A 57,158-nucleotide genomic window follows, 5' to 3' on the forward strand; every position below is an offset into this window, starting at 1 on the left:
GCGAAGATCACCGCATTGGTATGCAGCGGCCGCAGCCGGCCAAACGACAGCCAGGGTGTGTTGAAGTTGAGTTCGGGCCAGATCAGCTGTGCTGCCAGCAGCACGCCGACGGCCATGCCGACGATCCCCCAGACTACCGTCATGACAGCGAACTGTCTTACGACGCCGTAATTGAAGGTGTCGACGCGTGAAGACGCGGCAGTGACATCCATTCAGACCCCCAAAGCTTAGAGAAGAGAAAAAACCTACTGACAGTGTGACTTTAGAAAAACCATGCTGCGTGTGCGTTGATCTTTATCAAGTCGCTCAGGGCATGCATGGAACCTGCGTGCGGGGCCCCGGTCGGAGGGCGCGTCGCCCGGCGGGTTCAGGGCTTGTCGTTGTCCAGCAGGATCGATTCGGCGGGCCGGTCCAGGTCGTCGTACTGCCCGGCATGTAGGGCCCACCACAGCGCGCCCGCGATGACCACGACAAGCACCAGGCTCATCGGCACCAGCAGGTAAAGCGTTTCCATCAGTCAGACTCCCTTGTGCCGCGGCTTGCCGGCGCTCAGCAGGCGCCAGGCATTGGCCACCACCAGCAACGACGACAACGACATGCCGATGCCGGCCATCCAGGCCGTGACCAGCCCCGTCGCTGCGAGCGGGATGGCCACCACGTTGTAGAAGAAGGCCCAGCCCAGGTTCTGGCGCACCACCCGGCGCGTCTGGCGCGACACCGCCAACGCGGTGGCAATCTCGGCCACGCCGCCGTGCGTCAGCACCGCGTCCGCGCCGGCCTGGGCCAGGGGCGCGCCGCTGCCGATGGCGATCGACACCTGGGCCTGCGCCAGCACCGGCGCATCGTTGATGCCATCGCCCACGGCCAGCACCACCGCCCCGCCCTGCTGCAGCCGCGCTACATAGTCGCGCTTGCCTTCCGGGGTGACCGCGCCGGCCACGCAAGCTATGCCGAAGTGCGATGCCCACCAGTGGACCGCATCGGCGTGATCGCCCGATACCAGGTGGCAGCGCACGCCCAGTTCGTGCAGCCGCGCGAGCAGCTGCGGCGTCTGCGCCCGCTCGACATCGGCCAGGACGAAGCGCGCCAGCGGGCCCGCTGGCGCGCCCAGCCACACCACGGTGGCGCCAGGATGATCTGCGTCGCTGCGCCCGGTGTCCGGCGCCTGGCCGCTGTCGGGCCCCAGCGCCGCGACAAAGTCGGCGCGGCCAAGCCGCAGGCGTCGGCCATCGACGATCGCCTCGAGGCCCTGGCCCGGGATGTTGCGCATGTCGGACACCTGGAGCGGCATGCCGGCGCTGCCCTGTGCCGCGGCCACCAGTGCGCGCGCGATCGGATGTTCACCACCGCGCTCCATCGCGGCGGCCAGTGCCAGGCATCGGACCCGGTCGGCGTCAGCCAGCGGCTCGACCGCGGCCACGGCAAAGCGGCCTTCGGTCAGCGTGCCGGTCTTGTCGAGTACCACGTCGGTGACACGCGCCAGCGTCTCCAGCGCGTGGCCGCGTGTCAGCAGCACGCCGCGGCGCGACAGCGCCGCACCGGCCGCGGCCAGTGCGGCCGGCGTGGCCAGCGACAAGGCGCACGGGCAACTGACCACCAACACTGCAATCGTCACCAGCAAGGCGCGCGACGGATCAATCCAGACGCCCCACACCAGCCCGGTCAGCGCCGCCAGCACCAGCAGCGTCGCCACGAACCAGCCTGCGACGCGGTCGGCCAGCGTGGCCAGGCGCGGCTTTTCAGCCAGCGCGCGGTCCAGCACGGCGACGATCTCGGCCAGGCGGGTGCCGGCGCCGACGCGCGTGATCCGCAGTTCGAGCGGGCTTGCCGTATTGAAGCTGCCGGCCAGCACGGTCTCGCCTGCGGCGCGGCGCACCGGGCGGCTCTCGCCGGTCAGCATGGATTCATCGAGTTCGCTCGCGCCCGCCTCCACCGCGCCATCGGCAGGAACGATCTCGCCGGCCTTGACGCGGATGAGATCGCCCGCGCGCAGGCGCGCGACCGGGACACGCTCGCCGGCGGCACCGGTGGCGGCCAGCCGCTCGCAGGTGGCCGGCAACTGGCGCGCCAGCATCTCGGCGCCGCTGCGCGAGGCCTGGCGCACGCGCAGTTCCAGGTAGCGGGCCAGCAGCAGGAAGGCGACGAACATCGTCACCGAATCGAAATACACCTCGCCCACGCCGCGCACCGTGGCCAGCGCGCTGGCGGCGAAGCCGGCGCCGATGCCAATCGCCACCGGCACGTCCATGCCCATATGGCGCTGGCGCAGGCTGCGCCAGGCACCGGCAAAGATCGGCGAGGCGGCATAGAGCACAACCGGCAGCGTCAGGGCGAAGCTGGCCCAGCGCATCAGTTGAAGCTGGCCAGGGTCGATGGTGGCCTCATGGGTGTAGATCGGCCACGCATACATCATGACCTGCATCATGCCCAGCATGGCCACGGCCATGCGCATCAGCAGCCCGCGGCGCGCGCGGCGGTCCTGCTGGTCGGTGCGCGAGACCTCAAACGGCCAGGCCATGTAGCCGATGCCGGCCAGCGCGGCCAGCAACCCCGCCACCGTCTGGGCGCCATCGCGCCAGCGCACTACCACGCGCCGCGTGGCGACATTGGCGACCGCGGACTCCACGCCCGGCTGGCGACTCAGGTGCTGTTCGATCAGCCACGCGCAGGCGGCGCAGCGGATGTTCTCGGGCGCCAGCGTGATCTCGGCGCGGCCGCCGTCAAGCGGGCGGACAAACTGGGAGCGCAGCTCAGGAGTGTCGTAGGCGGCCCAGATCGGCTCGGCCTCGCGCCGGGCGTCGTCGTCGATGGGGCGGGCGAAGCGGGCTTCATCCCCATACAGGTGGGCAAAGCCGGCCGCATGGAGGGTCTGCGCCAGTGCCTGGCAACCGCCGCAGCAGAACACCCGGCGGCTGCCGTCCAGCTCGGCGGCAAGCGGCTCGGTATCCGTGACAGGCAGGCCGCAATGGAAGCAGGCCAGCCGCGCACCGGCGCCGGACGCACCCGGGCCCGCGGCGTCACGGAGCGCGGCCGGCGGGTACGGTGCCAGCAAGCTGGCAGAAGGACTGGTGACTGGGGGCGACGACATGGGGACCTTTTTCTACCCAATGGAGGGTATATGCGGGTCCTCGAATCGACCTTGATATAGGTCAATGCGGCCCGGCTATTGTCGCGCCGGGCCGGAAAACAACGCTCAGGTGAGCGTGGTATCCATGGTGCGGCGCTCGGATTCCAGGTATTCGCGCGATTGCATCTCGATGATGCGCGATACGGTCCGATGGAACTCATTGGCCATCTGGCCTTCGGTGTAGAGTTCGTCCGCGGGCACTTCCGCCGACATCAGCAGCTTGACCTTGTGGTCGTAGAAGACATCGATCAGCCAGGTGAAGCGGCGTGCCTCGGACGACATGCGCGGCGTCATGCGCGGCACGTCGGACAGGATCACGGTATGGAACTGGGACGCCAGTTCCAGGTAGTCGTTCTGCGAGCGCGGGCCGCCGCACAGCGTGGCAAAGTCGAACCACACCACGCCGTTGGCCTTGCGCAGCGCACGCAGCTCGCGGTGCTCGATATGCAGCAGCGGCGACTCGTCGGCCACGCCAGCGATCGAGGTGAAGGCGTCGCGCAGCGCGGAACTCGCCTTGGCGCCGAGCGGCGTGTGGTACGCCTGCACCTGCTCCAGCGCGCGCTTGCGATAGTCGATGCCAGCGTCGACGTTGAGCACGTCGAGCTTCTGCTGCAGCAGCGCGATGGCCGGCAGCACGCGGTCTCGGTGCAGGCCATCCGGATACAGCAGGTCCGGGCGGTAGTTGGAAGTCATCACGAACTGCACGCCGTTCTCGAACATCTGCTGCAGCAGGCGATGCAGGATCATCGCGTCGGCGACGTCGCTGACGTGGAACTCATCGAAGCAGATCAGCCGGAAGCGGCGCGCGATGCGTTTGGCCAGCTCATCCAGCGGATCGGGACGGCCGCGCAGCTCTTCGAGCTGGCGATGAACCTCGCGCATGAACTCGTGGAAATGCAGCCGAGTCTTGCGCACCACCGGCACGCAGGTATAGAAGCTGTCCATCAGGAAGGACTTGCCGCGCCCCACCCCACCCCACAAGTAGACGCCCTTGGGCACGTCGGGACGGACCAGCAGCTTCTTCAGGGCATTGTTGCGGCGGCTCTTGTAGGCCACCCATTCGTCGTAGCACTGCTGCAGCCGGGCCACGGCGCGCAATTGCGCTTCGTCGGACTGGTAGCCGCGCTCCTTCAGTTCCTTCTCGTAGTACTCGGTGACGTTCATGCTGACGGGTTCCTGCGGCACGGGCCGCAAGTGAAAACGGCGCGCCGCGGATGCGGCGCGCCGGTACTCAGGCAATGCGAAGCATGCGCCTTACATATTAAGCTGACGCTTGTCGACGGCCAGCGCGGCTTCGCGCATGACTTCCGACATCGACGGGTGCGGATGGCAGACGCGGCCGATATCCTCGCTGGCGGCCTTGAACTCCATCGCCACCACGGCTTCGGCGATCAGGTCCGAGGCGTTGGCGGCGACGATGTGCACGCCCAGGATCTCATCGGTCTTGGCGTCGGCCAGCATCTTGACGAAGCCGTCGGCGTGGCCCATGCCCAGCGCACGGCCGTTGGCCATGAACGGGAACTGGCCGGCCTTGTACTCGCGGCCTTCGGCCTTGAGCTGGGCTTCGGTCTTGCCTACCCATGCGATTTCCGGGAAGGTGTAGATCACCCACGGAACGCAGTTGTAGTCGATGTGCGGCTTCTGGCCGGCGATGCGCTCGGCCACGGCCACGCCTTCGTCCTCGGCCTTGTGCGCCAGCATCGGGCCGCGCACCACGTCGCCGATGGCCCACAGGCCCGGCACCTTGGTGGCGCAGTGGTCGTCCACCTCGATGAAGCCGCGCTGGTCCGCGGCCAGGCGGACGGCGTCCAGGCCCAGGTTGTCGGTATTGGGCACGCGGCCGACCGACACGATCAGGCGATCGACTTCCAGGGTCTGGGCCTTGCCGTCTTTGTCGGTGTACTTGACGGTCACGCCGTTCTTGCTGGTCGTCACTTCGTTGACGTTCACGCCGAGGCTGAACTTCAGGCCCTGCTTGGTCAGCTGCTTCTGCGCCTCCTTGGCCACGCCTTCGTCGGCGGCGCCCAGGAATGCGGGCAGCGCTTCCAGCACGGTCACATCGGAACCCAGGCGGCGCCACACCGAGCCCAGCTCCAGGCCGATCACGCCGGCGCCGATCACGCCCAGCTTCTTCGGCACTGCGGGGAACTTGAGCGCGCCCTCGTTATCGCTGACCAGGTCGTTGTCGACCTTGATGCCCGGCAGGTGGCGAGCCTTCGAGCCAGTGGCGATGATGACCTGCTTGGCGGTCACGACTTCACCGGCAACGTCGACCTGGAAGCCTTCGGCGGTCTTGCCGACGAACTTGCCGTAGCCCTTGAGCAGCGTCACCTTGTTCTTGCGGAACAGGAACTCGATGCCCTTGGTCATCTTGCCGACGATGTCGTCCTTGCGCTTGAGCATCTTGGCCACGTCGACCTTGACGTCGCCCACGGTGATGCCGTGGTCGCCCAGGTGGTGCTGGACGTTCTCGAACTCTTCCGAGGAAGCCAGCAGCGCCTTGGAGGGGATGCAGCCCACGTTCAGGCAGGTGCCGCCCAGGCGGGCTTCGCCCTTGGGATCGTCATACGGATTGCCTTCGCAGCAGGCCACGTTCAGGCCCAGCTGGCCGGCACGGATGGCGGCAATGTAGCCGCCGGGGCCGGCGCCGATCACCAGCACGTCGAATTGTTTGCTCATGGGAATTCCTTTGTGGGCGCCGGCGACAGCTTGTGCCGGCGCGCCTTCATCACGGGGGAAGCGCGCCCCGCGCACGGCAGACGTGCGCGGGGGGACCGTTTTTTACAGGTCCAGCAGCAGGCGGGCCGGATCTTCCAGCGCGTCCTTCATGGCGACCAGGCCCAGGACAGCTTCACGGCCGTCGATGATGCGGTGGTCATACGACATCGCCAGGTAGTTCATCGGGCGGATCACGATCTGGCCGTCTTCCACCACCGGGCGGTCCTTGGTGGCGTGCACGCCCAGGATGGCCGATTGCGGCGGGTTGATGATCGGGGTCGACAGCATCGAGCCGAACACGCCGCCGTTGGAGATCGAGAACGTACCGCCGGTCAGTTCTTCCAGCGACAGCTTGCCGTCACGGGCCTTGACGCCGAACTCGGCAATCTTCTTCTCGATGTCGGCCAGGCTCATCTGGTCGGCATTGCGCAGGATGGGCACCACCAGGCCGCGCGGCGAGCCCACCGCGATGCCGATGTCGAAGTAGCCGTGGTAGACGATGTCGTTGCCGTCGATCGAAGCGTTGATCAGCGGGAACTTTTTCAGCGCGTGCACCGCGGCCTTGACGAAGAACGACATGAAGCCCAGCTTGACGCCGTGTTCCTTCTCGAAGCGGTCCTTGTACTTGTTGCGCAGGTCCATCACCGGCTTCATGTTCACTTCATTGAAGGTGGTGAGGATGGCGTTGGTCGATTGCGATTGCAGCAGGCGCTCGGCGATACGGGCGCGCAGGCGGCTCATCGGCACACGCTCTTCCGGGCGGTCGCCCAGCGCGGCGAAGTCAACCGGGGCCGAAACCTGCTGCAGCGCCGGCTTGGCGGCGGCCGGAGCCGGAGCAGCCTTGGCGGCCGGGGCGGCCGGAGCAGCAGCAGCGGCCAGCGCGTCACCCTTGGTGATGCGGCCGTCCTTGCCGGTGCCGGCAACCTGGCCAGCCGACAGGCCGGCTTCTGCCATCAGCTTGGCAGCCGACGGCATCGCCACACCACCTGCGGCTGCCGGAGCGGCGGCAGCAGCGGCCGGTGCCGGGGCAGCGGCGGCAGGTGCCGGAGCGGCAGCAGCCGGTGCGGCGGCGCCAGCGGTGGCTTCGGTGTCGATCTTCGCGATGATCTCATCGGCCACGACGGTGTCGCCGTCGTTCTTGACGATAATCGACAGGACGCCTGCCGACGGGGCCGGCACTTCCAGCACGACCTTGTCGGTTTCGATCTCGATCAGGATTTCGTCCTGTGCAACAGCCTCGCCCGGCTTCTTCTTCCAGTTGAGCATGGTCGCTTCGGCGACCGATTCGGAGAGCTGCGGAACCTTGACGTCAACGATAGCCATGGTTGTGAATTCCTCGTGTTATGCGTGTTGTCTTTATGCTGGCTATGCCACGGCGGCCGTCTGCGCGCGCCGCCGTGGCTGCCGCTTGATTACTTGGTCAGAACAAAGCCCTTGAGCTTGGCGAAGGCAGCATCCAGCAGCGCCTTCTGTTGCTCGTTGTGCTTTGCGTAGTAGCCCACTGCCGGCGAAGCCGAAGCGGGACGACCGGCATAACCGAGCTTCTGGCCATCCGTCATGTTTTCCATGATGTAGTGCTGCACGAAGAACCAGGCACCCTGGTTCTGCGGCTCGTCCTGGCACCACACGATTTCGGTGGCGTTCGGATACTTCTTGAGCTCTGCTGCCACGGCCTTGTGCGGGAACGGATACAGCTGTTCCAGGCGGATGACCGCCGTATCGTTGGCCTCGCGTTCCTTGCGCGTGTTGACCAGGTCGTAGTAGACCTTGCCCGAGCACATGATGACGCGCTTGACCTTGCTGGCGTTGAGCTCTTCGTGGTCAGGGATGACCGTCTCGAAGTGGCCCTTGGCCAGGTCCGACAGCGGCGACACGGCGTCCTTGTTACGCAGCAGCGACTTCGGCGTCATGATCACCAGCGGCTTGCGGAACAGACGGATCATCTGGCGGCGCAGCAGGTGGAAGATCTGGGCCGGCGTGGTCGGCTGGCAGACCTGCATGTTGTGGTCCGCGCAAAGCTGCAGGAAGCGCTCGATACGGGCCGAGCTGTGTTCCGGGCCCTGGCCTTCGTAGCCGTGCGGCAGCATCAGGGTCAGGCCCGAGGCACGGCCCCACTTCACTTCACCCGACGAGATGAACTGGTCGATCACCACCTGGGCGCCGTTGACGAAGTCGCCGAACTGGGCTTCCCAGATCACCAGCGCGTTCGGTTCGGCGGCCGAGTAGCCGTATTCGAAGCCGAGCACGGCTTCTTCGGACAGCACCGAGTCGATCACCGTGAACGGTGCCTGGTTTTCCGACACGTTCTGCAGCGGCACATAGCTGCCGGCATCCCAGCGCTCGCGGGCCTGGTCGTGCAGCACGGCGTGGCGGTGGGTGAAGGTGCCGCGGCCGGCGTCCTGACCGGTGATGCGCACGGGATAGCCCGACGACACCAGCGAGGCGAAGGCCAGGTGCTCACCCATGCCCCAGTCCAGCGGCTGGTCGCCGCGGCCCATGTTGGCGCGGTCCTTGACGACCTTTTCCACCAGCGGGTGCAGCTTCAGCGTCTCAGGCGTGGTGGTGATGCGTTCGGCCAGGCGCTTCAGTTCGGTCACCGGCACGGCAGTGTCGGCGGCGTCGGTCCACTTGCGGTTCAGGAACGGCATCCAGTCCACGGCGAACTTGTTCTTGAAGTTCGACAGGACAGGGTCGGCGGTGTGCTTGCCGGCGTCCATCGCGGCGCGGTATTCCTTGACCTTCTCGTCGCCGAACTCGGCCGGGACCAGGTTCTGCGCGGCCAGCTTGTCGGCGTACAGCCTGCGCGTGCCGGGGTGCTGGGCGATCTTCTTGTACATCAGCGGCTGCGTGACCGCCGGGGTGTCCTGCTCGTTGTGGCCCAGCTTGCGGAAGCAGATGATGTCGACCACGACATCCTTCTTGAACTCCATGCGGAAGTCCACGGCCAGCTGCATGGCGTACACCACGGCTTCGGGATCGTCGCCGTTCACGTGCAGCACCGGGGCCTCGATCATCTTGACCACGTCCGTGCAGTACAGCGTCGAACGCGCGTCGCGCGGGTCGGAGGTGGTGAAGCCGATCTGGTTGTTGATGACGATGTGCATCGAGCCGCCCGTGCCGTAGCCGCGGGTCTGCGCGAGGTTCAGCGTCTCCATCACCACGCCCTGGCCGGCAAAGGCCGCGTCGCCGTGCACCTGCACCGGCAGCACTTCCTTGTGGCCGACTTCGCCGCGGCGTTCCTGGCGGGCCTTGGCCGAGCCTTCGACCACCGGGTTGACGATTTCGAGGTGCGACGGGTTGAACGCCAGCGACAGGTGGACCGGGCCGCCTTCGGTCGAGACATCGCTCGAGAAGCCCTTGTGGTACTTGACGTCACCGGCCGGCAGGTCGTCGACGTGCTTGCCTTCGAATTCGGCGAACAGGTCGGCGGGCATCTTGCCCAGGGTGTTGACCAGCACGTTTAGGCGGCCGCGGTGGGCCATACCGATCACGATTTCCTGCACGCCCTTGCTGCCGGCGTGCTGGATCAGCTCGTCCATGGCGGCGATGAAGCTTTCGCCGCCTTCGAGCGAGAAGCGCTTCTGGCCGACGTACTTGGTGTGCAGGAAGCGCTCCAGGCCTTCAGCCGCGGTCAGGCGGTCCAGGATGTGCTTCTTCTTTTCCAGCGTGAACACCGGCTTGGAACGCGTGGTTTCCAGGCGCTCCTGCCACCAGCGCTTCTGCGCCTGGTCGCTCACGTACATGAATTCGAAACCGATGGTGCCGCAGTAGGTTTCGCGCAGGTTGTTGAGCAGCTCGCGCAGGCTCATCGACTCCTTGCCAAAGTAGGTGTTGCTGGCATTGAAGACGATGTCGAGGTCGGCTTCGGAGAAACCGTAGAACGCCGGGTCCAGATCCGGCAGGGGCGGACGCTCCTGGCGCTTGAGCGGATCCAGGTCGGCCCAGTGCGAACCGATGTTGCGGTAGGCGGCGATCAGCTGGGTGGCAGCGACGCGCTTGCGGCCCATGTCGGAATCGGCCGAGGCAACGATGGTCTTGATGGGGCCTTGCTTGGCGCGCTCGGCGAACGAGGCAACGATGGGGGCGTGGGGGATATCCCGGGCGCTAGTGCCGTCGACCGCAGGAACATTCTGCATGGCGTCGAAATACGCGCGCCAATTGTCGGGAACCGAGGCGGGGTTCTGGAGGTAGGCTTCGTACAGTTCTTCGACATACGGGGCGTTACCGCCGAAGAGGTACGAGTTGCTCTGGTACTGCTGCATCATGGGACGCTCACTATTCTCCGGGAATGCCGGAGTTCAGCGGGTTATTCAACCTTCCGCGACACGGCTTGACCGGTTAGCGGATCGCAAACAACTCTTGGGAGCCCAACTGAGGCGCCTACGCAAACGGCACCGCACGGGTGCCGCATGTGATGGCTTTCTCACAAGGCCCGAAAGGGCAAGTTGTGCGGGGAAGGACCTAAAGTCTTCACGGCGGTAAGAATAGCATGAATTGCCCTGGATCAATGTGGACTTTTCGCGATACGAAACAGCCACCCGCGACAATTCGATGCGCAATCAGCAAATTAACAACATCCGCACAACAATTTGCATCAAGGCGCGATCTGGTCGACGGCGTCGGTGATCAGCCCGTCCAGGCCCCAGGCCAGCAACTGCTCGGCACGCTCCGGGTCATTGACCGTGTAGCTGAGGACCTTGAAGCCGGCAGCATGCGCGTCGGCAATCACCTTGGCATTGAGCACACGGTGGTTGGCATCCAGCGCCACGCAATCGAGCTCGCGCAGCCGGTCCAGCCAGTCCACCGGCAGCTTGTCGAGCAGCAGCGCCCTCGGCAGGTCCGGCGCTACCCGGCGCGCCGCCGCCAGCGAGTCTTCGGAGAAGGACGACAGCAACGGGGGCACTGGCGCGCCGCGCCACAGGCTCTGTGCGTCCAGCGCCACGGCTGCGCCGGTCAACGTCTCCCGGCCCGGAACGGGCTTGATCTCGATATTGATGCAATACCCGTTGGCACAGGTGTAGCGTGCGATCGCCCTGAGTGTCGGCACGGGTTCGCCCGCAAAGGTGGCGCTGTGCCAGCTGCCGGCGTCCAGCTGCGCCACTTCGCCCAGGGTCAGGCTGTCCACCCGACCGCTGCCGGAGGTGGTGCGGTCCAGCGTGGCGTCATGCATCAGCACCGGCTTGCCGTCAGCCGTCAGCTTCACGTCGAATTCGAACATCCGGTAACCGAAGGACGCGCCGTGGCGAAAGGCCGCCAGCGTATTCTCCGGCGCCAGCTTGCCCGCGCCACGGTGCGCGATATGGCGCGGATACGGCCAGTTGTCGGTGGTCACCGCGCCTGGCCAGGTTGTCTGTTCGTCTGCCATGATCAGGCCTCGATGCGCTTGCCCGTGTCGGGCGCAAAGAAATGCAGGTGCTCTGCCGACGACGTCACCGGCAGGCGGTCGCCGGCGCGCACGTGCGCATGGCTGTCCAGCCGCACCACCACCGCCTGTCCGCCGAGCGAACCATAGGCGAAGGAATCCGCGCCGAGCGCCTCGACCACGCGCACATCGACTTCGGCGATGGCCTCATGCGCGGCGCACGGCTCGATATGCTCCGGGCGCAGTCCCAGCAGTGCCTGCTCCGGCAGGTGCAGCCCCATCGGCAGGTGCCCCAGCGTGGCCTTGGCGGCCTCGCCCTCCTTCGCCACCACGCGCATCTGCGCGCTGGTGTCGCCGCCGGCGTTGCGCGCCACCGGGATCAGGTTCATCGGCGGCGAGCCGATAAAGCCCGCCACGAAGGTGCTGGCCGGACGCGAATAGACGTCCAGCGGCGTGCCGATCTGCTCGACGCGTCCGGCGTTGAGCACCATCATGCGGTCGGCCAGCGTCATCGCCTCGACCTGGTCGTGCGTGACGTACAGGCTGGTGGTGCCCAGGCGCCGGTGCAGCTCCTTCAGTTCCAGCCGCATCTGCACGCGCAGCTTGGCGTCCAGGTTGGACAACGGCTCATCGAACAGGAACACCGCCGGCTCGCGCACGATGGCGCGGCCCATGGCCACGCGCTGGCGCTGCCCGCCCGACAGCTGGCGCGGTTTGCGGTCCAGCAGCGGCGCCAGCTCCAGGATGCCGGCGGCATGGTTCACCCGCTGCGCGATCTCGGCCTTGGCCATGCCGCGGATCTTCAGGCCGTAGGCCATGTTGTCGTACACGCTCATATGCGGATAGAGCGCGTAGTTCTGGAACACCATGGCGATGTCCCGCTCGGCCGGCTCCAGACTATTGACGACCTTGTCGCCGATATGGATCTCGCCGCCGGTGATGGTTTCCAGCCCCGCCACCATGCGCAGCAGCGTGGACTTGCCGCAGCCCGAGGGGCCGACGATAACGATGAACTCGCCGTCGGCGATCTCCATGTCGATGCCGTGCACCACCTTGACGTTGCCGGCGTAGGTTTTCTGTACGTTGCGTAGCGACAGTTTTGCCATTGCTGTTGTCCTGCGTGCGCGCGTGGCGCGCCACGCCTTATTTTTCCGTTTCGACCAGGCCCTTGACGAACCACTTCTGCATCAGCACCACCACCACTGCGGGCGGGATCATCGCCAGCATCACCGTGGCCATCACCAGGTTCCAGTCAGTGGCGGCATCGCCCGAGCGCGAGATCATCTGCGTCACGCCCACCACCACCGGCGTCATCGACTTCTGCGTGGTGATCAGCAGCGGCCACAGGTACTGGTTCCAGCCGTAGATGAACTGGATCACGAAGAGCGCGGCGATGCTGGTGCGCGACAGCGGCAGCACCACGTCCCAGAAGAAGCGCAGTGGCCCGGCGCCGTCGATGCGCGCGGCCTCGGCCAGTTCGTCCGGAATGGTCAGGAAGAACTGGCGGAACAGGAAGGTGGCGGTGGCCGACGCGATGATCGGGATGGTCAGGCCGAAGTAGCTGTCGAGCATGCCGAGGTCCGACACCACCTTGTAGGTCGGCAGGATCCGCACCTCCACCGGCAGCATCAGCGTGATGAAGATCAGCCAGAAGAAGGTCTTGCGCAGCGGGAACTTGAAATAGACGATGGCAAAGGCCGAGATGATCGAGATGGCGATCTTCCCGAGCGCAATGCCCAGCGCCATGATCAGGCTGTTCTTCATCATGGTCGAGACCGGCGATGCGGCCTCGCCCACGCCCTGGAACAGCACGGTGCGATAGTTCTCGATCAGGTGGCTGCCGGGGATCAGCGTCATCGGTGCGTCCAGCACCTCTTCCGCGGTCAGCGTGGACGCGACGAAGGTCAGGTACACCGGGAACACCACGATCACGATGCCCAGGATCAGCACGGCGTGGCTCAGGAAATCAAGGAAGGGGCGACGTTCTACCATGTGCTGTCTCCGTCAGTACTGGACCTTGCGTTCCACGTAGCGGAACTGCACCACGGTCAGCGCAATCACGATCACCATCAGCACCACCGACTGCGCGGCCGAGCCCCCGATGTCCATGCCGCGGAAGCCGTCATGGAAGACCTTGTAGACCAGCGTGTTGGTCGAATTGAACGGGCCGCCGTGGGTGACCGCGTCGATGATCGCGAAGGTATCGAAGAACGCGTAGACCACGTTGATCACCATCAGGAAGAAGGTGGTCGGCGACAGCAGCGGGAACACGATCGACCAGAATCGGCGCCACGGGCCGGCGCCGTCGATGGCGGCGGCCTCGATCAGCGAGCGCGGGATGCTCTGCAGCCCGGCCAGGAAGAACAGGAAGTTGTAGCTGATCTGCTTCCAGGCGGCGGCCAGCACCACCAGCAGCAATGCCTGGTCGCCGTTGAGCAGGAAGTTCCATTCCACGCCGAGCTTGCGCAGCGCAAAGGAGACCACGCCCAGCGTCGGGTTGAACATGAACATCCACAACACGCCGGCCACGGCCGGCGCCACCGCATACGGCCAGATCAGCAGCGTCTTGTAGCCGACGGCGCCGCGGATGATGCGGTCGGCAAAATAGGCCAGCAGGAGCGCGGTAGTCAGGCCCACCACGGTCACGCCCACGGCAAAGATGGCGGTGGTCTGGAACGACTCCACGTACAGCGGGTCGTTCCACAGCATGCGGAAGTTGTCCAGGCCGACGAACTCCAGGTTGATGCCGAAGGCATCCTGCTGCAGCATCGACTGGTACAACGCCTGCCCGGCGGGCAGGAAGAAGAAGATCAGCGTGATTGCGATCTGCGGCAAGACCAGCAGATATGGCAGCCACGGCGAACGGAAAACGACGCGTTTTTCCATAAACGGATTCCGGCGAATGCTGCGGGTCGCGGCATCGGACTAGGTACGGAGTTGCGGGCGGTCCCGATCGGTGCGACGGGGCCGTCCACAATGCAAGCGGGCGGAGGTTTCGCCACCGCCCGCTTGTCACATCAGCTTGCTGGCAATACCGGCTTACTCGCGGGCTGTCTTCTGGAAGCGCTCCAGCAGATCATTGCCGCGGGCCACGGCCGAGTCCAGCGCCGCCTTGGGCTCCTTCTTGCCGGCCCAGACGGCTTCCAGCTCTTCGTCCACCACGGTGCGGATCTGCACCATATTGCCCAGGCGCACGCCGCGCGACTTGTCTGTGGTCTTGACCACCATCTGCTGCACCGACACATCGGCACCCGGGTTCTTGTCGTAGTAGCCCGACTTCTTCGTCATCTCGTAGGCGGCCATCGTCACCGGCAGGTAGCCGGTGGCCTGGTGCCAGTCAGACTGGATCTCGGGGCGCGACAGGAAATTGAAGAACTTGGCCACGCCCTTGTACTCGTCGGGCTTCTTGCCGCCCATCACCCACAGCGAAGCGCCGCCGATGATGGTGTTCTGCGGGGCACCCTGCACCTCCGGGTAATACGGCAGTTGCGCCACCGCGAACGCGAACTTGGCGTTCTTGCGGATATTGGCCAGCGATGCCGACGAGCCGGTGAACATCGCGCACTCGCCGTTGTAGAACTTGGCCTGCGACTCGGCCTTGCGCCCGCCGTAGCTGAAGTAGCCCTTCTTCACCATGTCCTGCAGGTTGGTGATGTGCTTGACGTGCAGCGGGCTGTTGAAGAGCAGGCGCGTATCGGTGCCGCCGAAGCCGTTGTTCTTGGTCGCGTACAGGGTGTTGTGCCAGGCCGAGAAGCTCTCCAGGTGGACCCAGCCCTGCCAGTCGGTGGTATAGGCGCAGTTGCTGCCCGAGGCCTTGAGCTTGGCCGAGTACTGCATCACCTCGGGCCAGGTCTTGGGCGGCTTTTCCGGATCCAGGCCGGCCTTCTTGAAGGCGTCCTTGTTGTAGTAGAACACCGTGGTCGAGCTGTTGAACGGGAACGACAGCATCTCGCCCTTGGACGAGGTGTAGTAGCCCGCCACCGCCGGGATATAGGCCTTCTGGTCGAACTTCTCGCCGGCGTCCTTCATCACCGCCGAGACCGGCTTGATCGCACCCTTCGCGCTCATCATGGTAGCGGTGCCGACCTCGAACACTTGCAGGATCGCCGGCGCGCCACCGGCGCGGAACGCGGCGATGCCCGCGGCCATGGTCTCGTCGTAGTTGCCCTTGTTGACCGGCACGATCTTGTAGTCGGACTGGCTGGCGTTGAACTTGTTGGCGATCTCGTTCACCTTGTCGTTCAGCGCGCCCTGCATGGCGTGCCACCACTGGATTTCTACGGCGGCGTGGGCGCTGCCGGCCCCGGTCAGGGCTGCCAGCGCTGCGAGTTTGAGCACGGTACGGGAAAAGGACATCGGTGGCTCTCCTTTGGTCTGTCTGTTCCGGTCGGTCGAAAATCCGACAGCATGTGATTCTTTTATGACAGCGGCATGTTACGCCTGTCGCACCTGCGCAAGCAAATCAGCAGATTCACCAGTATGGCCAGTACTGTGAGTTTTGCAGTGCAATAAGAGCAATTAGCGCCAGATCCACGGTTACAATGGCCCGCCATGCAATCCCTGAACAAGCTCTCTAAAACGGCGTTGCGCAACGTGCGCGGCGTGCTGACCGACATCGACGGCACCCTGACCACCGACGGCCGCCTGCCGGCCTCGACCTACTTGGCGCTCGACGGCCTGCACCGCGCGGGCCTGCACGTGATCCCGGTCACCGGGCGCTGCATCGCCTGGGCCGAGATCCTGACCCGGCTTTGGCCGGTCGACGCCATCATCGGCGAGAACGGTGCGTTCTACGCGCACCTGCACAAGGGCCGCCTGCAGACCCGTTTCCTGGACGATGCCCCCACGCGCGCACGCAACCTGGAGCGCATCCACGCGCTGGGCCAGCGCATCGTGCGCGAAGTGCCGGGCTGCGCGCTGGCCTCGGACCAGGCCTGGCATGCCGCCGACCTGGCCATCGACCATGCCGAGGATGTCGCGCCGTTGCCTGAAGACGCCGTGGCCCGCATCGCCGCCATCATGCGCGAGGCCGGCATGACCGCCACCGTCAGCTCGATCCATGTCAACGGCTGGTTCGGCCTGCACGACAAGCTGTCGATGAGCAAGCTGTGCGTGGCCGAACTGCTGGGCGAAGACGTGGACGCGCGCCGCGACGAATGGCTGTTTATCGGCGACTCGGCCAACGATGCCAGCATGTTCGCCCACTTTCCGCTGTCGGTTGGCGTGGCCAATGTGCGCGACATCCTGCCGCAGCTGCCGGTGCCGCCGGCCTATATCACCGCAGCGGCCGGTGGCGAGGGCTTTGCCGAGATGGCGCAGCGGCTGGTCGAAGCGCGCGGCTAAATACGTCACGCAAAACAAAAAACCGGCCGGGAAAGTCCCGGCCGGTTTTTTTGTCGCCTGCCCTGCCCTGGCTCAGTCGAACCCCAGCTCCTGCAGCTTGCGCGTGATGGTATTGCGCCCGATCCCGAGCCGGGTCGCCGCCTCGACGCGGCGCCCGCGCGTGACACCCAGCGCGGCCTCCAGCACCGCCTTCTCGAAGCGGCGCGTCAGCACATCCATGACCTCCGGCTGGCCGGCTTCGAGCATCGCCCGTGCCTCGCCAGCAAGCAGGCCTTCCCAGCCGGCCGAGGCCGGGGCCGGGACCACCGTCGCCACGGACGCGGGCCGGACCGCGGTGGCCGTGTCGGCCTCTGCCACCGTCGCCGCGTACCCGCCGTAGTCGGCCAGGTCAGGCGCGCTTTCATACTCGGGCGCGCGCACTTCGGCAACGCGCTCAGGCCGCGCCGCATTGACCGGCTCGCTGGCGCCGGCCTCCAGCATCTCGCGCGGCAGGTCCTTGACCTCGATGGTCTGCGCCGGCGCCATCACGGTCAGCCAGTTGCACAGGTTTTCCAGCTGGCGCACGTTGCCGGGGAACGGCAGCGTGCTGACATAGACCAGCGCTTCGTCAGACATGCGCTTGGGCTCGACGCCCAGTTCCTTGGCGCTCTTCTGCAGGAAATGACGCGCCAGCAGCGTGATGTCCTCCGGGCGTTCGCGCAGCGGCGGCAGGCGCAGCCGGATCACGTTCAGGCGGTGGAACAAGTCCTCGCGGAACAGCCCTTCCTTGACGCGCAGCTCCAGATTCTGGTGCGTGGCGGCAATCACGCGCACATTGGCGCGCAAGGGGTTGTGGCCGCCGACGCGATAGAAATTGCCATCGGACAGCACGCGCAGCAGGCGCGTCTGCAGGTCGAACGGCATGTCGCCGATTTCATCCAGGAACAGCGTGCCGCCCTCGGCCTGCTCGAAGCGGCCGCGCCGCATGGTCTGCGCGCCGGTGAACGCGCCGCGCTCATGGCCGAACAGCTCGGATTCGAGCAGGTCCTTGGGGATGGCTGCGGTATTGAGCGCGATAAAGGGCCCGTTGGCGCGCGGGCTGTGCTTGTGCAGCGCGCGTGCGACCAGTTCCTTGCCGGTGCCGGACTCGCCGGTGATCATCACCGTCACGTTGGACTGCGAGAGCCGGCCGATGGCGCGGAACACGTCCTGCATCGCCGGCGCCTGGCCGAGGATCTCGGGCGCATCGACCAGGCGGTCGTCCAATTCTTCCTCGCGCAGACTTTCTTCCAGCGCGCGGCGGATCAGCTCGACCGCCTTGTCGACATCGAAAGGCTTGGCCAGGTATTCGAAGGCGCCGCCCTGGAACGCAGCCACGGCGCTGTCCAGGTCCGAGTAGGCCGTCATCACGATGACCGGCAGGCCCGGATGCCGCGCCTTGATGGCCTGCAGCAGGTCCAGGCCCGATCCTCCGGGCATGCGGATATCCGATATCAGCACCTGCGGCTGGTCGTCTTCCAGCGCGGCCAGCGCATCCCGCACATTGGTGAAGCTGCGCGAGAGCAGGCTTTCACGGGCAAGGGCCTTTTCCAGGACCCAGCGGATTGATTGATCGTCGTCGACTATCCAGATCGGCTTCATGTGCGTCGCTTGTCTGCTCGGTGTCATTTGGTCTTCCGCATGCCCGGCCACGGCGGGTGCACCATCGCTCGCGGACGCCAGCAAAAGCTAGTGCAGTGGCAGCAGGATGCGGAAGTCGGTACAGCCCGGCCTGCTCTCGCATTCGATCAAGCCCTCGTGCTGCTGCACGAAGGTTTGAGCGAGTGTGAGACCGAGTCCGCTGCCGCCATCCCTGCCCGATACCAGCGGATAGAAGATGCGTTCGCGGATGTCTTCGGGGATTCCCGGGCCGTTGTCGATGACATGCAAGTCCAATGCCAGCTTGAACAGACGCTTGGCAATCGTGACCTGGCGCGCCACGCGCGTGCGCAGCACGATCTGCGCATCGCCGCGCGCCATGCGGTCGGCCAGCGCCTGCGCGGCGTTGTGCACGATGTTGAGCACGGCCTGGATCAGTTGCTCCATGTCACCCTGCAGCTCGGGCAGGCTGGCGTCGTAGTCGCGCACGATCTCCAGCCCGTTGGGAAACTCCGCCAGCACCACCGAGCGCACGCGCTCCAGCACTTCGTGGATATTCAGGCTCGATACGATATGCGGATGCCGGTGCGGCTCCAGCAGCCGGTCCACCAGCGTCTGCAGCCGGTCCGATTCCTTGATGATGACCTGCGTGTATTCGCGCAGCGAGCGCTCCGGCAGCTCGAACTCCAGCAGCTGCGCCGCGCCGCGGATGCCGCCCAGCGGGTTCTTGATCTCGTGGGCTAGGTTGCGGATCAGTTCCTTGTTGGCCGAGGTCAGGTCCAGGATGCGCTCTTCGCGTTCGCTGCGCACCTTCTGTTCATTGGGCAGGATCTCCACCACCACGGTGTCGCCCACCGCTTCCAGCACGGCGATCACCACGTGCACATGGGCCGGCTCCTGCAGCGGCGGGTGCAGGATCAGGTCCTGCCGGCGCACGTCGAACTGCCGCGTGACCACCGTGTCGATCATGCTGTGCAGCTCATCGGAACGCCCGAACAGGTCAGGCAGCGTCAGCTCCACCATGCCCTTGCGCGACACGCCGAAGGTGGCTTCAGCCGCCGGGTTCGCAAAGACCACGCGCAGCCCCGGCTGCCGCACCAGCAGCACCGGGTTGGCCACCACGTCCAGGCCGGCATGGAGCGCCACGGCGCCCATGGTCAGCACCTGGGCGCTGCCTTCGGCCGGTGCCGCGTCGGCCGCTGGCGATTCGCCACGGGCGCCGTCGGCACCGCTGACCTTGCGTGACACTCCGCGAATCAGGCGACGCATAAGACTAGTCCTTCAAATTGCCAAGCTCGCGTCGCAGCGACGCCGCATTGGCCTCGCTGCGGGCGATGTCGTCGCGCAGCGCCGCCGTGCGATCGAGGTATTTCTGATAGTTGCGCTCATTGCCCTGGCGCTCCGGCTGACCGTTGTTGTACTCGGCGCGCAGCCCCTGCAGCTTGGCCTCTTCGGCCTGCAGCTCCTGCGCGAGCACCGCGCGGCGCTCGCCGTCGCGGCTCTTCTGCGTGGCGCTGTCCACGCGCGGGAAGCTGGTGCCACCAGCCGCCGCGCCGGCCGCGCTGCCAGCGCCCTTGGCCGGCGCAGCGATGCGCCCGCCCGGGACCGTCACCACCTCCGGCAGGTTCAGCTTCTTGCAGCCCTTGCCGGCGTTGCCATTGCGATACTCGGGCACGCCATTGGGCCCGGTGCAGACATAGACGTCCGAGGACTGCGCGGAAGACTGCCCGGCCCATGTGCCCAGCGTCAGCGCCACGGCACTCACCAGAACAGGGAATCCGATACGAAATTGGTGCAGAGATCGGGGCAAGGTCAGGGTCCGGCGAGCCGTGCGTGAAGAGGCGTCCATGAACATGGCGTTAGGTTTGAACGGGGGTGGAACACGATTCCCCATTCTAGCGAGCAAAGCAGAAAGGGGCAGCCGAAGCCGCCCCTTTCTAGTGCAACTGTTGCCCGGTCACAACCTGCGTCGGGCAAGGGCCGCTTACAGCGAGTAGTACATCTCGAACTCGACCGGGTGCGTCGTCATGCGGAAACGCGTGACTTCTTCCATCTTCAGTTCGATGTAGGCATCGATCATCGAGTTCGAGAACACGCCGCCGCGGGTCAGGAACTCGCGGTCGTTGTCCAGGTACTCAAGCGCCTGGTCCAGGCTCGAGCACACGGTCGGGATCTTTGCATCCTCTTCCGGCGGCAGGTCGTACAGGTTCTTGTCGGCAGCTTCGCCCGGGTGGATCTTGTTCATCACGCCGTCCAGGCCGGCCATCAGCAGCGCCGAGAAGCCCAGGTACGGGTTCATCAGCGGATCCGGGAAGCGGGTCTCGATGCGGCGGCCCTTCGGGTTGGCGACATACGGGATGCGGATCGAAGCCGAGCGATTGCGGGCCGAGTAGGCCAGCTTCACCGGAGCCTCGAAGCCCGGCACCAGGCGCTTGTACGAGTTCGTGCCCGGGTTGGTGATGGCGTTCAGGGCGCGGGCGTGCTTGATGATGCCGCCGATGTAGTACAGCGCGAATTCCGACAGGCCGGCGTAGCCGTTGCCCGCGAACAGGTTCTGGCCGTCCTTCCAGACGGACTGGTGCACGTGCATGCCCGAACCGTTGTCGCCAACGATCGGCTTCGGCATGAAGGTGGCGGTCTTGCCGTAGGTGTGGGCGACGTTCTGGATCACGTACTTCTGCATCTGGGTCCAGTCGGCGCGCTGCACCAGCGTGCTGAAACGGGTGCCGATTTCGTTCTGGCCCTGGCCAGCCACTTCGTGGTGGTGGACCTCAACGGGGATGCCCAGCGATTCCAGGATCAGGCACATTTCCGAACGCATGTCCTGGAAGGTGTCGATCGGGGCGACCGGGAAGTAGCCGCCCTTCTTGCCCGGACGGTGGCCGCTGTTGCCGTGCTCGAATTCCTTGGCCGACGACCACGGGGCTTCTTCGGAGTGGATCTTCACGAAGCAGCCTTGCATGTCGACGTTCCAGGTCACGCCGTCGAAGATGAAGAACTCGGGTTCCGGGCCAAAGAAGGCGGTGTCGCCCAGGCCGGTGCTCTTCAGGTAGGCTTCGGCGCGCTTGGCGATGGAACGCGGGTCGCGGTCATAGCCCTTGCCGTCCGACGGCTCGACCACGTCGCAGGACAGCACCAGCGTCGGCTCTTCGTAGAACGGGTCGATGTGGGCCGTGTTCGAATCGGGCATCAGCAGCATGTCCGAAGCTTCGATACCCTTCCAGCCGGCAATCGACGAACCATCGAAGGCGTGGCCGCTTTCGAACTTGTCTTCATCGAAGTGCGACACGGGCACGGACACGTGTTGCTCCTTGCCTTTGGTATCGGTGAAACGGAAATCGACGAACTTGACGTCGTTTTCCTTCACAAGCTTCATCACGTCTGCAACGCTGTGGGCCATGCCAATCTCCTGGATATTCGGCGGAAGTCTGAGAAAGCCAATTCTTGGGCCTGTCGTCACCGGCGCCGATGCATACTCTGCCGCGCCGTCCCGACCAGCCACGAAAGGACGAGGAATGTTAGCAGAAAGCGTGCCATGCAAACGCCCCACTGCCACCGGCAGCCCGAAAAATGTGCAACGTCGGCGAACCGCGCACCGCGGCGGCGTCAGTGTCCGGTCGTGCAAGCAGCTGCTCCGCTGCCGAGTGGCGCACCGGTTACACGCACTTTTGTGTAGCGCCTCCTAATGAAACACCATAATGGTGCATTCAGCAAGACGCCGCACTGTAACAGTGCGTGCGCACCAAAAAGAGTCATCGGGCGCCCCGACAGCCGGCAATCAGGTTTCGAACCGGCCCGGCGCTATAGAATAGTGTGTTGCGGTCTTGCCGCCTCCATTTCATTCCTCAAATTTGTCACGCAGATGACCACCCGAGACGATCTCCTCCAGGCCGCCCGCCAGCGCCAGCAACAGAACCAGCTCCCGTATTTCGGCGCGCTGTCGCCGCAGGAAGCCTTTGCGCTGCTGCAGAACGATCCTTCCGCCGTGCTGGTCGACGTGCGCACCCAGGCCGAGCTGGATTGGGTCGGTGGCGTAGACGTGCCCGACGCGCAGTTCGCCCACGTCGAATGGATGTCCTATCCGGGCGGCGCGCAGAATGCCCGCTTTGTCGAAGAGCTGAGGGCACGCGTGCCGGCCGACGTGCCGGTGCTGTTCCTGTGCCGCAGCGCGGCGCGCTCCAAGCACGCCGCGCGCGTGGCCACTGAAGCCGGCTACCACTTCGCCATGGATGTGCTGGAAGGCTTCGAGGGCAACCGCGATGACCACCACCACCGCAAGACTGTTGAAGGCTGGTGCGTGCGCGGACTGCCGTGGCACGGCGCCTGATCGCGGTCGGGCCAGAATGAGAGAAGGGGCAGCCAAGGCTGCCCCTTCTTCTTTTTGCGACCCGTGGCGCCTTAAGCCTGCGCCGCTTCGCGCGGCGGCTGCTCCACGGTCTCGAACCCCATCGCCTGCACGCCTTCGAGCAGCATCGCATAGGCCGGCGCCAGCAGATCGGCCGGGCCCTTGACCCCCAGGTCGATATGGCGGCGCGCGAAGCGGTCGCCGCGCTGCACGTCGCCGACCGACGGCAGGCTGAACACGCGGATGCCCGGATGCGCCGCTTCGACCTTCTCCATCAGCGGCGTCAGCGTGGACTCCGGCGCTTCGAACACGTAGAAGGCCCGCTCCTGCTGCTGCACCTGGTGGAACAGGTGCGCATAGTCGTGGTCCAGCACCCATTCCATCATAGGCCATGCCATCACCGGAAATCCCGGCATGAAGTGGTGGTGACCGACCGAAAAGCCCGGGATGCGGTTGTAGCTGTTGGGGATGATGCGCGCGCCCTCGGGGAACTCGCCCATCTTGAAGCGGTGCTGGTTTTCCGGCAGGTTCAGGTCGGCCTTGACCGGGTCTCCGCCGGCGGTCTCGGCAATGCGCAGCGCGATCAGCTCGCGCGCCTCGGGATGCAGCACCAGCGGCACGCCCAGCGCCGCGGCCACGCACTGGCGGGTGTGATCGTCCGGCGTGGCGCCGATGCCGCCGGTGCAGAACACCACGTCCGGGCCGGCCAGCGTGCGCCGCAGCGTGGCGGTGATGCGGGCGCGGTCGTCGCCGACGTATTCGGCCCAGTCCAGCGCCAGGCCGCGCGCGCCCAGCAGTTCGATGGTGCGGCGCAGATGCTTGTCTTCACGCCGCCCCGACAGGATCTCGTCGCCAATGACGATCAGGCCAAAACCCATATTGCCCTCGCTTCAGGAATTTTCGATGCGGCGTACGTCGGTCGGCGCCAGGTCGATGACGTCGCCGTCAGGCGCCGGCTTGCCCGGCTGAGGCGCCGGCGGCTGGGCCGGCACCGCCGCGCGCTCGGCCCGCAGCTGCGCCAGCGCGCGCAGGCAGAAGTGGCCGAACCACAGCGCCGAGAAGATAAAGATCAGCACATAGAGCCACAGCGTGCCGGCCAGCACGAACGGGAACAGGAAGATCACTGCCGCCGACGACACCCACAGCAGCGTCGGCGCCGAGCCCAGCAGCCCGACCGCCACCCCGATCACCAGCAGCGGCGTGCGATGACGCCGCACCAGCGTCTTGCGCTCTTCGGCGCTGGCGTGGTCGGCGAGCGCGTCATACGTCATCACGCGGTAGGTCAGCCAGCCCCACAGCACCGGCGGGATCAGCGCAAAGAACGGCGGGATCAGCCACAGCGGCAGCGTCACCAGCACCAGCACCAGGAACACCAGCGTGCTGCCCAGCGACTGGAACACGCTGCCCAGGATGCTGCCGCCATGGGCCTTGGCCAGGTCCGGGTAGCTGCGCTCCAGGTGGCGCACCACCGCCGGCACCGAGAACACGCCGATAAACATCAGCATCGAGGCAATCACCAGCGGGATCGCCAACGCCGCCACGAACAGCGGCGCCACGATGGCGCGCATCGATTGCAGGCCGAACCAGTCGAGCGCGCTGTAGATCCAGCTGGTCAGGATGGAGGTTTCCAGGAAGCTGCGCGTGGCGCCCATGATGGGGTCCCAGCCCCACCAGAGCAGGCCGCCCCACAGCAGCGTGGCCAGGACGAAAGGCAGCACGGTCAGCATCAGCATGCGGGGATGCAGCTGGCTGACCAGCGCGCGGCCAAACGAGCGGAAGATATCGTTCATGCAGTCGAAGGCAAACAGGAGGAAAGGCGCCGGGCGCGGCAGAAGTCCGACTGGGCCGGACCGGCGGCAACCCGAAACACTAGCATACGCCACTTGCCGCCGCGGCGGACTGCCTCCAGACCCGCTGGTTCAGCGCAGCCGCAGCAGCCGCTTGATGCCGTACCACTGATGCGCCAGGAAGCCCGCACCGTAGTCGTGGCCCTTGCCCAGCGGCGGCGGCAGCTGGTCGCGGATGCCGGTCGGATGGTAGGTCTCGGTGAAGACCGCGGTGCCGAACAGCATGTCCCACCACGGGAAGATCACGCCGTAGTTGCAGCCGCCCAGCCTGGACGGTGCGCCTTCGGCCTCATGGCCGATGCCCACGGCGTGGTGGGTGCGGTGAAAGCGCGGCGAGATCAGCAGCCGCTCGCCGATGGCGCCGAAGTTCAGCCGCACATTGGCATGCTGCAGGCTCTGCAGCAGCTGCGACAACGCCACCAGCAGCACGTACTGCGACGGCTCCACGCCCACGCCCAGCGCCACCAGCGCGAACACCAGATCGCGCAGCATGTCGTCCAGCAGGTGGTTGCGGTTGTCGCTCCACAGCGTCATCTGGCGCTGGCTGTGGTGCACCGCATGCAGGTGCCACCACCAGCGGAACGAATGCGACAGCCGGTGGTACCAGTAGTCGAGGATGTCGAACAGCAGCAGGTAGACAAAGAAGCTGACCAGCGGCACCGAGGTCACGCCCGGCCACCAGTCTTCCACATTGATGCGGTGCCAGCCCATCAGCCGCAGGTCGCCTTCCAGGGCGTCGGTCAGCGGCGCCAGCAGGAAGAACATGGCCAGCCGGAACAGCCCGAGCCGGTGGATCACCGTGTAGAAGATATCGGTGCGGATGGCGGCGCGGTCGGATACCGGCTCGACCGGGCGCCATTTCTCCAGCGGCCCCAGGATCAATGCCATCACCACGATCTGCACCAGGCCCACCAGCAGCCATTCGGTGCCGGTGAAGGCTTCCTCGGCATAGCGGCCAAACCCGAGGTCGTAGACCACGGGCAGCACCACGTCCTGGAACAGCGTGCCCTCAACCTGGCCGATCCAGCCGTTCAGCGTCTCCCACATTACCGCCTGCCCTCCTTTTGTCCCACCGCCTGCGGCATGGCGATCCAGTCGCGGTAGGCCGGGTGCTCGCGCAGCGTCGCGAAACAGAATCCCTTGCGCTCAAGACCGGCGAGCAGCGGCTCCAGCACGCCAGGCGCCCACGGATCCTTGCGCGACCAGATGCCCAGGTGCGCCATGGTGATATCGCCGTCGCGCAGGTTGGCCAGCGCGCGCTCCAGCAGCGCCGCGTTGGGATAGCGGTCGGACGACAGCTCATCGCCCAGGAACCCCGCCGGCGCCCAGCCGACGTGGCGGAAGCCGCACTGCTCGGCCCATTGCACCGTCTGCGGTGCGGTGCGCCCGCCCGGGGCGCGCCACAGCGGCACCATGGCGGCGCCGGTCATGGCATGGAAAGCGTCGGCGCTGCGCCGCAGCTCCTGGCAGAAGCCGACCGCGTCCATGGCCATGTCCTTGCCCGCCTGCGCGCCGAACTGCGGCCGCATGGTCACATGGCCGGCGCGCACGCTGCGCAGGTAGACATGGTCGAAGGTATGCGTGCCGAAGGCGTGGCCGTCGGCCACCAGCGTCTTCCAGTATGGCGCCCAGGCTGGGTCCAGCGAGCTGTCCTGGCGCACGGTCGGCTCATTGGCCAGGAAGAAGGTGGCGCGGATATGGTGGCGGCGCAGCGTGTCGGCGATCAGCTGCGCCTGGCTCATGCTGCCGGTGTCGAAGGTCAGGTAGAGCGTGCCGGCCGGGCACGCCTTGGCGGCAGGCTGGGCGGCATCAGCCGCCTGCAGCGCGGACGGCAGGCCGCAGGCAAGCGCCAGCGCGGCCAGCAGCTTGCCCAGCCGTCCGGATCGCGATGCCCTGGTGTCGTCCATGGTCCCTGCCCTGCCTGGTCAATACAGCGGCGCGCGCGTGCGGAAATAGATGCCGTGCGGCGAGCGCCCGACGCGCACGGTCTTGACCAGCTTGCGGCTGGCCACGTCGACCAGGCCGACCGAGCGCGCCCAGCGGAAGGTTACCCACAGCGTCTTGCCGTCGGCGGTCAGCTCCATGTCGTCCGGGCCCGGCGGCAGGCCGGTGATATCGCCGACCTTGGTCAGCGTCTGCTGGTCGATGATGCTGATGCTGCCGGTGACCCGGTTGCTGAGGAACAGATGGCGCTTGTCGCCGACCGCGCGGAAGTTGTGCGCGCCCTTGCCGGTCTGGATCTGCTTGACCACCGTGCGCGTGCGCCAGTCGATCACGGCCACGTAGTCGGCCCCGGTCATGCCGACCAGCAGGTATTTCTGGTCCGGCGTGACCCAGATGCCCGCCGGCGCCGAGCCGGTTTCCATGCGCCACATCACGTTCTGCGTGACCAGGTCGATGGCTACCACCTCATTGGAGTCCTGCAGCGTGATGAAGGCGATGCGGCTGTCGGCGGTAAAGGCGATATGGCTCGGGGTCTTGGCCAGCGGGAACTGCTTGGCCAGCTTCAGCGCCTTGCCGTCCCAGCGGTAGAGGTCGACACGGTCGAGCCGGTTGCCGGTGGCGACAAACCACTTCTGATCCGGCGAGAAGCCGATCTGGTACGGGTCGTCGACATTGGGCACGCGCTGCTGGACCTTGCCCGAGACCGGGTCCAGGAACACCAGGTCATTGCCGACCGCGTTGGCAATGATCAGCGACTTGTCGTCTGGCGTGGCGATCAGGTGGTGCGGTTCCTTGCCGATCGGGAAGGTCTCCAGCACCTTCTGGGTATCCTTGTCGATCAGCGTGACGGTTGCATCACCCGAATTCAGAATCACCACCACTTCCGCCGATGCCGGTGCGGCCAGCAGGCCCAGCGCCAGGGCGCCCACCGTGAAACCACCAGCTACAACACGACGCAATGCGAACTGCAGCGCAAACATAAAACCCGCCAGAAGAAGACTGAACCGGCGATTCTAACGGTTGAGCATGAGAATCCGCTGACAGCCCGACTGATGCCCATCAAGATTTTGGCAGATTGTTGCGCCGGAGCGACCATTTGCGGTTCGCCCCGGCATTCCGCCCCGCGCCGGCGCTCAGCGCTGCATCGATTCCCACACTTTCTGCAGCCGCTTGACCGACATCGGCACCGGTGTACGCAGCTCCTGGGCGAACAGCGCGATGCGCAGCTCCTCCAGCATCCAGCGGAATTCCTCCAGCCGCGCGTCCTCGCCGCCGCGGCCCTGGGTGCGCAGCTGCTTTTCGGCCCGCTGCCACTGCTGCACCAGCGGCGCCATCTCCTGCGTGCGCTGCGTGTCGCGCGCCGGGTCGCCCTTGAGCTTGTCCACCCGCATGGCGATGCCCTTCAGGTAGCGCGGGAAATGGACCAGCTGCGTGTACGGGGTCTCGTCGACAAAGCGCTTGCCCATCAGCCGCCCGAGCTGCGCTTCCATGTCCGCATGGGGCCCGGCGAACGGCTTGGCCTGCAGCAGCTTGCGCGGCAGCCCGGCGTACTCGGCCAGGATGGTCCCCACCAGCCGCGCGATCTCCTGCGCCAGCAGCGACAGCCGGGTGCGGCCCTCGTCCTTGCGCGCATTGAACTCGGCCTCGTTGCGCGGCAGCGGCGCCTGCATGCAGGCACGCTCCAGCGCCAGCATCACGATCTGCTCGCGCAGCATCTCCTGCGTGCCCAGCGTCATGTACTGCATCGCCATCTGCTGCAGGCCCGGGATGTTCTTCTCGATGAACTTGACCTGCTCGCGCAGCTGCAGCGCAAACAGCCGGCGCAGCCCCAGGTGGTGGACGCGGGCGGCTTCCTGCGGGTCGTCGAAGACTTCCACGTCGCAGTGCGTGCCGCGGTCGACCAGCGCGGGGTAGCCGAACAGGGTCTGGCTGCCCTTGCGGATCTCCAGCAGCTCGGGCAGCTCACCGAAGGTCCACCCGGTCAGGCCCTCGTACTTGCCGGGCTCGGCCGCGGCCAGCGGCGCCGCCTGCTCCGGGGCCAGGGTTGCCGCCTGTGCCGCGGCTTGCGCGGCCACCCGCTGGAACGACTGCTGCGCCTGCCCGCCCAGCTCGGCGCGCAACTGGGCCAGGTTGCGGCCCATCTCAAGCTGGCGGCCGTGCTCGTCGACCACCTTGAAGTTCATCGTATGGTGCGCGGGCAGCGTTTCCAGCTTGAAGTCGGCCCGCTTGACCATGGTGCCGGTCTGCTCGCGGATATCGGCAATCAGCACATCCAGCAGCTCGCCCTCGCCAAGCGGCTGGCGCGCGACAAAGCCCGCGGCATACTCCGGCAGCGGTACACAGTGGCGGCGCAGCTTCTGCGGCAGCGACTTGAGCAGCAGGTGCACCTTCTCCCTGATCATGCCCGGCACCAGCCAGTCGGCGCGCTCCTGGCGCACCTGGTTGAGTGCGTACAGCGGCACGGTCAGGGTCACGCCGTCGCGGTGGCTGCCTGGCTCGAAGTGGTAGGTCAGCCCCATGCCCACCCCGGCCACGTTCATGGTCTTGGGGAACAGGTCGGTGGTGATGCCGGCCGCCTCGTGCCGCATCAGCTCGTCGCGGTTCAGGTACAGCAGCTTGCGGTCCCTGACGCTCTCGGCCTGGTACCACTGCTCGAAGGTGGCCTGCTGGCAGATGTCGGCGGGAATCGCGCGATCGTAGAAGGCGTAGATCAGTTCGTCGTCGACCAGCACGTCCTGGCGGCGCGACTTGTGCTCCAGGTTCTCGATCTCGCGCACCAGGCGCTGGTTGTGCGCATAGAACGGCAGGCGCGTATCGAACTCGCCCTCGACAAGCGCGCGGCGGATAAAGATCTCGCGCGCTTCCTGCGGGTTCATCGGGCCGTAATGCACGCGGCGGTGCTGGTAGACCACCAGCCCGTACAGCGTGGCGCGCTCCAGCGCCAGTACCTGGCCCGCCTTCTTTTCCCAGTGCGGATCGCTCCAGCTGACCTTGAGCAGGTGGCGGCCCACCTGTTCCAGCCATTCCGGCTCGATGCGCGCCAGCGTGCGCGCGAACAGCCGGCTGGTCTCGACCAGCTCGGCCGCGACAATCCAGCGCCCGACCTTGCGCGCGATCAGCGAGCCCGGCCACAGGTGGAACTTGATGCCGCGCGCGCCCAGGTATTCGCGGCCCTTGCCGTCGCCATCCTCGATGCGGCAGCCGACATTGCCCAGCAGGCCAGTCAGCAGCGCCTTGTGCACCTGCTCATAGGTGGGCTCGCTGTCATTCAAGCGCCAGCCCTGCTCGGTCACCGTGGTCAGCAGCTGCGAATGCACGTCGCGCCACTCGCGCAGCCGCAGGTGCGACAGGAAGTGGGCGCGGCACTGGTCCTGCAGCTGGCGGTTGGACTTCTTGTGCGCGACCGCATCCTCGAACCACTTCCACAGCCTGACCCAGCCCAGGAACTCGGACTTCTCGTCCATGAACTTGCGATGCGCCTGATCGGCGGCTTCCTGCGCCTCCTGCGGGCGGTCGCGCGGGTCCTGCACCGACAGCGCGCTGGCGATGACCAGCACCTCGCGCAGGCACTGGTGCTCGCGCGCGGCCAGGATCATGCGCGCCACGCGCGGGTCCAGCGGCAGCTTGGCCAGCTGGCGCCCGGTGCCGGTAAGCTGGTTGGCGTCGTCGACCGCGCCCAGTTCCTGCAGCAGCTGGTAGCCGTCCGCGACGGCGCGGCCCAGCGGCGGCTCGATAAACGGGAACGACTCGATCTCGGTCAGCCGCAGCGCCTTCATGCGCAGGATCACCGCGGCCAGCGACGAGCGCAGGATCTCGGGGTCGGTAAAGCGCGGACGGCCGGTGAAATCGGACTCCTCATACAGCCGGATGCACACGCCGTTGGCAACCCGACCGCAACGGCCGGCGCGCTGGTTGGCAGCGGCCTGCGAGATCGACTCGACCTGCAGTTGCTCGACCTTGTTGCGGTACGAGTAGCGCTTGACCCGCGCCAGCCCGGTATCGACCACGTAGCGGATGCCCGGCACCGTCAGCGAGGTTTCGGCGACGTTGGTCGCCAGCACGATGCGCCGTGCGTTGGACGGCTTGAACACCCGCTCCTGCTCCTGCACCGACAGCCGCGCAAACAGCGGCAGGATCTCGGTATGCGGCGGGTGGTGCTTGCGCAGCGCCTCGGCGGCTTCGCGGATCTCGCGCTCGCCGGGCAGGAAGACCAGCACATCGCCGGGGCCGACGCGGCACAGCTCGTCGACGGCCTCGACAATGCCATCGTACAGGTCGCGCTCGCGTGCCTGCGGGCTGCGCGGCGCGCCGGCGGGCACGTCCTCGGTGATCGGACGGTAGCGCACTTCCACCGGGTACAAGCGGCCGCTGACCTCGATCACCGGCGCCGGCTTGTCGCCCGCGGCGAAATGCTGGGCAAAGCGCTGGGCATCGATGGTGGCCGAGGTGATGATCACCTTCAGGTCCGGGCGCTTTGGCAGGATCTGGCGCAGGTAGCCGATCAGGAAGTCGATGTTCAGGCTGCGCTCGTGCGCCTCATCGATGATCAGCGTGTCATAGGCGCGCAGCAGCGGATCGTTCTGGGTCTCGGCCAGCAGGATGCCGTCGGTCATCAGCTTGACCGACGCCCCCGACGACATGGTGTCATTGAAACGCACCTGGTAGCCCACGTGCTCGCCCAGCGGCGTGCCGATTTCCTGCGCGATGCGCTTGGCGGTCGAGGTCGCGGCGATGCGCCGCGGCTGGGTGTGGCCGATCAGCCCCCCACCCTCGCGCCCCGGGCCGCGCCCGATCGACAGGCAGATCTTGGGCAGCTGGGTGGTCTTGCCCGAGCCGGTCTCGCCCGAGACGATCACCACCTGGTTGGCCAGCAGCGCCGCGGCGATCTCGTCGCGACGGCCGGAGACCGGCAGGGCCTCCGGGAAGGTGATGGGCGGCAGCGGGTTGACCGGCCTTGGCGCACGCGGCGGCCGCGGCTCGCGGGGACCGCGTGGCGGGCGCTGCCCGGCCTCACCGGCCGGCCGGGCAGCGGCTGGCTGCGGACGGACGTCCGACTTCCTGACCGGGCCTGGGGCCGGCCGGGACTGGGTTGGGGAGGCGGACTGACCGGCACCGGCGCGCTGGCTCGGCGCGGCGGGTGGTTTAGGCTTGACGGGGCGTTGTTCTGACATTGGCCGGGATTATAATCCGCGGGATGAACGCCAGAACCGACGCGCCGCAGACGGCGCCTGCCTCCTCACCCGCCGCCCCCGTGCCGGCGGAGCCGCCTGCGGCTGAATTCCCCGCGCCTGCCCCGACCTCCCCCGTGCCCGCCGTCCCGGCGCCCACGGCGGCCGACCCCGAGCGCAGCGGCCCCGACCACCAGCAGTTCGTCGACTGGCTGCGCATGGTGGCGCCGTATATCCATGCCTTCCGCGGCAAGACCTTTGTGATCGCCTTCGCCGGCGAACTGGTCAAGTCGGGCGTGCTCAATGCGCTGGTCAACGATGTCGCGCTGCTGCACGCCATGGGCATGCAGATCGTGCTGGTGCACGGCTCGCGCCCGCAGGTGGAAGAACAGCTGGCGCTGCGCCATGTCGAGTCACAGTTCGTCGATGGCGTGCGCGTCACCGACAACGCCGCGCTCGAATGTGCCAAGGAGGCCGCCGGCGAGCTGCGCCTGGACATCGAGGCCGCCTTCAGCCAGGGCCTGCCCAATACGCCGATGGCCGGCGCCCAGCTGTCGGTGATCTCCGGCAACTTTGTGACTGCCCGCCCGGTCGGCATCGTCAACGGCACCGACTACCAGCACACCGGCCTGGTGCGCAAGATCGACGCCGAGTCCGTGCGCATGTCGCTGTCGCACGGCAAGGTGGTGCTGCTGTCGCCGCTGGGCTTCTCGCCCACCGGCCAGGCCTTCAACCTGTCGATGGAAGACGTGGCCAGCGCCACCGCCACCGCGCTCAAGGCCGACAAGCTGATCTTCATCACCGAAGTGCCGGGCGTGCCCGACCCGGTCGGCAAGATGATGCAGGAAATGTCGCTGCGCACCGCGGTCGAGCGCCTGCAGAACAAGCACCTGCCGCCGGACGTGGCCAACTACCTGCAGCACCTGGTCAAGGCGCTCAAGGGCGGCGTGCCGCGTGCACACCTGATCCCCTATTCGCTCGACGGCGCGGTGCTGCTGGAACTGTTCCTGCACGACGGCGTCGGCACCATGCTGTCCGACACCGACCTGGAAAGCCTGCGCGAAGCCACGCTCGATGACGTCGGCGGCATCGTCCAGCTGATCGCCCCGCTGGAGCAGGACGGCACGCTGGTGCCGCGCGGACGCCACCTGATCGAGCGCGATATCTCCAACTTCTCGGTGATCGAGCACGACGGCGTGCTGTTCGGCTGCGCGGCGCTCTACGACTACCCGCGCGAGAACATGGGCGAGATGGCCTGCCTGACGGTGTCGCAGGAAGCCCAGGGCACCGGCGACGGCGAGCGCCTGCTCAAGCGCATCGAGCGCCGCGCCCGCGCGCTCGGCCTGGAGAAGCTGTTCGTGCTCACCACCCGCACCGAACACTGGTTCCTGAAGCGCGGTTTCGTCCACGCCAACGTCGACGACCTGCCCGAGGACAAGCGCAAGCTCTACAACTGGCAGCGCAAGTCCATGGTGCTGATGAAAAAACTGTGACGCCGTAGGGGCAATTGCCGCCGCGCCGCGGCTGGCGGCCCCGCTTGGCTACAATAGCGCCAGCGCCTCAGCACCTGACAAACAAACCAAGGAGTCCCCATGGCCCGCATGGTCCAATGCATCAAGCTGAACAAGGAAGCCGAAGGCCTCGACTTCCCGCCGCTGCCCGGCGAACTGGGCAAGAAGATCTGGCAAAGCGTGTCGAAGGAAGCCTGGGCTGGCTGGCTCAAGCACCAGACCATGCTGATCAACGAAAACCGCCTGAACATGGCCGATGCGCGCGCGCGCCAGTACCTGCTCAAGCAGACCGAGAAGTACTTCTTCGGCGAAGGCGCCGACCAGGCCCAGGGCTACGTGCCGCCGCAGTCCTGAACCGGACCGGCCAATGACAAAAGGGGTGCCTCAGGCACCCCTTTTGCTTGGTAGCGGACGACTTTGCTCAGTAGTCCGTGCGCTGCACGCCGTCGCCGGTGCCCAGCAGCAGCACATCCGCGCCGCGCAGCGCGAACAGGCCCACCGTGACCACGCCCGGCACCTGGTTGACGGCCTGCTCCAGGCCGCGCGGGTCTTCGATCTTCAGGCCGACCACGTCCAGGATCACATTGCCGTTGTCGGTCTTGTAGATGCCGCCTTCCTTGGTCATGCGCAGGCGCGGCTGGCCACCCAGGGCCTGCAGCTTGCGCGCCACCGCGGCACGTGCCATCGGGATCACCTCGACCGGCAGCGGGAAGGTGCCCATGGTCTGGACCAGCTTGCTGCCGTCGGCGATGCAAACAAAGCGCTTCGCGACCGAGGCCACGATCTTCTCGCGCGTGAGCGCCCCGCCGCCGCCCTTGATCATGGCGCCGCTGGCGTCGATCTCGTCGGCGCCGTCGACATACACCGGGATCTCGTCGACCTCGTTCAGGTCCAGCACCTTGAAGCCGTGCTGCTGCAGGCGGCGCGTGGACGCCTCGGAGCTCGACACCGCACCGGCGAAGCGCTCCTTGAATGCCGCCACGGCGTCAATGAAGAGATTGGCGGTGGAGCCAGTGCCCACGCCGAGCACTGCTCCTTCGGGCACTTCCTGCTTCACGTAGTCGGCGGCAGCTTGCGCGACCAGCGCCTTGAGTTCATCCTGAGTCATGACAACAGCCAGATTGCGTTGGGGGAAACGCGTAGTGTAGCGGATTGCGGCGGCAGGTCACGCGGGCGACGGTACAATGGATCAGGCCGGGGTGGCGGGTGCGCGACCCGTGTGCGACCTGCGCCCCCCTGATGCCCGCGAATGATTTTGCAGACGCTCAAGCAGACCAACTAGCGACCATGAACCAGCTCGAACAACTCAGGCAGTTCACCACGGTGGTGGCCGATACCGGCGACTTCCAGCTGATGAAGCAGTACACCCCGCAGGACGCGACCACCAATCCGTCGCTGATCCTGAAGGCGGTGCAGAAACCCGAATACCGCCACCTGCTGGAGCAGGCCGTGCGTGACCACCACGGCAACGGCGGCGTCGATGCGGTGATGGACGCCGTGCTGATCGCCTTCGGCTGCGAGATCCTGGCGATCGTGCCGGGCCGCGTGTCGACCGAAGTCGATGCGCGCCTGTCCTTCGACACCGAGGCCAGCGTGGCCAAGGCGCGCCACCTGATCCAGCTGTACGAGCAGCGCGGCATCGCGCGCGAGCGCGTGCTGATCAAGATCGCCTCCACCTGGGAAGGCATCCGCGCGGCCGAGATCCTGCAGCGCGACGGCATCCGCTGCAACATGACGCTGCTGTTCTCGCTGGTGCAGGCGGTGGCGTGCGCCGAGGCCGGCGCGCAGCTGATCTCGCCCTTCGTCGGCCGCATCTTCGACTGGTACAAGAAGCAGGCCGGCGAGCAATGGGACGCGGCCGCCAACGGCGGCGACAACGACCCCGGCGTGCGCTCGGTGCGCCAGATCTACGACTACTACAAGAAGTTCGGCTACCCGACCGAGGTGATGGGCGCCAGCTTCCGCAGCACCGCGCAGATCCTGTCGCTGGCCGGCTGCGACCTGCTGACCATCAGCCCCGAGCTGCTCGAGCAGCTGGCCGCCGGCCAGGGTTCGGTGACGCACAAGCTGTCGGTGGACCAGGCCCAGGCCGCCAATATCGCCCGCATCGCGGCCGACGAGGCGTCCTTCCGCTGGCAGTTGAATGAGGATGCGATGGCGACGGAAAAGCTGGCCGAAGGCATCCGCCTGTTTGCGGCGGATGCGGTCAAGCTGGAGAAGCTGATCGGCGGGATTGCAAAATAAGCGCCAGTTCAGCGCAAGACAGGCCCGGGCGGCAACGCCCGGGCCCGAGGCTCAGCCGGCCGATGGCGCCAGCTGCGGCCACAGCAGCGGCAGGCACGCACCCGCCGCGGCGGACAGCACGATATCCGCGGTCTGGTCCAGCGCCGATGGCTGCAGATTGACCACGATCACCGGCGCGCCATGCTCGCGCGCCAGGCCCGGCAACCCCGCCGCCGGATAGACCAGCCCCGAGGTGCCGACCACCAGGCACAGGTCGCAGTGTTGCGCCGCATGCTCGGCGCGGTAGCGCGCCACGCGCGGCAGGTCCTCGCCGAACCACACCACGCCCGGACGCATCAGCGCGCCGCACAGGTTACAGCGCGGCGGCATGCCCGGCAGCGCGGTCGCCTCGTTGCAGCGTCCGCACCCGTCCAGCCATTTGTTGGCGAACAGGTTCCCGTGCAGTTCGATCACGCCCGCGCTGCCGGCGCGCTGGTGCAGGCCGTCAACGTTCTGCGTGACCAGCGTGAAAGGTTTCTGCGCAGCCAGCGCGACCAGCGCATGGTGCGCCGGGTTGGGATGCACGGCTGCGACCAGCTCGCGCCGGTGCACGTACCACTTCCAGACCAGAGCGGGCTGGCGGCGGTAGGCGTCCTCGCTGGCCAGCTCTTCCGGGTCGAACTGTTCCCACAGCCCGGTCATCGCGTCGCGGAAGGTCGGCACGCCGGATTCGGCGGAAATGCCGGCGCCGGTCAGCACGAAGATATTGCCGGCGGCCGCGATCAGCCGGCGTGCTTCCTCAAGCCCCGGCATTTCAAGGAGACCGGAATCAGCGGCCATGGACTTATCGCGGCAGGCGCCGCTGGCGCACGGCTTCGTACAGGCATACGCCGCTGGCGACCGAGACATTCAGGCTTTCCACGCCACCCGCCATCGGGATGCCGACCAGCTCGTCGCAGGTTTCGCGCGTGAGGCGACGCATGCCCTCGCCTTCGGCGCCCATCACGATCGCGGTCGGGCCCTTGAAGTCGATGTCATACAGCGACTTTTCGGTGCCGTCGGCGGTGCCGATGACCCAGATGCCGCGTTCCTGCAGTTCACGCAGGGTGCGGGCCAGGTTGGTGACGGTGATATAGGGCACGGTCTCGGCGGCGCCGCTGGCGACCTTGGCCACGGTGGCATTGAGGCCGACGCTGCGGTCCTTGGGGGCGATCACGGCATGCGCGCCGGCGCCGTCGGCCACGCGCAGGCAGGCGCCCAGGTTGTGGGGGTCGGTGACGCCGTCCAGCACCAGCAGCAGCGGCGTGCCTTCGATGCCGTCGAGCAGTTCATCCAGGTTCAGCGCCAGTGCCACGTCTTCGGCACGTGCCACCACGCCCTGGTGGCGGTCGGTGCCGGCCATGCCGCGCAGGCGCTCGGCATCGACCGGGTGCAGGCGCACGCCCAGGCTTTCGGCCAGGCGCACGAAGTCCTGCATGCGCCGGTCGCGGCGGGCGGATTCGATATAGACATCGGTCACGCCCTTGGCATCTTGGCGCAGGCGTGCGGTGACGGCGTGAAAGCCGATCAGGAGTTTGTTTTTAGCCATGGCGCGATTGTACTCGCCCTCTCGCCCCCGGCAGCCGGCCGGGGGGCGAGAGGCGGCGGCATGGCGGCCGCCGCGGGCTTCAGCGCTTGCGCGGGGTGCGCGGGCTCTTGGCCGGCGTCTTGCCCGCCGGCTTGGCCTGGTGCGACTTGGAGGCCGGCTTGCGCGGCTTCTCCAGGTGCGAGGGCTTGGGCTTGGCCGCGTGCTTGGCCGGCTTGCCGCCGGTCTTCACATGCGGCCTGAGCGGCGTGATCACCGCCTCGAACACCGGCTGCTCCTCGATCACGCGGTCCAGCGTCTCGTCGAACGACTCTTCCGGCTTGGACGAGCCGCCCAGCAGCGCCGCCAGCTGGCGTCCCTTCTTGCGTGCCGGCACCGCATGGGCGGCAGGCACGCGCGGCTGGGTCTCGGTGCCCCCCGCGCGGGCGCGCAGGGTTTTCGCCGACGGCTCCTGCACCAGGCGGAAGTCGATCTTGCGCGCATCCAGGTCCACGCGCGAGACCTGCACGCGCACGCGGCCGGTCAGGCGGTAGCGGATGCCGGTCCGCTCGCCGCGCAGTTCGTTGCGGGCCTCGTCGTACTGGAAGTAGTCGCTGCCCAGCTCGGTCACGTGGACCAGGCCTTCCACATACAGCTCGTCGAGCTGCACGAAGATGCCGAACGAGGTCACGGCGCTGATGGTGCCGGCGTAGTCGCTGCCTAGCTTGTCGCGCATGAAGTAGCACTTGAGCCAGGCCTCGACATCGCGCGAAGCCTCGTCCGCGCGGCGCTCATTTGCCGAGCAGTGCAGGCCGAGCTCGTCCCAGATGGCCTCGTTGCGCTTGGCGCGCGCCGCGGTCAGTTCTGCCTTCTGCTCGGCGTCCTTGGCCTGCAGCCGGCGCGCCTTGGGCGAGATCGCGGTATTCAGCTCGGTCCCGTGCGCAAACGCCGGCTGGTACTTGGTATGCGCCAGCACCGCCTTGATCGCGCGGTGCACCAGCAGGTCGGGGTAGCGGCGGATCGGGCTGGTGAAGTGCGCGTAGGCCTCGTACGCCAGGCCGAAGTGGCCGATATTGTCCGGGCTGTAGACCGCCTGCTGCATCGAGCGCAGCAGCATGGTCTGCAGCATCGGCGCGTCGGGACGGGACTTGATCTTGTCCATCACCTCGGCGTAGTCCGATGCCTGCGGCTTGTCGCCGCCGCCCAGCGACAGGCCGGCGGTGCGCAGGAAGTCGCGCAGGTTCTTCAGCTTCTCTTCGCTGGGGCCCGCGTGGATGCGGTACAGCGCCGGGTGCTTGAAGCGTTCGAGGAAGTCGGCCGCGCATACGTTGGCGGTCAGCATGCACTCTTCGATCAGCCGGTGCGCGTCGTTGCGCGTGCGCGGCAGGATCTGCTCGATCTTGCCCTGCGCGTTGCAGACGATATAGGTCTCGGTGGTGTCGAAGTCGATCGCGCCGCGCGCGCGCCGTGCCTTGAGCAGGACCTGGAACAGCTCATACAGGTTCTGCAGGTGCGGCACCAGCTCGCTGCGCTTGTGCGCCTCGGGGCCCTTGGTGTTGGACAGCACCGACCAGACCTCGTTGTAGGTCAGGCGCGCGGCCGAATGCATCACGGCCGGGTAGAACTGATAGCCCTTGAGTTCGCCCTTGGCGGTGATCACGGCATCGCACACCATGCACAGCCGGTCCACGAGCGGATTGAGCGAGCACAGCCCATTGGACAGCTTCTCCGGCAGCATCGGGATCACGCGGCGCGGGAAGTAGACCGAGGTGGCCCGGTCCAGCGCATCCGCGTCCAGCGGCGTGCCGGGGCGCACATAGTGCGACACATCGGCGATCGCCACGATCAGGCGCCAGCCCTTGGCGCGACCGATCTTGACCGGCTCGCAATAGACCGCATCGTCGAAGTCGCGTGCGTCTTCGCCGTCGATGGTCACCAGGGGGATGTCGCGCAGGTCGATGCGGTGGTCCAGGTCGGCCTGGCGCACCTCGTCGGGCAGCGCGGCGGCTTCCTGGGCGGCGGCCGGCGCGAACGCATGCGGCACGCCGTACTTGCGCACGGCGATCTCGATCTCCATGCCGGGATCGTCGATGTCCCCCAGCACCTCCACCACGCGGCCCACCGGCTGCACGTAGCGGTCGGGGAATTCGATCAGCTCGACGCTGACCACCTGCCCCACCCGTGCCTTGCCCTGCGCCTTGGGCGGGATCAGGATGTCCTGGCTGATGCGCTTGTCTTCAGGCGCCACCACCAGCACGCCGCCTTCACTGAGCAGACGGCCGATGACAAAACGGTTGGCGCGCTCGATGATCTCGACGATCTGCCCTTCGGGGCGCCCGCGCCGGTCGTAGCCGACCACGCGCACCTGCGCGCGGTCGTTGTGCATGGCCTTCTGCAGTTCGCGCTCGGGCAGGAAGATGTCGTCTTCGCCGTCGTCGCGGATCAGGAAGCCAAAGCCGTCGCGGTGGCCCTGCACCCGGCCGGTGACGAAGTTCGGCTGATGGGCCAGCTCATAGCGGCCCTTGCGGTTCAGCTCGATCTGGCCGTCGCGCTCCATGGCCGCCAGGCGCTTCTGAAAACCGTCATGCTCTTTGCGCGTGACGGAGAGGGCCTTGGCAATATCGCCGGCCGACTGGGGGGATCCCGACGTTCTCAACACGCCCAGGATTTCTTCCCGGCTGGGGATCGGATAGTTGTTCTGATTCAATTTTTTCTGGAAACTATTTGACAAAATTCTCGCGCTCTCTATAATGAGCGCTTCGGTTGTTTCGACACCTGCCCAGGTGGCGGAATTGGTAGACGCACTAGGTTCAGGTCCTAGCGGTGGCAACACTGTGGAGGTTCGAGTCCTCTCCTGGGCACCAGATCACCGGAAAACCCGCAGCGCTTTCAAGCCCTGCGGGTTTTTTGTTTTTGACGCCTGTTTCGCGCATCAGATCCGGCAACTTGCACTCCTTGCTTGGCGGCCATGCCGCGATGTCATAACTGCGAGCGTACGGGTTTTTTCCCGTCCGTGAAACCGCGCACCGTACCCCGCGCGGCAGCCGAACCACAACGGTACGGCAATGTCGAGGAGTGTAACAGCTTCAGTGGCGATTCCGGCATTCCACCGGCCATTGGCTGCCACATCGGCGTATCACCTCCTTCCCTCCCCGTACTCCTGCCACTTTGTACCCTGCCCGTGCTTGACATGCCCGACAATGTGTAACTATCATGGTTTCACATTGCACCTGACATCCTGAGCACAAGCGTTGAGCACAAGCAGCCGGTTCGCCGTGGCAGTCCACATCCTGACCCTGCTCGCCAGTTCGGCCGAGCCGGTGCCGTCGTCGCTGATCGCCGGCAGCGTGGGCACCAACCCGGCGCTGATCCGGCGGCTGGTCGGCCAACTGGCTGAAGCCGGGCTGGTGGCGACCACCATGGGCAGCACCGGCGGCGCCACGCTGGCGCGACCGGCCGCGTCGATCACGCTGCTCGACGTGTTCCGCGTAGTGGAAACCACCGCGCTGATCACGCTCCACCAGAGCGCGCCCAATCCGGCCTGCCCGGTCGGGCGCGAGATCACCGGTGCGCTGCGCAAGGTCGCGGACCGTGCGCAGGCGGCCATGGACGATACCCTTGCCGGCATCACCATCGCCAGCATGCTCGCCGATGTCGAAGGCAGCAACCAGCGCCGCAAGCGCTGATTTTTTTTGCCCCGATATGTAACCACGATGGTTTCATATCAAACCTGACCGAAAGAAGGAGTGACCATGAAGATCGCAATCATCGGCGCCACCGGCCGCGTTGGCACGCGCCTCACCGACGAAGCCCTGCGCCGCGGCCACCAGGTGACCGCCATTGCGCGCCACGCCAGCAAACTGCCCGCTCGCGACGGCGTGACCACCAGGGACGTCGACGCAACCGACAGCGCCGCACTGGCCGCGGCGCTGGCCGGCAACGACGTGGTCATCAGCAGCGCGCGCTTCGCGCAACTGAACGCGCAGCAGGTGACCTCGGCCGTGCGCCAGGCCGGCGTGCCGCGCCTGCTGGTGGTGGGTGGTGCCGGCAGCCTCTGTGTCGCGCCGGGGGTGCAGTTGGTCGACACCCCGAATTTCCCCGACGCCTACAAGCCCGAGGCCCTCGCAGGCCGCGACTTTCTCAACGCGCTGTGTGGCGAACAGCAGATCAAATGGACCTTCCTGTCGCCCTCGGCACTGTTCGAGCCGGGCGAGCGCATTGGCAAGTTCCGTGTTGGCGAGGAAACCCTGCTGAGCGACGCAGCAGGCAAGAGCTGGATCTCGATGGAAGACTATGCCATCGCGATGCTCGATGAGATCGAAAAGCCGGCGCATTCGCGCCAGCGTTTCACGGTCGGCTATTAAGCCGGCCGCCGGGGCCCACCGGTAGCGGCAGGCCCCGGCGCAAGCACATCAGGCCTGCGCGCCGTCGTCCTGGCTGGCACGCTTGCCGCGCTTGAGCCAGGCGGCCAGGTTGTGCGGGCGCAGCGTGTCGTACTCTTCGAACGGCTGGTGGATCCAGGGGTTCGACGGCAGGAAGGTCACATGGTAGTCCGGCTCGACCTTCGAGCACGCCTTGTACCACAGCACGGCCGAACGTACCTCGGTCACGGCCGGATAGCGCTCCTTCAGGTGGCGGCCCACGCGCTCCAGCGTGATGCCCGAATCCACCAGGTCGTCGACCAGCAGCACCCTGCCCGTCAGCTCGCCGCGGGTCATGGTGATGTACTGCGCGATGTCCAGGTTGCCCTGCTGCGTGCCCGCGGCCTCGCGGTAGCTGCTGGTGGCCAGGATGGCCAGCGGCACGTCGAAGATGCGCGACATCTGGTCGCCGACGCGCAGCCCGCCGCGCGCCAGGCACAGGATCTTGTCGAACTTCCAGCCCGACTCATGCACGTTCAGCGACAGGCGTGCGATCAGGCGATGGTATTCATCCCAGGAGACCCACAGGTTCTCGTCATCGTTCGTTGGCAGGTTCATCTTTTTGCGCTTTGTATCGTCGGGTCGGTTGACCTATATGGCTCGGCCCGCTTGCGCGGGCCGATTTATTTCTGGCGGGCCGCAGCGCTCGTGGCGCCGCTGCCTTGTGGCGTGCTGCTGCCGGGTCAGGCCTTGTACGGATGACGCAGCAGGATGGTCTCGTCGCGATCCGGGCCGGTCGAGATCATGTCGATCGGAATGCCGACCACTTCTTCCACGCGCTTTAGGTAGATGCGGGCCTGCTCGGGCAGCGCGTCCCACGTCTTCACGCCGAAGGTCGACTCGTTCCAGCCGGGGAATTCCTCGTAGACCGGCACGCAACGCGCCACGGCGTCAGAGCCGCGCGGCAGGATGTCGACGGTCTTGCCATCGAGCTCGTAGCCCACGCACAGCTTGATGGTTTCCAGGCCATCGAGCACGTCCAGCTTGGTCATGCACAGGCCGGACACGCCGTTGATCTGCACCGAGCGCTTGAGCGCGGCGGCATCAAGCCAGCCGGTGCGGCGCGGACGGCCGGTGACCGAACCGAATTCCTTGCCGACGTTGGCCAGGCGCACGCCGACCGGGTCCTGGCGCGACGGGTTGTCGTTGTCGTACAGCTCGCTCGGGAACGGGCCCGCGCCCACGCGCGTGCAGTAGGCCTTGGTGATACCCAGGATGTAGTTCAGGCGGCCCGGACCGACACCGGCGCCCGCTGCGGCCGCACCGGCCACGCAGTTGCTCGAGGTCACGAACGGATAGGTGCCGTGGTCCACGTCCAGCAGCGTGCCTTGCGCGCCTTCGAACATCAGGTTGCCGCCGGCGGCATTGACCGCGTACAGCTCGGCCGACACGTCGGCCACCATCGGCGCCAGGCGCGGCGCGTAGGCCAGAGCTTCGTCCAGGGTCTGCTGGAAGTCCACGGCTTCGGCGCCCAGGTACTGGGTCAGCATGAAGTTGTGGTAGTCCAGGTTCTCGCGCAGGCGTTCGGCGAACTGCTGCGGATCGAACAGGTCCTGCACGCGCAGCGCGCGGCGGGCCACCTTGTCTTCATAGGCCGGGCCGATGCCGCGGCCGGTGGTGCCGATCTTGGCGGCGCCACGGCGGGCTTCGCGCGCCTTGTCGATGGCAACGTGGTACGGCAGGATCAGCGTGGCGGCCTCGGAAATGCGCAGGCGGTTCTGCACCTGCAGGCCGGCGCCTTCGAGTTCTTCGATTTCACGGAACAAAGCTTCGGGCGACAGCACCACACCGTTGCCGATGTAGCAGACCGTGCCGTCACGCATGATCCCGGACGGGATCAGACGGAGAATGGTCTTCTTGCCACCGATGATCAGCGTGTGGCCAGCGTTGTGGCCACCCTGGAACCGCACCACGCCCTTTGCCTGGTCGGTAAGCCAATCGACGATTTTTCCTTTGCCTTCGTCACCCCATTGGGTGCCGATCACGACGACATTGCGTCCCTGGCCTACTGCGGATGCGGACATATTGCTTTGGTCAATAGGTTAAAAACGTATTCTACTCTTGTTGCCGGGCGATTCTCGATTTTTGGGCACGCCCGGCGCCCAAGCGTCAGCGCGGCACCACGGCCCAGCCGGCGTCCTGGCGCACCAACTGCCGGTCGCAGTTGAACTCATCGAGCTCGTGGGTATGGCCGGGCAGCGACTGGATCACGATCTCGCCGGCCGCACGCAGCGTGGAAATCGCGGCCCGGAGTGCCGGATCCGCATCCCAGGGCGCAAAAATCGCCTGGGCGCGCACTTCCACGGGCGACAGCGCCGCCACTTCACGCAGGTCCAGCGAGAAACCCGTGGCCGGGCGCGCACGGCCGAAGGCCTCGCCCACCTTGTCATAACGGCCGCCACGCGCCACGTAATTGGGCAGGCCGGCAACATAGGCCGCGAACATCACACCGCTGTGATAGTGGTAACCGCGCAAATCCGACAGGTCGATATTCACGCTGGCACCGCGCACCTGCACCGCCAGTGCCGCCAGTTCATCCAGCGCGCGGCCGATGGCCGGGCTGGCCGGCAGCGTCGCGCGGGCGCGCTCGATCACGTCCACGCCGCCGTACAGCGTAGGCAGCGCCAGCAGCGCATCGCGCTCGGTCTGCGGCATGCCTGCGGTCAGTTCGCGCAGGGCCGGCACATCCTTGGTTTCCAGCGCGGCAAAGAGCGCGTCCTCGATCTTGCGGATCGACGGCAGGCCCGCCAGCAGCGCTTCCAGGATGCCGGCATGGCACAGGTCGATGCGGACATCCGACAGCCCCGCCGCCTGCAGCGCGGCCAGCATCAGGTCCTGGATCTCGACGTCGGCTTCCAGGCCGGCATGGCCATAGATCTCGGCGCCGATCTGGATCGGCTCGCGCGTGGCGTGGAAACCCGCCGGGCGCGCATGCAGCACGTTGCCCGCGTAGCACAGGCGGGTCACGCCCGGGCGGTTCAGCAGGTGCGCGTCGATGCGCGCGACCTGCGGCGTGATATCGGCACGCAGGCCCATGGTGCGGCCCGACAACTGGTCCACCAGCTTGAGCGTGCGCAGGTCCAGGTCATGGCCGGTGCCGGTCAGCAGCGACTCCAGGTATTCCAGCATCGGCGGCATCACCATCTCATAGCCGTAGGTGCGGAACAGGTCCAGCATGCGGCGGCGCAGTTCTTCGATCTTGCGCGCTTCCGACGGCAGCACGTCGGCAATGTTTTCTGGCAGCAGCCAATGGTTGGACATAGTGAATCTCTTCTCAGTCAATCTCGTCTCTGTCATTCGGTTTGCCTCGAGGCAATGCCCCCAAGGCGCCCGTGCCTGACCAGGAACTTCATTGCAGGCGCCGCGCGCCCGCGCCATCACTCAGCGAGGATGGCTCCAGCCGGACAAAACCCCGGCAAGCCGGGGTTTCGTCAATTCGCCACACGGACAAGCGACGGTGCTAGCGCTTGCCCCCGGATCCGCCCGAGGCGGCCGCGGCGGCACCGCCGCTGGAACGCATGTAGCGGAAGAACTCGGAGGTGGGCTCAAGCACCAGCACGTCGCGCTTGTCGCGGAAGGTGTTGCGGTAAGCCTCCATGCTGCGCCAGAACTGCGCGAACTGCGGATCGCGGCCAAACGCGTCGGCATAGATCTGCGAGGCCTTGGCATCGCCCTGGCCCTTGATCACCTGGGCGTCGCGATAGGCCTCGGCCAGCACCACTTCGCGCTGACGGTCGGCATCGGCGCGGATCTTCTCGCCCTCGGCAGCACCGGTGGAGCGCAGCTCGTTGGCCACGCGCTTGCGCTCGGCCTCCATGCGCCGGTACACCGATTCGCTGATCGCGGGCAGCAGGTCAACGCGCTTGAGGCGCACGTCCAGGATCTCCACACCCACCGACTTGGCGTATTCGCTCATGCCGTTGCGGATGGCCTGCATCACCTGCTCGCGCTCGCCGGCAACCACGTCGGCCACGGTGCGCTTGCCGAACTCCTCGCGCGCCACCGAGTCGATGCGCTGGGTCATGCGGTCCTGCGCACCGCGCACGTTGCCGCCGAAGGCGACAAAGAACTTGCGCGGATCGGTGATGCGCCATTTGACGAACCAGTCCACCACCATGCTCTTCTTCTCGGCGGTCAGGAAACGCTCGCTGGCGGCCCCGTCGATGGTCTGCAGGCGGCGGTCCATGAACACCACGTTCTGGAACGGCGGCGGCAGCTTGAAGTGCAGGCCGGGCTCACGCACTACCTGCTTGATCTCGCCGAAGGCGAACACCACGGCGTACTGGCGCTGGTCGACCACGAACAGCATGGACGAGACCACGGCCAGCAGGATGAAAAAGCCAATCGCGAAGGAAATCAGTCGGTTCATGACGGTCTCCTCAGCGCGAGTCGCGGTCGCGGTTGCGCAGCGATTCGCGCGAACGGATATCCGTCGATGCATCCGGCGCGGGTGCCGGCGTGCTCGCGGCACCCGGCTGGCCCGGTTGCGGCGCGGCGCGGCCATCGGCCTGCGCCATCAGCTTGTCCAGCGGCAGGTAGAGGAGATTGTTGCCCTGGCGCGCGTCCACCAGCACCTTGGTCGAATTGCTGTAGATCTGCTGCATGGTTTCCAGATAGATGCGGTCACGCGTCACCTGCGGCGACTTGGCGTACTCGGTCTGCACCGAACGGAAGCGCGAGGCATCGCCCTCGGCCTGCGCCACCACGCGGGAGCGGTAGGCTTCGGACTCTTCCTTCAGGCGCGCCGCGGTACCCTTGGCGCGCGGGAGGATGTCATTGGCATAGGCCTGGCCTTCGCTGATCGCGCGCTCGCGGTCCTGGCTGGCCTTGTTGACGTCGTCGAACGCGGCCTGCACCTGCTCGGGCGGCTGCACGCTCTGCACGTTCACGGACAGCACACGGATGCCGGTCTTGTACGCGGTCAGGATGGCCTGGATCGACTTGGCCAGTTGCTGCGCGATCTGTTCGCGGCTCTCGTACAGCACCGCGTCCATCTTGTTGCGGCCGACGATCTCTCGCACCGAGGTCTCGGCGGCCTGCGTCACCAGCTCTTCATCGCCTCCGCGGTCGGTCTTGTTGAAGAACAGGAATTCGCTGGCGTCCTGGATCACGTATTGCACCGTAAAGCGCACGTCGATGATGTTCTCGTCCTGCGTCAGCATTGACGAGTCTTTCAGGTTGCTGTCCTTGATCGACGTGGAGCGCCCCACCTCGACCGAACGCACGGCCGACAGGTTGACGACCTCGGCCGACTGGACCGGCCAGGGCATGCGCCAGTTGATGCCGGGGCCTGTGGCGTACTTGAACTTGCCGAACTGCAGGATCACCGCAGTCTGGCCTTCCTGCACCATGAAGAAGCCGCTGGCCAGCCAGATGCCGACCACCGCTGCCACGATCACGCCAGCACCCACGCCCGAGCCTTTGCCCGGCGTGCGCGGGCCGCCAAAGCCCTGGTTGCCGCCGCCGTTGTCCTTGCGGCCGAGCAGGCCGTTCAGGCGGCGGTTGAAGTCGCGCCACAGCTCGTCCAGGTCGGGCGGGCCGCCGTCCTGCTGCGGACGCTGGTTCTGCTGGCGGTTGTCGTCGCGACCGTCCTTCTTGTCGTCGTCGTCCTGACCGTTGCGACCCCAGCGCGGATCGTTCAGCGAGAAGATGGCGCGCAGGCGCTGCCAGCCCGCGCGCAGCGCGAAGCGGCCGCCTGGTGTCAGGCTCGAATCAGCATTCCGGGGAAACTGGGGCATGAAGTGCACGGGTCCGGGGAAGTTTGTAACAGGGGGATTCTAGCAGTCATCCGCGCCACTTTTGGCCAATTCGCGCAATCCCGGCGGCAATCGCACCGGAATTGGGCATAAGCTCCGGCGAACTGGCGGCGAATTGACCGCGAATTGACGGGTTAAAGCCTGCCCGAATCCCCCGCATCGGGGTCGTCGCTGCCGTCAGCCACGCCGCCATCATCGGCACTGTCGTAATGCGGAACGTCGGCCAGGCGCGGATCATAGGGTTGCGGCTCGGGCGGGCGGCTGGCCAGCCATTGCGCCACCTCGACCACGGCCTCGCGCAACGCATCCAGGCCGAGCCCCTCGCGCGCGCTCAGGAACACGCGGGTGGGGATACCGTCCTCGTCGCGCTCCAGGCGCGGGCCCTGCTCCAACAGCTCGGGCGCGGCATCGATCTTGTTCATCACCACGATCTGCGGGATGTCCAGCGCGTTGATTTCCGCCAGCACGCGGTTGACCTGCTCGATCTGCTCATGGCGCACCGGGCTCGATGCATCCACCACATGCAGCAGCAGGTCGGCATGCACGGTCTCGTCGAGCGTGGCGCGGAACGCCGCCACCAGTTGCGTGGGCAGGTCGCGGATAAAGCCGACCGTGTCGGACAGCACCACGTTGCCCAGGCCATCCAGGAACAGCCGGCGCGAGGTGGTGTCGAGCGTGGCGAACAGCTGGTCGGCCGCATAGGCGCCAGCCTTGGTCAGCGCGTTGAACAGCGTCGACTTGCCCGCGTTGGTATAGCCCACCAGCGAAATGCTGAGCGTGTCATTGCGCGCGCGGGCGCGCCGCTGCGTGCTGTGCTGGCGCTGCAGCCGCGACAGATCCGACTTGAGCCGCTTGGCGCGCTCGTCCAGCATGCGCCGGTCCAGCTCGAGCTGGCGCTCGCCAGGGCCGCCGCGCATGCCGATGCCGCCCTTCTGCCGCTCCAGGTGGCTCCACGCCCGGACCAGCCGCGACGCGCGGTACTGGACCTGCGCCAGCTCCACCTGCACCTTGCCGACGTGGCTCTGCGCGCGCTGCCCGAAGATGTCCAGGATCAGGCCGGTGCGGTCGATCACGTGGCGGTTCAGGAAGCGTTCCAGGTTGCGCTGCTGCGCCGGGCTCAGGGCGTGGTTGAACACGACCACGTCGGCATCCAGCGCGTCGGCGGCCTCCTTCAGCTCCTCGGCCTTGCCCGAGCCGATGAACAGCGCCGGATCCGGCCGCGAGCGGCGGCCCGTCAGCGTATGCACCGGCAGCGAGCCGGCGGTAGAGGTCAGCAGCGCCAGTTCACTGAGGCTTTCCTGGAAATCATGCTTGCCGAAGTCGACGCCGACGAGAATGGCGCGCGAGGGGGCGGTATTGGAAGTGGCTCTGGGGTCCAAGGGAGGGCGCGAAAGCGCAGGGAAAAACGGGTTCAGGGGGAAGGCGGGCGGATGTCGGACTCTGTCCTGGCCCCTGCCGGGACAGGCCGCCGCATGATGCGGAACGTGGCGGCAGCGGCGGCTGCGTAGGCAACGGCCGGGCCGCGCGGCACCGGGCGCGATGGCGCACCGGCGCCGGGCATCGGTGCGGCGCCGCGGGGCGCCCGCACGATGCCCGCAAGGAGATCAGGCCTCGGCGGCGTCATCCACGCGGAAATTGACCGCGCGCGCAGGAACGACAGTGGAAATCGCATGCTTGTAGACCATCTGCGTCACGGTGTTGCGCAGCAGGACGACATACTGGTCGAACGATTCGATATTGCCTTGCAGCTTGATGCCATTGACGAGGTAGATGGAAACCGGCACGTGCTCTTTGCGCAGCGCGTTCAGGAACGGGTCTTGTAGCAGTTGCCCTTTGTTGCTCATGGCACACTCCAAATTTATAGGTTTAGTAAAGAATGATGGGGATGGAAGTCCCCGGTTCAAGTCAGTCGGCGCAAAAACGCGCCAGAAAAAAGATCAAAAACGGTACCAAGTCGGCGTCAATGCACAGGGAACCCCCTGCTACCGCAAATTTAGCCGCAGTTCCAAACGAACGCAAACGAAAACTTGCCCCGCCAGGGATCCGATTCCGGACTCAATCCTTCGAGTCCGCATACGGATTTTTGTTCGTACGAAATTCGATGCGAAGAGGGGTGCCCTTGAGCTTGAATGCCGTACGGAAACGATTCTCCAGGTAGCGCCGGTAGGTTTCCGCAACGCCCGACAGTGCATTGCCGTGGATCACGATAATGGGCGGATTCGAGCCGCCCTGGTGCGCGTAGCGCAGCTTGGGCCGCGATGCGCCGACCCGCTTGGGCTGCTGGAATTCCACCGCTTCCTGCAGCACACGCGTGAGCTGCGGCGTCGGCAGCTTGACCATCGCCGCGGCGAACGCGTCATCGACCGAACGCATCAGCGCGCCAATGCCGGTACGCTCGCGCGCCGAGACAAAATGGAAATTCGCGAAGCTCAGGAATTGCAGCTTGCGTTCCAGGTCGTGCTTGATGCGGTCGCGGGTATGGCCGTCGAGCCCATCCCATTTATTGACGCCCACCACCAGCGCGCGGCCCGACTCCACGATAAAGCCGGCGATGTGCGCGTCCTGCTCGGAAATATCCTGTTGCGCATCGAGCAGCAGGATCACCACGTTGGCATCGGCGATCGACTGCAGCGTCTTGACCACCGAGAACTTCTCGATCGCCTCGAACACCTTGCCGCGCCGGCGCAAGCCCGCCGTGTCGATCAGCGTGTAGGGCTTGCCGCCGCGCTCGAACTCCACGTAGATGGCATCCCGGGTGGTGCCGGGCATGTCGAACGCGATCACGCGCTCTTCACCGATCAGCGTGTTGACCAGCGTGGATTTCCCCACATTGGGGCGCCCGACGATGGCAATCTTGACGCCCTTGCCTTCGTCCGAAATCTCTTCGGCCAGCTCGGGGCGCTCCTGGACCGCGAGCTCGATGGCCTCGTCGACCAGTTCGCTCACGCCATCGCCGTGGGCAGCGGAGATCGCGTAAGGATCACCCATGCCCAGCTCATAGAAATCGGCCGCCACCGAGGTGTACTTCATGCCCTCGGCCTTGTTGACCGCCAGCATGATGCGCCGGCCGGTCTTGCGCAGGTAGTCGGCAATGGCGCGGTCCTGCGGCGCCAGGCCCAGGCGGCCGTCGACGATGAAGATCACCACGTCGGCCTCGACCACGGCCTGCTTGGTCTGCTTGGCCATCTCGGCGACGATGCCTTCCTTGACCACCGGCTCAAAGCCGCCGGTATCGATGGCAATGAACGGACGTTCGCCGATGCGCCCTTCCCCGTAATGGCGGTCGCGCGTCAGGCCCGGCAGGTCGGCGACAAGGGCGTCGCGCGATCGGGTCATGCGGTTGAATAGCGTCGACTTGCCCACATTGGGGCGGCCGACAAGTGCGATAACTGGTTTCATGCAATAAACGGAAACGGGGGCCGGCACGCCGCCCCCCGGTAGCTCCGGAGTCAATGGATCCGACGGCACGCCGCGCCACCTGGGCGCGGTCTGCCGCTTGTCCTGTCGGGCGCGGCGCCGGGTCAACGGACCCGCTGCAATTGCCGCGCTAAGGATCATGCTACCGGATTCGGCGCTGGCCGTACCGACAGGTGTACGGCAGCGCGCATTGGATACCTGTCAGCCAGGCTGGAAACCGTAGACGTCGCCGTCGCGGGTCTGGATTACCATGGTCTGCCCCGCCATCACGGGCGCGGCAGTGATGGCACTCCCATCGGTCTTCATGCGTGCGATGACCTGGCCGTCTTCGCGCGACAGGAAGTGTACATAACCTTCAAAGTCACCCATTACCACCGAGCGGCCCAGGGCCAGCGGCGCGCCCAGGCGACGGTTGCGCAGGTCGTTGTTCTTCCAGCGCTCGTTGCCGTTCTGGCGGTCGAACGCATGCACGACCGACTGCTCGTCGCTGGCGTAAATCGCATTGTCATCCTGCGCCGGGCCGCTCGGCGACGAGAAGTCCTTGCCCCACTGCGGCTGGCCGCTGGCCAGCTCCAGGCAGGCCACCCGGCCCTGGAAGGTAGTGGCGCAGACCTGGCGCCCGCTCACCATCGGCAGGCCGGTGACGTCGTTCAGGCGCTCGATCTCCGACACGCCCTTCGGGTACGAGACCGCGCTCTCCCAGCGCAACACGCCGTTGCCCGGCGTCAGCACGCCCAGCTTGCCGCCAGGGAAACCCATCACGATGCCGTCGCCGGCAAACACCATCCCCATCGACGCACGCAGGTTCAGCGGCGTCTGCGAGCGCTGGTAGATCCAGCGGCGCTCGCCGGTCTCGGCGTCCAGGCCGAATACGCGCGTGTCGGTGGTGCGCACCACCACTAGGCCGTTGCCGACCAGCGGCGCCGACAGCACCTCGCCGTTGACCTGCTTCTTCCAGATCTGCTTGCCGCTGGCGTCAAAGGCATAGATGGCGCCCTTCTCGCCGGCGACCGCCGTCACCGAGCCATCGCTGCCCGGGCCCGAGGTCAGGTCTAGGTCGGCCTTGGCCTTCCACAGCACGCGCCCGCTGGCGCCTTCCAGCGCCATCACGTTGCCGTTGTTGGAAGACACGTAGACGTTGTTGCCCGCCGCGGCCGGCTGCATCGAATAGGGGCCGCTCTTGCCCACGTCGGCCTTCCAGGCCTGGCGCACCGACAGCGTGCCCGAGACCGGCTTGAGCTCGGCGGGCGGGTGCTTGTTTTCCTTGCTGAACAGCGAGCAGCCGCCCAGTGTGGCCAGGCAGGCAACCGCCACCAGCGCACGGGTCATTGCGCGGGCGGGCTGGCGATGTACGGCACGGGAAAGCACTGACGTCATAGGGTTACGGTCCTGTTTATACGATCCGCTGGATATGCGGTGTTTGCACGCGTTCGGGAGCGGCCGGATCAGGCCGTGCCCAGCGCATCGAGCTTGAACTGGATAATCTGGCGCATCGCCGGCTCGTCCTGGCCCAGCTTGTCCAGCGCCTTGCGATAGGCCGTGCGCGCATCGTCGCGCTTGTCCTGCGCGGCCAGCAGGTCGCCGCGGCGGTCGGCATACAGCGCCACGAACGCTGCCGGCGGTTCATCCTTGAGCAGCGCCAGACCCTTGTCGTAGGCCTTCTCGTCGAGCAGCACGCCGGCCAGGCGCACGCGCGCCAGGTGCGAGTAGGCTTCGTCGCCGTGGTCGATGGCCCACTGCAACTGACTCTTGGCCGCGGCCAGGTCGCCCGCATCGTACAGCACGCGGCTTGCTACCAGCGCGCTCATCTGGCCATAGGCGGTGCGGCCGTACTTGTCTTCCAGGTCGGTCGCGGCGCGCTTGATGCGCTCGATGTCGCGCGCATCGGCGGCCTTGAGCACCTGCTCATACAGCACCGCGGCCTCGCCGGCCTGCCTGCGTTCCCAGTACTTCCAGCCGTTCCAGCCGGCAAACGCCAGCAGCGCGACGATCAGCACCCAGGTCAGCGCATTGCCGTACTGGCGCCACCAGGCCTTCAGATTCTCAAGCTGTTCCTGTTCTTCTAGATCGTAAGCCATGTCGAGGCAATCACCTGCGTTGGGTTGGGTACTCGTGTACTGGGGTGTTCCGGCTGGCCAGCGTGCGATTTATTCGCTGGCGCCGACCATGGCGTCGATCAGGTAATCGACCAGGCCTTCGGCCGGCACGGTGGCCTGTTGCCCACCGCCTTCGGCCTGCTCGCGCTGGCGAAGTTCCTTGACTTGGACCACTCCGGCGGCCACTTCGTCCTCGCCAATGATAACGGCATAGGCCGCGCCGCTTGTGTCGGCGCGCTTCATCTGCGATTTGAAGCTACCGCCCTTGCCGTCGGGGCTGGCGTGTAGCACCACGTCCAGGCCCGCGTCGCGCAGCCGTTCCGCGGCGATCATCGCCTGCTGCGCGGCGGCTTCGCCCTGGTGCACCAGGTAGACGTCGCAGCCCGCCGCGTCGGGCACCACGCCTTCTTCGCGGATCAGCTCGATGATGCGTTCGATGCCCATGGCCCAGCCGCACGCGGGCGCGGACTTCCCACCCATCTGCGCGATCAGCGGGTCATAGCGCCCGCCGCCGGCGATGGTGCCTTGTGCGCCCAGCTTGTCGGTGATCCACTCGAACACCGTCAGGTTGTAGTAGTCCAGGCCACGCACCAGGCGCGGGTTGATCTTGAACGGGATGTTGTTGGCCTTGAGCAGGCGCTGCACGCCCTCGAAGTGCGCCAGCGACTCTTCGCCCAGGAAGTCGATCAGCTTGGGCGCGTTGGCCGCCATCTCCTGCAACGCCGGGTTCTTGGTGTCCAGCACGCGCAGCGGGTTGGTGTACAGGCGGCGCTTGCTGTCGTCGTCCAGGATGTCCTGGAAGCCTTCCAGGTACTTGATCAGCTGTTCGCGGTGCGCGGCGCGTTCATGGGCCTGCCCCAGCGAATTGAGCTCCAGGCGCACGCCTACCAGGCCCAGGTCGTCCCACAGGCGCTGGCACATCAGGATGATTTCCGCATCCACGTCCGGGCCGGCAAAGCCCAGCGCCTCGGCGCCGAGCTGGTGGAACTGGCGGTAGCGGCCGCGCTGCGGGCGCTCGTGGCGGAACATCGGGCCGGTGTACCACAGGCGCTTGGGGCCGTCGTACAGCAGGTTGTGCTCGATGGTGGCGCGCACGGCCGCGGCGGTGCCTTCCGGGCGCAGCGTGAGCTGCTCGCCGTTGAGCGAATCGGTGAAGGAGTACATCTCCTTCTCGACGATGTCGGTGACCTCGCCGATGCCGCGCACGAACAGCTGCGTATGCTCGACGATCGGCGTGCGGATCTGCTGGTAGCCGTAGGCGCGCAGCATGGCGCGTGCGGCATTCTCGAAATGCTCCCACAGCGGCGCGTCCGCCGGCAGCATGTCGTTCATGCCCTTCACGCCCTGCAGGGCCTTGGCGGGGCGCACCTTCGGTTCGGTCTTGGCACCGCCTTCGGCGGCCACATTCTCGGATTGCGTCATTCTGTTCTAGTCAGGCTGCTGGCACCCGGCCGGTCCGGCTCAGGCTGCCACTTCTTTGTCGGCCCGCGCAGCGCCCGGGCCGTAATGCGTGCGAACGTATTCATCTACGATCGCCTGGAACTCTTCTGCAATGCGCTCGCCGCGCAGCGTCTTCACCTTGACGCCGTCGACGAACACCGGCGCCGCCGGCGATTCACCCGAGCCCGGCAACGAGATGCCGATGTTGGCGTGCTTGCTCTCGCCCGGGCCGTTGACGATACAGCCCATCACGGCCACATCCATTTCCTCGACGCCCGGGTAGGCGGTCTTCCAGTGCGGCATCTGCTCGCGCAGGTAGGTCTGGATGCTGGCCGCCAGCTCCTGGAACACCGTGCTGGTGGTGCGCCCGCAGCCCGGGCACGCAATCACCATCGGGGTGAAGTTGCGCAGGCCCATGGTCTGCAGGATTTCCTGCCCCACGTACACTTCCTTTTCGCGCGGCGCGCCGGGTTCCGGCGTCAGCGAGATGCGGATGGTGTCGCCGATGCCTTCCTGCAGCAGCACCGACAGCGCCGCGGTCGAGGCCACGATGCCCTTGCTGCCCATGCCGGCCTCGGTCAGCCCGAGGTGCAGCGCGTAGTCGCAGCGGCGTGCCAGCTCGCGGTAGACCGCGACCAGTTCCTGCACCTGCGACACCTTGCACGACAGGATGATCTGGTCGCCCGGCAGGCCGATTTCCTCGGCCTTCTTCGCCGAATCGATGGCCGAGGTGATCAACGCCTCGATCATCACGCTCTGCGCCGGCCACGGCTCGGCGCGCCCGGCGTTTTCGTCCATGATCCGTGCCAGCAGGTCCTGGTCCAGGCTGCCCCAGTTCACACCGATGCGCACCGGCTTGCTGTAGCGGCACGCCATCTCGATCATCTGCGCGAACTGCGTGTCGCGCTTGGCGCCCTGGCCGACATTGCCGGGGTTGATCCGGTACTTGGACAGCGCCTCGGCACAGGCCGGATAGTCCTGCAGCAGCTTGTGGCCGTTGTAGTGGAAGTCGCCCACCAGCGGCACATCCACGCCCATGCGGTCGAGCTGCTCGCGGATCGACGGCACCGCGGCGGCCGCCTCGGGCGTGTTCACCGTGATGCGCACGATTTCCGAACCCGCGCGCGCCAGTTCCTTGACCTGGATCGCGGTGCCGATGGCATCGACCGTATCCGTATTGGTCATCGACTGCACGCGCACCGGCGCACCGCCGCCAATGGTCACGACATTGTCGCCCCACGCGACGCGCGCCTGGCGCGTCTGGCGGCGCGGCAGCGGACCGGGCAGGACCGGGAGACAGAGCTGTTGGTTCATAGCGTTACCACCTTGCAAAGACGCATCTTGCCGCACCTTGCGCCCGCGTCAGGGCAGCGTCAGGCGCGCCACGTTGTTGCGGTTGGCTGCCTTCAGGTCGACCGGCGTGCCATTGCGCGTCAGCGACTCGACGCCCTTGACGTTGCCGATCACTACCTTGTACGGGGCCGTGCCGCCACCGGCCATGGTCTGGCCAGCCTTGGCGGTACCGCCCATGACGATCTTGCCGCTATTGTCCCGGATCTCATACCAGGTATCGGCGGCAAAGCGGATCTGCAGTTCGCCCTCGCCTGCTGGCGCAGCCGGTGCCGTGGCAGCGGCAGGCGCGGAAGCGGCGGAGGCTGCGGGCAACACCGCAGCCGCGGGGGCAGGCGCGGAAGCGGCGGAGGCTGCGGGCAACACCGCAGCCGCGGGGGCTGCCGCGGCACTGGCCGGAGCGGTTTCGGCAGACGGCGCCGGCGAGTCGCTGGCGGCCATGACCGGCGGCAGCGCCGCCGTCACGGTGCCGGCTTCCGTGCTCTGGATCACGGCAGGCGCTTCAGCCGTTACGGTCTCGGCAGCGCTGCTGCGCGCTTCGATCCATGCGCGGATATGGTCAAGCCCGAACCAGCCGCCCGCGGCCACCAACACGGCCACCAGCGCCAGCCAGACCCAGCGGCCGCCGCTGCCGCCCGAGCGGAAGCGGTTGCGGTCGTCGAAGGCCGCATTGATGCCACCCTCGCGCTGCCGGGCAATTTCCGCCACCTGCGCCACCGGGCGCGGCTGGAAGCGTGCCAGCAGCGGGTCGATGTCGACATGCAGCATGCGGGCATAGGCACGCATCACGCCCTTGGCGAAGGTCACGTCGGGCAGTGCCTGCAGGTTGCCGGCTTCGATCGCGCGCAGCTTGCCTGCAGCCACCTTCAGCCGTGCGCTGACGTCTTCCACCGACATCCGCTGCGCCTCGCGCTCGCGCGCCAGCGCTGCGCCGATCTCGCGTGCGGCGGCTTCGCGTTCTCCTTCGTGCGCGCCCCCGCCGACTTGTTGCGTCGGTACGGCCTGGCCTGCGGCGCGGTCGTGCTCACTCATCCCATGCTCCTTGTTCGTAGGCGGTCAACTCACGCGAGTCGGGGAAGCGGCTGCGCAGTTGCGCCCCAAGCGCATCCTGCGTGCGGCTGTCGCCCTGACGGTGGGCAATGCGCGCTCCCAGCCAGAGGGATTGCGCATTGACAAATTGGCTGCTGTTGACGCGCTGGACATACTGCCGGGCCTGCGCGAAGTCGCCGCGCCGGTAGAAGACCAGCGCGAGGTTGGTGTTGGCCACCGGGTTGTTGCGGTCGTAGCCGAGCGCGGCCTTCAGGTTCTTTTCCGCTTCGGCGCTGTGGCCCTGGCGCAGCTCGCACGCACCCAGGCTGATCAGCGGCTTGGCGGGGCCGCCTGCGGACGGCGCCGACATCGCGCGCTGCAGCATCGGCACGGCCTCGCCGTAGCGCCCTTCCTGGCACAGGAACCAGCCGTAGTTGTTGAGCAGGTCGCCGTCGTTGGCACGCATCGACACTGCCGTGCGGAAGCTGTCATCAGCCAGCGTCCGCTCATTCATATTCATGTAGATCAGCGCGCGCACATGGTAGGCGTCGGCGAGCGCCGGATCGATGGCAATGGCCTGCTTGATCTCGTCAAGGGCGACCGTGTTCTGGCCGGCCTCCAGATAGTTGGTGGCCAGCTGCAGCCGGATGCCGGCGCGGCGCCTTGCATCGGTCTGGTCGGAAGCGGTCTGGGGATCCTGCGCCGGCGCATGCGGCAACTGGCAGCCGGACAACATCAGCAGCCCCAGCAGGGCCGCAGCGATCAGACGGATCATGCAGGGCGAACCTCCCGAGGCTGGCCGGAAGCAGTGACCGGCACCAGTGGCGTGATCTTGCCGAACTTGCCGCGCTCGGCCAGGCGGGTGCGGTCCTTGACTTCC

The 57,158-nt window shown here is 66.6% G+C and carries 48 protein-coding genes and 1 tRNA gene (2 of these 49 only partly in view); 8 read left to right on the plus strand and 41 right to left on the minus strand.

Annotated elements, in window-relative coordinates; all coding sequences use genetic code 11:
* From ccoN to ugpB, 12 genes are all read right to left on the minus strand, one after another.
* Nucleotides 1–212, minus strand: partial view of a cytochrome-c oxidase, cbb3-type subunit I gene (ccoN, locus tag AC1Q7H_RS14320; protein WP_013957182.1) — the beginning only. Its footprint begins 1,237 nt before the window's first position; 212 of the gene's 1,449 nt are visible here — the first part of the coding sequence; the start codon lies at nt 210–212; its stop codon lies off the left edge, out of view.
* Nucleotides 213–367: 155 nt separating this feature from the next.
* Nucleotides 368–514 carry a cbb3-type cytochrome oxidase assembly protein CcoS gene (gene ccoS / locus AC1Q7H_RS14325; protein ID WP_010809469.1) on the minus strand — a complete coding sequence of 49 codons (147 nt, stop codon included), beginning with the start codon at nt 512–514 and terminating at the stop codon, nt 368–370.
* Nucleotides 515–517: 3 nt separating this feature from the next.
* Complete coding sequence (locus tag AC1Q7H_RS14330) at nt 518–3,088, minus strand: heavy metal translocating P-type ATPase (RefSeq protein WP_153953622.1); 2,571 nt, start codon at nt 3,086–3,088, stop codon at nt 518–520.
* 105 nt (nt 3,089–3,193) lie between these two features.
* Complete coding sequence (zapE, locus tag AC1Q7H_RS14335; protein ID WP_013957184.1) at nt 3,194–4,291, minus strand: cell division protein ZapE; 1,098 nt, start codon at nt 4,289–4,291, stop codon at nt 3,194–3,196.
* 90 nt (nt 4,292–4,381) lie between these two features.
* Entirely contained in the window at nt 4,382–5,806 is a 1,425-nt protein-coding gene (gene lpdA / locus AC1Q7H_RS14340; protein ID WP_492381402.1) for a dihydrolipoyl dehydrogenase, read from the minus strand.
* Nucleotides 5,807–5,908: 102 nt separating this feature from the next.
* Nucleotides 5,909–7,168 carry a 2-oxoglutarate dehydrogenase complex dihydrolipoyllysine-residue succinyltransferase gene (gene odhB / locus AC1Q7H_RS14345; RefSeq protein ID WP_013957186.1) on the minus strand — a complete coding sequence of 420 codons (1,260 nt, stop codon included), beginning with the start codon at nt 7,166–7,168 and terminating at the stop codon, nt 5,909–5,911.
* Nucleotides 7,169–7,257: 89 nt separating this feature from the next.
* The gene (locus AC1Q7H_RS14350) at nt 7,258–10,110 is read right to left on the minus strand and encodes a 2-oxoglutarate dehydrogenase E1 component (RefSeq protein ID WP_013957187.1); all 2,853 of its coding nucleotides are present in this window, start codon (nt 10,108–10,110) and stop codon (nt 7,258–7,260) included.
* Nucleotides 10,111–10,439: 329 nt separating this feature from the next.
* Complete coding sequence (gene ugpQ, locus AC1Q7H_RS14355; RefSeq protein WP_211979870.1) at nt 10,440–11,210, minus strand: glycerophosphodiester phosphodiesterase; 771 nt, start codon at nt 11,208–11,210, stop codon at nt 10,440–10,442.
* A gap of 2 nt (nt 11,211–11,212) precedes the next feature.
* The gene (locus AC1Q7H_RS14360) at nt 11,213–12,313 is read right to left on the minus strand and encodes a sn-glycerol-3-phosphate import ATP-binding protein UgpC (RefSeq protein WP_013957189.1); all 1,101 of its coding nucleotides are present in this window, start codon (nt 12,311–12,313) and stop codon (nt 11,213–11,215) included.
* 37 nt (nt 12,314–12,350) lie between these two features.
* Complete coding sequence (gene ugpE / locus AC1Q7H_RS14365) at nt 12,351–13,199, minus strand: sn-glycerol-3-phosphate ABC transporter permease UgpE (protein ID WP_013957190.1); 849 nt, start codon at nt 13,197–13,199, stop codon at nt 12,351–12,353.
* A gap of 12 nt (nt 13,200–13,211) precedes the next feature.
* A complete protein-coding gene (gene ugpA, locus AC1Q7H_RS14370) occupies nt 13,212–14,093 on the minus strand; it encodes a sn-glycerol-3-phosphate ABC transporter permease UgpA (protein ID WP_013957191.1) in 882 nt (293 codons plus the stop codon).
* Between the two features lie 153 nt (nt 14,094–14,246).
* Nucleotides 14,247–15,563 carry a sn-glycerol-3-phosphate ABC transporter substrate-binding protein UgpB gene (gene ugpB, locus AC1Q7H_RS14375; RefSeq protein ID WP_013957192.1) on the minus strand — a complete coding sequence of 439 codons (1,317 nt, stop codon included), beginning with the start codon at nt 15,561–15,563 and terminating at the stop codon, nt 14,247–14,249.
* Between the two features lie 195 nt (nt 15,564–15,758).
* Here ugpB and AC1Q7H_RS14380 point away from each other — a divergent pair, with 195 nt between their 5' ends.
* Nucleotides 15,759–16,550, plus strand: coding sequence for an HAD-IIB family hydrolase (locus tag AC1Q7H_RS14380; protein WP_013957193.1), 792 nt, complete (start codon nt 15,759–15,761; stop codon nt 16,548–16,550).
* 72 nt (nt 16,551–16,622) lie between these two features.
* On the opposite strand, the gene ntrC is transcribed toward AC1Q7H_RS14380, so the two are convergent.
* The 4 genes from ntrC to AC1Q7H_RS14400 all read right to left on the minus strand — a co-directional run bounded on the left by ntrC (nt 16,623) and on the right by AC1Q7H_RS14400 (nt 21,567).
* Nucleotides 16,623–18,170 carry a nitrogen regulation protein NR(I) gene (ntrC, locus tag AC1Q7H_RS14385; RefSeq protein ID WP_211979871.1) on the minus strand — a complete coding sequence of 516 codons (1,548 nt, stop codon included), beginning with the start codon at nt 18,168–18,170 and terminating at the stop codon, nt 16,623–16,625.
* An 87-nt stretch (nt 18,171–18,257) separates the two neighbouring features.
* A complete protein-coding gene (gene glnL, locus AC1Q7H_RS14390) occupies nt 18,258–19,436 on the minus strand; it encodes a nitrogen regulation protein NR(II) (protein WP_013957195.1) in 1,179 nt (392 codons plus the stop codon).
* A gap of 4 nt (nt 19,437–19,440) precedes the next feature.
* Complete coding sequence (locus tag AC1Q7H_RS14395) at nt 19,441–20,016, minus strand: DUF4124 domain-containing protein (RefSeq protein WP_211979872.1); 576 nt, start codon at nt 20,014–20,016, stop codon at nt 19,441–19,443.
* A 135-nt stretch (nt 20,017–20,151) separates the two neighbouring features.
* On the minus strand, nt 20,152–21,567 hold the full coding sequence (locus AC1Q7H_RS14400) for a 3-hydroxylaminophenol mutase (RefSeq protein ID WP_010809454.1): 1,416 nt from the start codon (nt 21,565–21,567) through the stop codon (nt 20,152–20,154).
* Between the two features lie 462 nt (nt 21,568–22,029).
* Between AC1Q7H_RS14400 and AC1Q7H_RS14405 the strand changes: the two genes are divergently transcribed.
* Nucleotides 22,030–22,494, plus strand: a complete 465-nt coding sequence (locus tag AC1Q7H_RS14405) for a rhodanese-like domain-containing protein (RefSeq protein ID WP_010809453.1) — start codon at nt 22,030–22,032, stop codon at nt 22,492–22,494.
* 71 nt (nt 22,495–22,565) lie between these two features.
* Here AC1Q7H_RS14405 and AC1Q7H_RS14410 read toward each other — a convergent pair whose 3' ends face one another.
* The 6 genes from AC1Q7H_RS14410 to hrpA all read right to left on the minus strand — a co-directional run bounded on the left by AC1Q7H_RS14410 (nt 22,566) and on the right by hrpA (nt 31,474).
* Nucleotides 22,566–23,390, minus strand: a complete 825-nt coding sequence (locus tag AC1Q7H_RS14410) for a competence/damage-inducible protein A (RefSeq protein ID WP_013957197.1) — start codon at nt 23,388–23,390, stop codon at nt 22,566–22,568.
* 12 nt (nt 23,391–23,402) lie between these two features.
* A complete protein-coding gene (locus tag AC1Q7H_RS14415; protein WP_013957198.1) occupies nt 23,403–24,302 on the minus strand; it encodes an EI24 domain-containing protein in 900 nt (299 codons plus the stop codon).
* A gap of 129 nt (nt 24,303–24,431) precedes the next feature.
* Nucleotides 24,432–25,406 carry a sterol desaturase family protein gene (locus AC1Q7H_RS14420; RefSeq protein ID WP_013957199.1) on the minus strand — a complete coding sequence of 325 codons (975 nt, stop codon included), beginning with the start codon at nt 25,404–25,406 and terminating at the stop codon, nt 24,432–24,434.
* Entirely contained in the window at nt 25,406–26,266 is an 861-nt protein-coding gene (locus AC1Q7H_RS14425) for a polysaccharide deacetylase family protein (protein ID WP_013957200.1), read from the minus strand. The genes AC1Q7H_RS14420 and AC1Q7H_RS14425 overlap by 1 nt, the downstream gene beginning before the upstream one ends.
* An 18-nt stretch (nt 26,267–26,284) precedes the next feature.
* Nucleotides 26,285–27,283: a YVTN family beta-propeller repeat protein gene (locus tag AC1Q7H_RS14430; RefSeq protein WP_153953628.1), complete on the minus strand. Its 999-nt coding sequence runs from the start codon at nt 27,281–27,283 to the stop codon at nt 26,285–26,287.
* A gap of 153 nt (nt 27,284–27,436) precedes the next feature.
* Nucleotides 27,437–31,474 carry an ATP-dependent RNA helicase HrpA gene (gene hrpA / locus AC1Q7H_RS14435; RefSeq protein ID WP_153953629.1) on the minus strand — a complete coding sequence of 1,346 codons (4,038 nt, stop codon included), beginning with the start codon at nt 31,472–31,474 and terminating at the stop codon, nt 27,437–27,439.
* Nucleotides 31,475–31,497: 23 nt separating this feature from the next.
* Here hrpA and argA point away from each other — a divergent pair, with 23 nt between their 5' ends.
* On the plus strand, nt 31,498–32,964 hold the full coding sequence (gene argA / locus AC1Q7H_RS14440) for an amino-acid N-acetyltransferase (RefSeq protein WP_013957203.1): 1,467 nt from the start codon (nt 31,498–31,500) through the stop codon (nt 32,962–32,964).
* A gap of 99 nt (nt 32,965–33,063) precedes the next feature.
* Entirely contained in the window at nt 33,064–33,336 is a 273-nt protein-coding gene (locus AC1Q7H_RS14445; RefSeq protein ID WP_010809445.1) for an oxidative damage protection protein, read from the plus strand.
* 67 nt (nt 33,337–33,403) lie between these two features.
* Here the strand turns inward: AC1Q7H_RS14445 and rpiA are convergent, their stop codons facing one another.
* The gene (rpiA, locus tag AC1Q7H_RS14450; protein WP_013957204.1) at nt 33,404–34,090 is read right to left on the minus strand and encodes a ribose-5-phosphate isomerase RpiA; all 687 of its coding nucleotides are present in this window, start codon (nt 34,088–34,090) and stop codon (nt 33,404–33,406) included.
* 179 nt (nt 34,091–34,269) lie between these two features.
* On the opposite strand from rpiA, the gene tal reads away from it, so the two are divergent.
* Nucleotides 34,270–35,226 carry a transaldolase gene (gene tal / locus AC1Q7H_RS14455; RefSeq protein ID WP_492381403.1) on the plus strand — a complete coding sequence of 319 codons (957 nt, stop codon included), beginning with the start codon at nt 34,270–34,272 and terminating at the stop codon, nt 35,224–35,226.
* 51 nt (nt 35,227–35,277) lie between these two features.
* Here the strand turns inward: tal and AC1Q7H_RS14460 are convergent, their stop codons facing one another.
* The 3 genes from AC1Q7H_RS14460 to rnr form a co-directional block, all read right to left on the minus strand.
* Nucleotides 35,278–36,045, minus strand: a complete 768-nt coding sequence (locus AC1Q7H_RS14460) for an SIR2 family NAD-dependent protein deacylase (RefSeq protein ID WP_492381404.1) — start codon at nt 36,043–36,045, stop codon at nt 35,278–35,280.
* A gap of 4 nt (nt 36,046–36,049) precedes the next feature.
* Entirely contained in the window at nt 36,050–36,793 is a 744-nt protein-coding gene (gene rlmB / locus AC1Q7H_RS14465; protein WP_010809441.1) for a 23S rRNA (guanosine(2251)-2'-O)-methyltransferase RlmB, read from the minus strand.
* Nucleotides 36,794–36,872: 79 nt separating this feature from the next.
* The gene (gene rnr, locus AC1Q7H_RS14470) at nt 36,873–39,476 is read right to left on the minus strand and encodes a ribonuclease R (protein WP_492381405.1); all 2,604 of its coding nucleotides are present in this window, start codon (nt 39,474–39,476) and stop codon (nt 36,873–36,875) included.
* A 70-nt stretch (nt 39,477–39,546) separates the two neighbouring features.
* Here rnr and AC1Q7H_RS14475 point away from each other — a divergent pair.
* From AC1Q7H_RS14475 to AC1Q7H_RS14485, 3 genes are all read left to right on the plus strand, one after another.
* Nucleotides 39,547–39,633, plus strand: a tRNA-Leu gene (locus AC1Q7H_RS14475).
* 387 nt (nt 39,634–40,020) lie between these two features.
* The gene (locus AC1Q7H_RS14480) at nt 40,021–40,455 is read left to right on the plus strand and encodes an Rrf2 family transcriptional regulator (protein WP_013957208.1); all 435 of its coding nucleotides are present in this window, start codon (nt 40,021–40,023) and stop codon (nt 40,453–40,455) included.
* Between the two features lie 66 nt (nt 40,456–40,521).
* Nucleotides 40,522–41,133: an NAD(P)-dependent oxidoreductase gene (locus AC1Q7H_RS14485; protein WP_492381406.1), complete on the plus strand. Its 612-nt coding sequence runs from the start codon at nt 40,522–40,524 to the stop codon at nt 41,131–41,133.
* Nucleotides 41,134–41,181: 48 nt separating this feature from the next.
* On the opposite strand, the gene AC1Q7H_RS14490 is transcribed toward AC1Q7H_RS14485, so the two are convergent.
* The 15 genes from AC1Q7H_RS14490 to rlmN form a co-directional block, all read right to left on the minus strand.
* Entirely contained in the window at nt 41,182–41,748 is a 567-nt protein-coding gene (locus AC1Q7H_RS14490; RefSeq protein ID WP_010809437.1) for a phosphoribosyltransferase, read from the minus strand.
* Between the two features lie 125 nt (nt 41,749–41,873).
* Nucleotides 41,874–43,214 (minus strand): adenylosuccinate synthase, encoded by a 1,341-nt coding sequence (locus AC1Q7H_RS14495; protein ID WP_013957210.1) that lies wholly within the window; start codon nt 43,212–43,214, stop codon nt 41,874–41,876.
* Nucleotides 43,215–43,299: 85 nt separating this feature from the next.
* Entirely contained in the window at nt 43,300–44,451 is a 1,152-nt protein-coding gene (locus AC1Q7H_RS14500; protein WP_013957211.1) for an ATP phosphoribosyltransferase regulatory subunit, read from the minus strand.
* Nucleotides 44,452–44,650: 199 nt separating this feature from the next.
* Nucleotides 44,651–45,559, minus strand: coding sequence for a protease modulator HflC (hflC, locus tag AC1Q7H_RS14505; RefSeq protein ID WP_211979874.1), 909 nt, complete (start codon nt 45,557–45,559; stop codon nt 44,651–44,653).
* A gap of 10 nt (nt 45,560–45,569) precedes the next feature.
* Complete coding sequence (gene hflK / locus AC1Q7H_RS14510; RefSeq protein WP_013957213.1) at nt 45,570–46,928, minus strand: FtsH protease activity modulator HflK; 1,359 nt, start codon at nt 46,926–46,928, stop codon at nt 45,570–45,572.
* 152 nt (nt 46,929–47,080) lie between these two features.
* On the minus strand, nt 47,081–48,325 hold the full coding sequence (gene hflX, locus AC1Q7H_RS14515; RefSeq protein WP_211979875.1) for a GTPase HflX: 1,245 nt from the start codon (nt 48,323–48,325) through the stop codon (nt 47,081–47,083).
* A 225-nt stretch (nt 48,326–48,550) separates the two neighbouring features.
* The gene (hfq, locus tag AC1Q7H_RS14520; RefSeq protein WP_010809431.1) at nt 48,551–48,790 is read right to left on the minus strand and encodes an RNA chaperone Hfq; all 240 of its coding nucleotides are present in this window, start codon (nt 48,788–48,790) and stop codon (nt 48,551–48,553) included.
* 211 nt (nt 48,791–49,001) lie between these two features.
* Complete coding sequence (gene der / locus AC1Q7H_RS14525) at nt 49,002–50,345, minus strand: ribosome biogenesis GTPase Der (RefSeq protein WP_035816329.1); 1,344 nt, start codon at nt 50,343–50,345, stop codon at nt 49,002–49,004.
* 219 nt (nt 50,346–50,564) lie between these two features.
* Nucleotides 50,565–51,740 carry an outer membrane protein assembly factor BamB gene (gene bamB / locus AC1Q7H_RS14530; protein ID WP_013957216.1) on the minus strand — a complete coding sequence of 392 codons (1,176 nt, stop codon included), beginning with the start codon at nt 51,738–51,740 and terminating at the stop codon, nt 50,565–50,567.
* 68 nt (nt 51,741–51,808) lie between these two features.
* Nucleotides 51,809–52,441 carry a tetratricopeptide repeat protein gene (locus AC1Q7H_RS14535; protein WP_114132549.1) on the minus strand — a complete coding sequence of 211 codons (633 nt, stop codon included), beginning with the start codon at nt 52,439–52,441 and terminating at the stop codon, nt 51,809–51,811.
* A gap of 69 nt (nt 52,442–52,510) precedes the next feature.
* Nucleotides 52,511–53,881 (minus strand): histidine--tRNA ligase, encoded by a 1,371-nt coding sequence (hisS, locus tag AC1Q7H_RS14540; protein ID WP_013957218.1) that lies wholly within the window; start codon nt 53,879–53,881, stop codon nt 52,511–52,513.
* 39 nt (nt 53,882–53,920) lie between these two features.
* A complete protein-coding gene (ispG, locus tag AC1Q7H_RS14545) occupies nt 53,921–55,213 on the minus strand; it encodes a flavodoxin-dependent (E)-4-hydroxy-3-methylbut-2-enyl-diphosphate synthase (protein WP_013957219.1) in 1,293 nt (430 codons plus the stop codon).
* A 48-nt stretch (nt 55,214–55,261) separates the two neighbouring features.
* Nucleotides 55,262–56,281, minus strand: coding sequence for a RodZ domain-containing protein (locus AC1Q7H_RS14550; protein ID WP_492381407.1), 1,020 nt, complete (start codon nt 56,279–56,281; stop codon nt 55,262–55,264).
* Nucleotides 56,274–57,053, minus strand: coding sequence for a type IV pilus biogenesis/stability protein PilW (gene pilW, locus AC1Q7H_RS14555; protein WP_013957221.1), 780 nt, complete (start codon nt 57,051–57,053; stop codon nt 56,274–56,276). Before pilW ends, AC1Q7H_RS14550 begins: the two co-directional genes overlap by 8 nt.
* On the minus strand, nt 57,050–57,158 hold the final stretch of the coding sequence (gene rlmN / locus AC1Q7H_RS14560; protein ID WP_013957222.1) for a dual-specificity RNA methyltransferase RlmN. The gene runs 1,046 nt beyond the window's last position; 109 of the gene's 1,155 nt are visible here — the last part of the coding sequence; the start codon falls outside the window, past its right edge; the stop codon is at nt 57,050–57,052. Before rlmN ends, pilW begins: the two co-directional genes overlap by 4 nt.

It is taken from the genome of Cupriavidus sp. GW823-FHT06D04, assembly GCF_058795055.1.

Bases quoted from the DNA above. Each gene is read 5' to 3' on its own strand.
- argA (WP_013957203.1), top strand. From the start codon at position 31,498: ATGAACGCCAGAACCGACGCGCCGCAGACGGCGCCTGCCTCCTCACCC.
- ccoS (WP_010809469.1), bottom strand. From the start codon at position 514: ATGGAAACGCTTTACCTGCTGGTGCCGATGAGCCTGGTGCTTGTCGTG.
- ugpQ (WP_211979870.1), bottom strand. From the start codon at position 11,210: ATGGCAGACGAACAGACAACCTGGCCAGGCGCGGTGACCACCGACAAC.
- AC1Q7H_RS14425 (WP_013957200.1), bottom strand. From the start codon at position 26,266: ATGGACGACACCAGGGCATCGCGATCCGGACGGCTGGGCAAGCTGCTG.
- AC1Q7H_RS14410 (WP_013957197.1), bottom strand. From the start codon at position 23,390: ATGGGTTTTGGCCTGATCGTCATTGGCGACGAGATCCTGTCGGGGCGG.
- AC1Q7H_RS14535 (WP_114132549.1), bottom strand. From the start codon at position 52,441: ATGGCTTACGATCTAGAAGAACAGGAACAGCTTGAGAATCTGAAGGCC.
- ispG (WP_013957219.1), bottom strand. From the start codon at position 55,213: ATGAACCAACAGCTCTGTCTCCCGGTCCTGCCCGGTCCGCTGCCGCGC.
- AC1Q7H_RS14490 (WP_010809437.1), bottom strand. From the start codon at position 41,748: ATGAACCTGCCAACGAACGATGACGAGAACCTGTGGGTCTCCTGGGAT.
- rpiA (WP_013957204.1), bottom strand. From the start codon at position 34,090: ATGACTCAGGATGAACTCAAGGCGCTGGTCGCGCAAGCTGCCGCCGAC.
- AC1Q7H_RS14405 (WP_010809453.1), top strand. From the start codon at position 22,030: ATGACCACCCGAGACGATCTCCTCCAGGCCGCCCGCCAGCGCCAGCAA.
- hrpA (WP_153953629.1), bottom strand. From the start codon at position 31,474: ATGTCAGAACAACGCCCCGTCAAGCCTAAACCACCCGCCGCGCCGAGC.
- AC1Q7H_RS14420 (WP_013957199.1), bottom strand. From the start codon at position 25,406: ATGTGGGAGACGCTGAACGGCTGGATCGGCCAGGTTGAGGGCACGCTG.
- AC1Q7H_RS14380 (WP_013957193.1), top strand. From the start codon at position 15,759: ATGCAATCCCTGAACAAGCTCTCTAAAACGGCGTTGCGCAACGTGCGC.
- glnL (WP_013957195.1), bottom strand. From the start codon at position 19,436: ATGCGTCGCCTGATTCGCGGAGTGTCACGCAAGGTCAGCGGTGCCGAC.
- AC1Q7H_RS14485 (WP_492381406.1), top strand. From the start codon at position 40,522: ATGAAGATCGCAATCATCGGCGCCACCGGCCGCGTTGGCACGCGCCTC.
- odhB (WP_013957186.1), bottom strand. From the start codon at position 7,168: ATGGCTATCGTTGACGTCAAGGTTCCGCAGCTCTCCGAATCGGTCGCC.
- pilW (WP_013957221.1), bottom strand. From the start codon at position 57,053: ATGATCCGTCTGATCGCTGCGGCCCTGCTGGGGCTGCTGATGTTGTCC.
- der (WP_035816329.1), bottom strand. From the start codon at position 50,345: ATGAAACCAGTTATCGCACTTGTCGGCCGCCCCAATGTGGGCAAGTCG.
- ugpE (WP_013957190.1), bottom strand. From the start codon at position 13,199: ATGGTAGAACGTCGCCCCTTCCTTGATTTCCTGAGCCACGCCGTGCTG.
- AC1Q7H_RS14350 (WP_013957187.1), bottom strand. From the start codon at position 10,110: ATGATGCAGCAGTACCAGAGCAACTCGTACCTCTTCGGCGGTAACGCC.
- hflC (WP_211979874.1), bottom strand. From the start codon at position 45,559: ATGAACCGACTGATTTCCTTCGCGATTGGCTTTTTCATCCTGCTGGCC.
- AC1Q7H_RS14400 (WP_010809454.1), bottom strand. From the start codon at position 21,567: ATGGCCCACAGCGTTGCAGACGTGATGAAGCTTGTGAAGGAAAACGAC.
- AC1Q7H_RS14460 (WP_492381404.1), bottom strand. From the start codon at position 36,045: ATGGCCGCTGATTCCGGTCTCCTTGAAATGCCGGGGCTTGAGGAAGCA.
- AC1Q7H_RS14445 (WP_010809445.1), top strand. From the start codon at position 33,064: ATGGCCCGCATGGTCCAATGCATCAAGCTGAACAAGGAAGCCGAAGGC.
- rlmB (WP_010809441.1), bottom strand. From the start codon at position 36,793: ATGGCTAAAAACAAACTCCTGATCGGCTTTCACGCCGTCACCGCACGC.
- AC1Q7H_RS14495 (WP_013957210.1), bottom strand. From the start codon at position 43,214: ATGTCCGCATCCGCAGTAGGCCAGGGACGCAATGTCGTCGTGATCGGC.
- AC1Q7H_RS14415 (WP_013957198.1), bottom strand. From the start codon at position 24,302: ATGAACGATATCTTCCGCTCGTTTGGCCGCGCGCTGGTCAGCCAGCTG.
- AC1Q7H_RS14395 (WP_211979872.1), bottom strand. From the start codon at position 20,016: ATGGACGCCTCTTCACGCACGGCTCGCCGGACCCTGACCTTGCCCCGA.
- ntrC (WP_211979871.1), bottom strand. From the start codon at position 18,170: ATGAAGCCGATCTGGATAGTCGACGACGATCAATCAATCCGCTGGGTC.
- AC1Q7H_RS14330 (WP_153953622.1), bottom strand. From the start codon at position 3,088: ATGTCGTCGCCCCCAGTCACCAGTCCTTCTGCCAGCTTGCTGGCACCG.
- ugpA (WP_013957191.1), bottom strand. From the start codon at position 14,093: ATGGAAAAACGCGTCGTTTTCCGTTCGCCGTGGCTGCCATATCTGCTG.
- hfq (WP_010809431.1), bottom strand. From the start codon at position 48,790: ATGAGCAACAAAGGGCAACTGCTACAAGACCCGTTCCTGAACGCGCTG.
- bamB (WP_013957216.1), bottom strand. From the start codon at position 51,740: ATGACGTCAGTGCTTTCCCGTGCCGTACATCGCCAGCCCGCCCGCGCA.
- AC1Q7H_RS14360 (WP_013957189.1), bottom strand. From the start codon at position 12,313: ATGGCAAAACTGTCGCTACGCAACGTACAGAAAACCTACGCCGGCAAC.
- AC1Q7H_RS14430 (WP_153953628.1), bottom strand. From the start codon at position 27,283: ATGTTTGCGCTGCAGTTCGCATTGCGTCGTGTTGTAGCTGGTGGTTTC.
- hisS (WP_013957218.1), bottom strand. From the start codon at position 53,881: ATGACGCAATCCGAGAATGTGGCCGCCGAAGGCGGTGCCAAGACCGAA.
- ugpB (WP_013957192.1), bottom strand. From the start codon at position 15,563: ATGTCCTTTTCCCGTACCGTGCTCAAACTCGCAGCGCTGGCAGCCCTG.
- AC1Q7H_RS14550 (WP_492381407.1), bottom strand. From the start codon at position 56,281: ATGAGTGAGCACGACCGCGCCGCAGGCCAGGCCGTACCGACGCAACAA.
- zapE (WP_013957184.1), bottom strand. From the start codon at position 4,291: ATGAACGTCACCGAGTACTACGAGAAGGAACTGAAGGAGCGCGGCTAC.
- lpdA (WP_492381402.1), bottom strand. From the start codon at position 5,806: ATGAGCAAACAATTCGACGTGCTGGTGATCGGCGCCGGCCCCGGCGGC.
- hflK (WP_013957213.1), bottom strand. From the start codon at position 46,928: ATGCCCCAGTTTCCCCGGAATGCTGATTCGAGCCTGACACCAGGCGGC.
- tal (WP_492381403.1), top strand. From the start codon at position 34,270: ATGAACCAGCTCGAACAACTCAGGCAGTTCACCACGGTGGTGGCCGAT.
- AC1Q7H_RS14500 (WP_013957211.1), bottom strand. From the start codon at position 44,451: ATGTCCAACCATTGGCTGCTGCCAGAAAACATTGCCGACGTGCTGCCG.